At 50.2% G+C, this 57,671-nt stretch carries 36 protein-coding genes and 1 riboswitch (1 of these 37 running past the window's edge); of the genes, 19 read left to right on the top strand and 17 right to left on the bottom strand.

Features of this window, described 5'->3' with window-relative positions:
• The 5 genes in view from ACZ42L_RS00180 to msrA are tightly spaced (at most 29 nt apart) and all read left to right on the top strand, a layout consistent with a single transcriptional unit that may run on beyond the window.
• A protein-coding gene (locus tag ACZ42L_RS00180; RefSeq protein WP_464716283.1) for a TonB-dependent receptor crosses the window boundary here: on the top strand, window positions 1-739 show its 3' portion. Its footprint begins 2,096 nt before the window's first position; the window shows 739 of its 2,835 coding nt (coding positions 2,097-2,835); its start codon lies off the left edge, out of view; its stop codon occupies window positions 737-739.
• A 19-nt stretch (window positions 740-758) separates the two neighbouring features.
• Window positions 759-1,934 carry a DUF4876 domain-containing protein gene (locus ACZ42L_RS00175; protein ID WP_464716282.1) on the top strand — a complete coding sequence of 392 codons (1,176 nt, stop codon included), beginning with the start codon at window positions 759-761 and terminating at the stop codon, window positions 1,932-1,934.
• A gap of 19 nt (window positions 1,935-1,953) precedes the next feature.
• Complete coding sequence (locus ACZ42L_RS00170; protein ID WP_464716281.1) at window positions 1,954-3,573, top strand: DUF6850 family outer membrane beta-barrel protein; 1,620 nt, start codon at window positions 1,954-1,956, stop codon at window positions 3,571-3,573.
• A 29-nt stretch (window positions 3,574-3,602) separates the two neighbouring features.
• A complete protein-coding gene (locus ACZ42L_RS00165) occupies window positions 3,603-5,783 on the top strand; it encodes a HEAT repeat domain-containing protein (RefSeq protein WP_464716280.1) in 2,181 nt (726 codons plus the stop codon).
• A gap of 16 nt (window positions 5,784-5,799) precedes the next feature.
• On the top strand, window positions 5,800-6,318 hold the full coding sequence (msrA, locus tag ACZ42L_RS00160; protein ID WP_464699641.1) for a peptide-methionine (S)-S-oxide reductase MsrA: 519 nt from the start codon (window positions 5,800-5,802) through the stop codon (window positions 6,316-6,318).
• Window positions 6,319-6,378: 60 nt separating this feature from the next.
• Here the strand turns inward: msrA and ACZ42L_RS00155 are convergent, their stop codons facing one another.
• Both ACZ42L_RS00155 and ACZ42L_RS00150 read right to left on the bottom strand, forming a co-directional pair.
• Complete coding sequence (locus ACZ42L_RS00155; RefSeq protein WP_464716279.1) at window positions 6,379-7,074, bottom strand: phosphatase PAP2 family protein; 696 nt, start codon at window positions 7,072-7,074, stop codon at window positions 6,379-6,381.
• Window positions 7,075-7,076: 2 nt separating this feature from the next.
• Window positions 7,077-8,942 (bottom strand): LTA synthase family protein, encoded by a 1,866-nt coding sequence (locus ACZ42L_RS00150; RefSeq protein ID WP_464716278.1) that lies wholly within the window; start codon window positions 8,940-8,942, stop codon window positions 7,077-7,079.
• A gap of 499 nt (window positions 8,943-9,441) precedes the next feature.
• Here ACZ42L_RS00150 and ACZ42L_RS00145 point away from each other — a divergent pair, with 499 nt between their 5' ends.
• From ACZ42L_RS00145 to clpB, 3 genes are all read left to right on the top strand, one after another.
• Window positions 9,442-9,825 (top strand): L-rhamnose mutarotase, encoded by a 384-nt coding sequence (locus tag ACZ42L_RS00145; protein WP_464703024.1) that lies wholly within the window; start codon window positions 9,442-9,444, stop codon window positions 9,823-9,825.
• A gap of 31 nt (window positions 9,826-9,856) precedes the next feature.
• Complete coding sequence (pncB, locus tag ACZ42L_RS00140; RefSeq protein WP_464716277.1) at window positions 9,857-11,062, top strand: nicotinate phosphoribosyltransferase; 1,206 nt, start codon at window positions 9,857-9,859, stop codon at window positions 11,060-11,062.
• A 158-nt stretch (window positions 11,063-11,220) separates the two neighbouring features.
• Window positions 11,221-13,809, top strand: a complete 2,589-nt coding sequence (clpB, locus tag ACZ42L_RS00135; RefSeq protein WP_464716276.1) for an ATP-dependent chaperone ClpB — start codon at window positions 11,221-11,223, stop codon at window positions 13,807-13,809.
• Between the two features lie 31 nt (window positions 13,810-13,840).
• On the opposite strand, the gene ACZ42L_RS00130 is transcribed toward clpB, so the two are convergent.
• The gene (locus tag ACZ42L_RS00130; protein ID WP_464716275.1) at window positions 13,841-15,946 is read right to left on the bottom strand and encodes a M6 family metalloprotease domain-containing protein; all 2,106 of its coding nucleotides are present in this window, start codon (window positions 15,944-15,946) and stop codon (window positions 13,841-13,843) included.
• 331 nt (window positions 15,947-16,277) lie between these two features.
• Between ACZ42L_RS00130 and ACZ42L_RS00125 the strand changes: the two genes are divergently transcribed.
• On the top strand, window positions 16,278-18,272 hold the full coding sequence (locus ACZ42L_RS00125) for an OPT family oligopeptide transporter (RefSeq protein ID WP_464716274.1): 1,995 nt from the start codon (window positions 16,278-16,280) through the stop codon (window positions 18,270-18,272).
• A 41-nt stretch (window positions 18,273-18,313) separates the two neighbouring features.
• Here ACZ42L_RS00125 and ACZ42L_RS00120 read toward each other — a convergent pair whose 3' ends face one another.
• Window positions 18,314-21,091, bottom strand: a complete 2,778-nt coding sequence (locus ACZ42L_RS00120; RefSeq protein ID WP_464716273.1) for a 3'-5' exonuclease — start codon at window positions 21,089-21,091, stop codon at window positions 18,314-18,316.
• Window positions 21,092-21,226: 135 nt separating this feature from the next.
• Here ACZ42L_RS00120 and ACZ42L_RS00115 point away from each other — a divergent pair, with 135 nt between their 5' ends.
• Window positions 21,227-21,556 (top strand): hypothetical protein, encoded by a 330-nt coding sequence (locus ACZ42L_RS00115; RefSeq protein WP_464716272.1) that lies wholly within the window; start codon window positions 21,227-21,229, stop codon window positions 21,554-21,556.
• A complete protein-coding gene (locus tag ACZ42L_RS00110) occupies window positions 21,553-22,881 on the top strand; it encodes a retropepsin-like aspartic protease (RefSeq protein WP_464716271.1) in 1,329 nt (442 codons plus the stop codon). Before ACZ42L_RS00115 ends, ACZ42L_RS00110 begins: the two co-directional genes overlap by 4 nt.
• A gap of 180 nt (window positions 22,882-23,061) precedes the next feature.
• Here the strand turns inward: ACZ42L_RS00110 and ACZ42L_RS00105 are convergent, their stop codons facing one another.
• The 4 genes from ACZ42L_RS00105 to nagB all read right to left on the bottom strand — a co-directional run bounded on the left by ACZ42L_RS00105 (window position 23,062) and on the right by nagB (window position 29,336).
• Window positions 23,062-25,521, bottom strand: coding sequence for a S9 family peptidase (locus ACZ42L_RS00105; protein ID WP_464716270.1), 2,460 nt, complete (start codon window positions 25,519-25,521; stop codon window positions 23,062-23,064).
• Window positions 25,522-25,727: 206 nt separating this feature from the next.
• Complete coding sequence (locus ACZ42L_RS00100; protein WP_464703016.1) at window positions 25,728-26,318, bottom strand: porin family protein; 591 nt, start codon at window positions 26,316-26,318, stop codon at window positions 25,728-25,730.
• A gap of 212 nt (window positions 26,319-26,530) precedes the next feature.
• The gene (locus ACZ42L_RS00095; protein ID WP_464706277.1) at window positions 26,531-28,522 is read right to left on the bottom strand and encodes a glucosamine-6-phosphate deaminase; all 1,992 of its coding nucleotides are present in this window, start codon (window positions 28,520-28,522) and stop codon (window positions 26,531-26,533) included.
• A gap of 28 nt (window positions 28,523-28,550) precedes the next feature.
• A complete protein-coding gene (gene nagB, locus ACZ42L_RS00090; protein ID WP_464699615.1) occupies window positions 28,551-29,336 on the bottom strand; it encodes a glucosamine-6-phosphate deaminase in 786 nt (261 codons plus the stop codon).
• 488 nt (window positions 29,337-29,824) lie between these two features.
• Between nagB and hflX the strand changes: the two genes are divergently transcribed.
• The 5 genes from hflX (at window position 29,825) to ACZ42L_RS00065 (ending at window position 38,875) form a co-directional block, all read left to right on the top strand.
• Window positions 29,825-31,075: a GTPase HflX gene (gene hflX, locus ACZ42L_RS00085; protein WP_464699613.1), complete on the top strand. Its 1,251-nt coding sequence runs from the start codon at window positions 29,825-29,827 to the stop codon at window positions 31,073-31,075.
• Window positions 31,076-31,088: 13 nt separating this feature from the next.
• The gene (locus tag ACZ42L_RS00080; RefSeq protein ID WP_464716269.1) at window positions 31,089-32,951 is read left to right on the top strand and encodes a DUF4954 family protein; all 1,863 of its coding nucleotides are present in this window, start codon (window positions 31,089-31,091) and stop codon (window positions 32,949-32,951) included.
• Between the two features lie 10 nt (window positions 32,952-32,961).
• Window positions 32,962-35,874 carry a M16 family metallopeptidase gene (locus tag ACZ42L_RS00075; protein ID WP_464716958.1) on the top strand — a complete coding sequence of 971 codons (2,913 nt, stop codon included), beginning with the start codon at window positions 32,962-32,964 and terminating at the stop codon, window positions 35,872-35,874.
• Window positions 35,875-35,900: 26 nt separating this feature from the next.
• Window positions 35,901-37,556, top strand: coding sequence for a fumarate hydratase (locus ACZ42L_RS00070; RefSeq protein ID WP_464703011.1), 1,656 nt, complete (start codon window positions 35,901-35,903; stop codon window positions 37,554-37,556).
• Between the two features lie 149 nt (window positions 37,557-37,705).
• On the top strand, window positions 37,706-38,875 hold the full coding sequence (locus tag ACZ42L_RS00065) for an acyltransferase family protein (RefSeq protein WP_464716268.1): 1,170 nt from the start codon (window positions 37,706-37,708) through the stop codon (window positions 38,873-38,875).
• A 126-nt stretch (window positions 38,876-39,001) separates the two neighbouring features.
• On the opposite strand, the gene ACZ42L_RS00060 is transcribed toward ACZ42L_RS00065, so the two are convergent.
• The 8 genes from ACZ42L_RS00060 to ACZ42L_RS00025 all read right to left on the bottom strand — a co-directional run bounded on the left by ACZ42L_RS00060 (window position 39,002) and on the right by ACZ42L_RS00025 (window position 51,326).
• A complete protein-coding gene (locus tag ACZ42L_RS00060) occupies window positions 39,002-39,970 on the bottom strand; it encodes a FecR family protein (protein ID WP_464716267.1) in 969 nt (322 codons plus the stop codon).
• A gap of 67 nt (window positions 39,971-40,037) precedes the next feature.
• A complete protein-coding gene (locus ACZ42L_RS00055) occupies window positions 40,038-40,622 on the bottom strand; it encodes a sigma-70 family RNA polymerase sigma factor (RefSeq protein WP_464716266.1) in 585 nt (194 codons plus the stop codon).
• 140 nt (window positions 40,623-40,762) lie between these two features.
• Window positions 40,763-42,904 (bottom strand): alpha-N-acetylglucosaminidase, encoded by a 2,142-nt coding sequence (locus ACZ42L_RS00050; RefSeq protein ID WP_464716265.1) that lies wholly within the window; start codon window positions 42,902-42,904, stop codon window positions 40,763-40,765.
• A 31-nt stretch (window positions 42,905-42,935) separates the two neighbouring features.
• Window positions 42,936-44,174: an endo-1,4-beta-xylanase gene (locus tag ACZ42L_RS00045; RefSeq protein WP_464716264.1), complete on the bottom strand. Its 1,239-nt coding sequence runs from the start codon at window positions 44,172-44,174 to the stop codon at window positions 42,936-42,938.
• Window positions 44,175-44,282: 108 nt separating this feature from the next.
• On the bottom strand, window positions 44,283-45,218 hold the full coding sequence (locus ACZ42L_RS00040) for a Tat pathway signal protein (RefSeq protein WP_464716263.1): 936 nt from the start codon (window positions 45,216-45,218) through the stop codon (window positions 44,283-44,285).
• The gene (locus ACZ42L_RS00035) at window positions 45,215-46,249 is read right to left on the bottom strand and encodes a hypothetical protein (RefSeq protein ID WP_464716262.1); all 1,035 of its coding nucleotides are present in this window, start codon (window positions 46,247-46,249) and stop codon (window positions 45,215-45,217) included. The genes ACZ42L_RS00040 and ACZ42L_RS00035 overlap by 4 nt, the downstream gene beginning before the upstream one ends.
• Window positions 46,250-46,290: 41 nt before the next feature.
• A complete protein-coding gene (locus ACZ42L_RS00030) occupies window positions 46,291-47,862 on the bottom strand; it encodes a RagB/SusD family nutrient uptake outer membrane protein (protein ID WP_464716261.1) in 1,572 nt (523 codons plus the stop codon).
• 20 nt (window positions 47,863-47,882) lie between these two features.
• Complete coding sequence (locus ACZ42L_RS00025) at window positions 47,883-51,326, bottom strand: SusC/RagA family TonB-linked outer membrane protein (RefSeq protein ID WP_464716260.1); 3,444 nt, start codon at window positions 51,324-51,326, stop codon at window positions 47,883-47,885.
• A gap of 891 nt (window positions 51,327-52,217) precedes the next feature.
• Window positions 52,218-52,314: riboswitch (TPP riboswitch) on the top strand.
• Window positions 52,315-52,347: 33 nt separating this feature from the next.
• Here ACZ42L_RS00025 and ACZ42L_RS00020 point away from each other — a divergent pair.
• Genes ACZ42L_RS00020 through ACZ42L_RS00010 form a run of 3 tightly spaced genes read left to right on the top strand, consistent with a single transcriptional unit; the run spans window position 52,348 to window position 55,917 of the window.
• A complete protein-coding gene (locus tag ACZ42L_RS00020; RefSeq protein ID WP_464716259.1) occupies window positions 52,348-54,669 on the top strand; it encodes a TonB-dependent receptor in 2,322 nt (773 codons plus the stop codon).
• A gap of 11 nt (window positions 54,670-54,680) precedes the next feature.
• Entirely contained in the window at window positions 54,681-55,301 is a 621-nt protein-coding gene (pnuC, locus tag ACZ42L_RS00015) for a nicotinamide riboside transporter PnuC (RefSeq protein WP_464716258.1), read from the top strand.
• Window positions 55,276-55,917: a thiamine diphosphokinase gene (locus ACZ42L_RS00010; RefSeq protein ID WP_464716257.1), complete on the top strand. Its 642-nt coding sequence runs from the start codon at window positions 55,276-55,278 to the stop codon at window positions 55,915-55,917. The genes pnuC and ACZ42L_RS00010 overlap by 26 nt, the downstream gene beginning before the upstream one ends.
• Window positions 55,918-56,264: 347 nt before the next feature.
• Here the strand turns inward: ACZ42L_RS00010 and dnaA are convergent, their stop codons facing one another.
• A complete protein-coding gene (gene dnaA, locus ACZ42L_RS00005; RefSeq protein WP_464716256.1) occupies window positions 56,265-57,671 on the bottom strand; it encodes a chromosomal replication initiator protein DnaA in 1,407 nt (468 codons plus the stop codon).

Genomic DNA, 57,671 nt, shown 5'->3' with positions numbered 1-57,671 from the left:
GCTCAACGGCAGCAAGCAGACAGCCACTTCGACCATTGCCACACAGAACGCACTATGGTCGATGCCCGACAACACATCGCGCAGCAACAAGCAGGGTATCGAGTATTCGTTGGACCTTGGCGTGTTCAAACCGTTGCGCACATCGCTCAACATCGACGGTGCGTGGTTTCACATCAAGCGCATCAACGAGAAAGACTACCTGAACTACATCAGTTCTACATACGACTATGTGCCGATGATGCCGGCAGGCTACGGCACTATCAGAGACCGTGTGAACACCAATTTCCGCTTCATCACCCACATACCAGCCGTGAAGATGATTTTCACAACCACGGTACAGGTGGTCTGGTATGAAAATACACGTGCCACATACGAATACGCCGACGGAAGCAACGTGTACGCGTTGTCGGGCGACGGCAAGCTGTACGAGGTGCAACCACGCGGATTCTACAGCAACGACGGCAGCTACACAGAGTGGAAAGCCGACTACGCCACCAACAGCAAATACAGTCTGATGGTTGACCAGTACAGACTCTACGACTTCAACAGCGACCATGTCAGTCCTTGGGTGATGCTCAACTTCCGCTTCACCAAGGAACTTGGAAAGATATGCGAGCTGTCGTTCACGGCCAACAACTTCCTGAATACCTCTAAATGGCATGTGAACAAGAACACATTGGCCAAGTCGCAAATCTATCCCGACAACTATTTCGGTGCAGAAGTGAAATTCAAATTCTAAACGAAACGAACAAAACAAGATGAAAAAAATTATCAATCTGCTACTCTTGACAGCCGCGGTGTTCATGGCATCGTGTGGCGACGAGGCGAGCATACCGCAATATCACAATCTGAAGATTACCCTGAATCCCGAAGAAGCGCTGTCGGGCAACAAGCTCGCGAAGATGAAGCTGGTGGCTACAAGCGACTATGGCATCACACAGGAATTCTCATTGTCGGGCGACACGACCATCAATCTGCTGCAAGGGCAATACACACTGGTTCTGTCGGGCAAGGTGGCCGACGAGGCAGCCGCCTATGTTTCGGGCAATGCGGAGACCTTGCTCTTCGCCGATGCCACGTCGACTATCAACCTGTCTAAGATTATCAAGTCGCCCCTTATCTTCAAGTCTATTTACACCACTGGCGGACAACAGGGCTATATCCTGGACCAATACTTCGAGATAGTGAACAACTCTGATGAAGTACAATATCTCGATGGGCTGATGTTGTCGGCACCACAAGGCGGACAGACAAAAGAGAATGCCTGGCAGGCACATGGCTATGCCGACCTCTACGCCTGCGGACAGGGCATGGTGATAGCCTTCCCAGGCTCCGGAAAGGAATATCCTTTGCAGCCCGGACAGAGCATTGTACTGGCTAACGAGCCTGTAGACCATGCTGCGGCAGCCAAGAAAGGCAATCATTGTCCTGACCTTTCGAAGGCCGACTGGGAAGTATATATCAAGAATGTGAAAGGAGAAGTAGACCACCCTACACCCGATGTCAAGGTCATCTTCCAAAACAGCACCACGATCAGAGCCTTTGGTATAGGTGTCAATGGGCGTGCCTATCTCATGGCGAAGTGCCCCGAAGACATGACACCCGAAGAGTTTGCTGCCGACCCGAAGAACATCATGACCACACCGGGAACGACTGCCAAGACCCAGTTTCTCATGATTCCGAGCAAATACGTGCTGGATGCGGTGGATATATGGAACAATAAGAGGAGCAATAATTATGGTGCATTCCTACCAAAAGACGATGCCCAAGGCGTATTGGCAAGCACGGCCAATGCCGGAAAATGCGTCCGCCGAAAGGTAACCAAGATTATCAACGGACGTGCTTACTACCAAGATACCAATAATTCGGCCAACGACTTCCTGAATAATCAGGAACTTACGCCGGGCCAGACGCCCACTTCAGTAGATCAATAATAAATAAAAGAACGTAAAGATGTTAAGAATGACACACCATAATATAATAGGTAAGCGAGTGGCGCTCATGATGCTGGCGACCATCGGTATCGGTACGGTCCTTGCACAGGGCATGCCGAGCAAGGCCAACGAGCATTTCTTCTACAAAGACTATAATTACATAGATAACATATATCAAGGCTTATCCACCCCTGTTGGGTTGGCCTACAACGGCGTAGGGACTGTGACCGACGCTTCGGTGTTTGGACATTTCGAGCGTGGAGCATTCCATCAGGCAGATGCGGGCAGCAAAATCAGCAGTCTGAACGCATCTCTCTACGGCCTACAGCGATTCAAGAAGCTCAGCATAGAAGGACAAATCGGCTACGTGAACAGCAAAGAGTACGACCGCAGATGGAATTCTACGCTCTTCCTGACACGCACCAATCCCTTCGTAATCGGCGACTCCATAGCCAGCGATGTGAGCACAGAGCTGTTCAACATGTCTGTAGGAGCGGCCTATGAGTTCAGCCCTTTCTTCGTCGGCGCTATCAAGTTGGCCTACAAAGCAGGCAGCAGTGCCGACCAGACCGACCCTCGTCCGAAGGTCAACTCGTCGCGGTTTGCCATCAATCCGGGCGTAGAATTCAGACTGGGGAGTGCACATAGGCTCGGCCTTTCGGCTACATGGGCGCTCTATAGTTCAGAGCTGACCCACACCATCATCAACGGTTACACCAATTATGCGTACTTCCTGATGAAAGGTTCGGGCGATTATATCATCCGCACAAACGGCGATTTGGCCGGATATCCACGCGACTACAGCGGCAATACGCTGAAAGGCGCTGCCCAATGGGTCTTTGCACCGGCTTCATCTGCCCTCTCCAACATCCTCGAAGTAGAACTCTCATCCATCAATGAGGATGCGGAAGACGGTGGAGCGGCCTATACCTTCAAGGCAGGAGACTACGATAAACGAGGTGTCAGCATTGCCGACAGGTTGCGATTGGTCTCTAACAACCGATTTATCCACAACATCACAGCCAGTTTCGGCTACTATAAAGGTAAGGGATATTGGTACGACCAGCGCAAAAAGACCGACACTGAGCATGGCAACATCGCTTATTACGAAACACTGAATAAGTCGAAGGTGCACGACGCATCGTACTATCGGGGAGACGTGGGCTATCAGTTCGACCAGTTGAAAAACGGACTTCCCGACCTCACCCTGAAACTCTCGGCCGGTATCAATGGCATGAACATCAAACAATATCAAGCCAAGATGGCCGAACAGAAGTTCACTACAGCCACCATCGACATGGAAATCGGCAAGTATTGGATGCTGGGCAGCTGTCGCATGCAGGGTCTCTTGGATGGTTATACCAGCTTTGCCATCGGTGACAAACAGGCCGATTTCATTCAGGAATCGACTCGTGAGGCCTATGCTGCACCCACTTTTGAATACTTATCGGCCAAGAGTTCCGGCTTCAAGGCACACGTGTCGGCCGACTTCCCCGTCCAACTATATGGGACAAACACATGGTTTGGCCTCTTTGCCAACGTTGCATGCCAGTTTTATAACGACGATGCGACTTATTCAAAGATGTTCGACTCCAAGTCCAGAACCACCATCAACGCCGGTGTAAGTCTCAAATTCTAACAAAGAAACAACCATATTATACAAGCATTATGAAGAAGATTTTGGTAATGATAGGCCTCTGCCTGCTGTCAACCATGCAGGCATTGGCAGGTCGCGGCTTCGCCATCGTCGTAGACAGGAAGAGCTATGACGAGGCCAAGAGCGAGATTCAGGCTTATGCCAAGGCCATCCAGGACATGCAGCATCTGCATGTCTACACCGTCATAGACCGTTGGGGCGTACCCGATTCCATTCGTGCCGAGCTGCAACGACTACATGCTTTGCGCCAGAATCCTATCGAAGGAGCTGTCTTTATAGGCGACATACCAGTCGCAATGATACGCGATGCACAGCACTTTGCAAGTGCTTTCAAGATGAATCAACAGGCTAACCGCAAGCGTTCTTCGATACCTTCAGACCGCTACTACGACGATTTCAACTTGAAATTCAAACCACTCGGCCACGACAATGATGCGCCATACTTCTATTATTCGCTCACAGCAGAGTCGCCACAGGTACTCAATCCGACGCTATACAGCGGTCGTATTCGCCCGACCGACGCCGGAGGGACATCCAGATACGCCAAGCTACGCAACTATCTGACCAAGCTGGTGCGCGAGAAACGTGCTGCCGGTAGCCTCAATAAGATGTTCTATTTCGAAGGCCACGGCTATATCTCGCAGTCATTCGCGGCCCGCGTCGACGAGAAAGCAGGACTCTACGAACACTTCCCCTGGCTGAGACGTCAGCAAAACGGTATCAGCTACCTCAGTCATCTGCAGAACCGCAACGTCAAATTCAAACTGATGGACGAGCTGATGCGCCAAGACCTCGACTTCGCAATACTCCATCACCACGGTGCATGGGACACAGAGTATCTCAATGGAATCCCTTCGCCCAACAATGTAAGCGAGGCCAAAACCTTCATGCAGCAATTCTTCCGCAGCAAGATACGCGATGCCAAGGACAGAGGGCAGAATGCCGACAGCGTCATGGCAGCTTTCGAGAAACGTCTGGATATTCCCCACACGTGGTTGGAAAACACATTCGACCCCAAGATAATTGCCAAAGACTCACTCGACAACGACTTGCTCGACCTGCATACCACCGACTTTGCCAAGTACAACTACGCCCCGAATTGCCGCGTCATCATCATCGACGCCTGCTTCAATGGGTCGTTCCATCGCGACAACAGCATTGCCAACGAGTATATTTTCAGCCCCGGACGCACCGTTGCTGTCATTGCCAACAGCGTCAATGTATTGCAAAACAAGTGGAGCGACCGCTATATGGGTCTCTTGGGATTAGGGGCCAGCGTCGGTGAATTGGCCCGTTTCTCCTATTATATGGAGTCGCACGTCATAGGCGACCCCACTTTTACGTTCGTGCCATCACAAAAGTCGGCCGAGATCCCGGCTCTCTTGGCCACTAACAACGATGCTGCATGGCACAAGTTGCTCAAAACCGACACCCATGCCGACGTGAAATGTATCGCCATAGACCGCTTGAACAGAGATGGGAAAATGACTTCTGCCGAGCTATTCGACATCTTCCGCCATTCAGACGAGGCACTCGTGCGCCTTCAGGCACTCTACTCACTGACAGAACACGACGATACCAACTTCATCGAAGCATTGAAACTGGCTGCCGACGACAGCTACGAATTGGTACAACGTACGGCACTCCACCTGATTGGAGAGAGTGGCGACGACCGCCTGATACCCACTATCATTGCCGCCAACCTGACCAACAGCCTCTCCGAGCGTTGCCGTTTCAATGCGCTCAATGCCCTCACTCTCTTCCCCAAGGACAAATTATTAGCAGAGTTCCAGCGCCAGTTCGACAATCCGCAACTGCGCCTTATCGACAAAGAAAAGCAGCGCAAGCGCTACGAAAGACTCATTACCGCTGCCACACAGAAATGGAGTGAATATGTAGACATGGCCGTATCACCCACCACGACTGCCAAAAAACGGCTCACAGCCATACGCGGACTGCGCAATTACTGTCCCCATCACCGCATTCCGGAGCTACTCAACTATCTCCGCACACAAGCTCAGCCCGAAGCTCAGGTAGCTTTGCTGGAGATGCTGGGATGGCACAACCTGTCGTATCAGGCAGCCGAAATAGCCAAATGTGCAGCCGAAATGAGTCGCGACAACAGTCTTAAACCAGAAGTGAGAGCAGAGGCGCTGAAGACCGTCAATCGTCTGAAACACATCAACAAATAATAATAACAAACCAGCTATGACACAAGATTTATATATAGCAGGCGGTTGTTTCTGGGGCGCCGAGCATTTTTTCAAGCAGATAGAGGGTGTCATCGACACCGAAGTTGGATTCGTCAATGGCGACCAGACCATCGTCAACCCATCATACAAAGAGGTTTATACCGACACGACCGGCTATGCCGAAGCCGTGCACGTGGTCTATAATCCCGACGTAGTGAGTCTGGAGTTCCTTGTGCTGATGTTCTTTGCTGCCATCGACCCTGTCAGTCTCAACCAACAGGGACACGACGTCGGCACACGTTACCGCACCGGAATATACTACACTAAGGCCGAAGAAATACCCGTCATACAGAAGGTGTACGACGAGATACAGGCCAAATACGACGAACCTCTGGCCGTGGAAATAGCCCCCCTGCAAATGTTCTACAAAGCAGAGGAATATCACCAAGACTATTTGGACAAGAATCCTCAAGGCTATTGCCACCTGCCACTCGAATTGTTCGAGTTTGCCCGACAAGCCAAGATGAAACGATAATCACAGGAAAAAGTAAGAAGGCATGTTATGACTGCAACTCATAACATGCCTTTTTCGTGTCTACAACACTGCCAACAAGCAGTCCAGATAAGGCATCACAAACGCCGATACCACCAATGCCAGCAGAATCAACAGCCCCGTATATTCCACCAACTGCAAATAGGGACAACACTTGCAGCCGTCTTCGCGCATCATCCAACGGTAGATACCGTAGCATACGAGGGCTACGGAAATGCCCAACACACCGCCCAGCAGAATATCTCCGGGATAATGTACGCCCAGATAGATGCGACTATAAGACTGGAGCGTAGCCCAAACAAACATAAACAGCGTAAGTTTACGGCGTCTGAAGAACAACATCGTGAGCATGGCCAGCATATAAGTATTGGTGGCATGGCTCGACGGAGTACCATAATGGCCTCCCCGATAGTCGTTGACGATATGCACCAGCTGCCAGATGACGCTGTCGTCCTGGGCCGGACGGGGACGCGCTATCCACGGCCTAATCAACTGTACACAGAGATAATCGCTCAGTGCGAAAGCTATCAGAAAGACACTTATCACCCCTATGAGCTTGCGCCAGTCGCTTCTGAAGTGCAGCACATTGGCCACTACGATGGCTATATACATCGGTACCCATACCCAGCGGTTGGATACTTGCCACATCAGCGTGTCGAAGAAGCTGTTGTGGAAACCATTGAAGAAGAGGAAGACACTCTGGTCCACGCTATTCAGATATTGCAGTATTGACGTCATAGTCATCGTTTTGATAAGTCATCATAAAGTTTCTGAAGATAGGCCTTGCCCTGCTTCAGCGTATGGTCGGTATGCAGACCGCGCCTGTGCACGGCTTTCTGCGTGTCAAGGTCGTACATTACAGAGTCGGTAGGCGTAATCATGCCAAAGGCATTGGGTACGGTGAAGTAGCCGAAGTGTGGTGCATCGGCATCCATCATATCTTTGCTGAAAGCAAACCGATGGTGCGACAGGCCCAGCTGTGCCAGCAGTGTGGCCGCAATGTCTATCTGCGAGCCGATGGTATCAATGCGGCGCGCCGCTTTCACCGCGCCACCTGTCAGGATGAGCGGAATGTGATAACGCTCGAAATCGTAGTTGCTGATGCTTTCGGGATAGCATCCCAAGTGGTCGGGAACAAGCACGATAAGCGTGTTATCCCACCGACCTGAACGGCGTAAGCGCTCTACAAACTTACCCAGACAGTCATCGGCGTAGGCAAAGGCATTGAGTATCTTGTTGTCGAGTCGATGGTAAGGCACGTCGTAAGGTTCATGGCTACTGCTCGTCTGAATCACCTTCAGGAACGGCCCACCACGATATTGCTCAATGTCGCTGGCCGCGCGGTCGAACACATAACCGTCGGGGACGCCCCATTTGCTCAACCGCAGATTCACGGGGAAATCTACATCGGCCACTATCTTCTCAAATCCGGCAGTGGTCAAGAACGACCGCATGTTGGTAAAGTCGGCATCGCCACCATAATAATATTGTAGATTATAACCCAGACTCTTCAGCTCACGTGGCAGCGAAGGCAGGGTTTCCACCTTCTCCGTGTACTTCATGATGCTCATCGTGGGCTGTGCCGGATAGCCCGCAAGGATGGAGACCAGCCCGCGGTCGGTGCGGAAACTGTTGGCATAGAAGCAGGTAAACAGTACTCCCTCGCGTGCCAGACGGTCCATATTGACCGCCACATGGGGCTGTCCACCCAGCTCTTGCATGATTTGGGCCGAGAAACTCTCCAGCACTATCAACACGATATCGGGGCGATGGCTGCGCAGCAACTGAGTCTCCGCGCCCTTATGCGTGCGATTAGTGGTTTTCACGAGTCGGGCAAACTCACGATTGGCCTCACCGGCATCCATCATCCGATATTGCTCCGACAGCTTGGCACTACCGTCAACCCACGAACGTAGCAGACTGAAACAGGGATTCACGGCTGCATGGTTCAACCGCTGATTCTGGCTATAGTACACATTTCCCAGATTCATGGTCGACGTCGTGACGCCACCACGTATCGGGATAATAAGAAAACACGTCAATACCAAACCCGTCAGAAGGCCCTGCATCTTCTCGCGCCAACTGCCCCCGACGGAAGGAAGTGGCATCAGACAATGCCTTGCCAAACTGTAAATGCCCCATGACAACAGCAGCCAGACCACTACACCCAGTGCTATGAAGCCTGCACCGACGCTCGCCACGGCATCTGTGGGCGAAGAGAAGAAGTAGAACAAGGGCGTCATGTCGAGTCGAAAGCCCCAATAACCGTAGAGCACGGCATCTACCACGAATATCATGGCAAGCAGCAATGCCACCGCGGCATAGTAGACTTTGGCCAGCTTGCGAAGCACACCGGCAGCCCCGAAAGGCACGGCAAGCGCGAGCAGGGCGGGTACAACCGTCAGATATCCACCGACGGCAAAGTCCATCGGAAGCCCATGCCACATCACAGCCACATAGTCTTTCAGCGTGGTTTCGGCATATACAAGATGATTATAAAGCATGAAGAGAGGCTTCATCAGCATTGCCAATACGGCAAAACCAATAAAATTTCGGAGTATGAATGCTGCCATACCCACGACACACCTCAATCTATGTTCCTTCATTTCGTGCTTTTAATGTTTTATGTCTTTGCGTTAATTACCTTATGTTCTGTTTGGCTGCAAAAGTATAAAATAAGTAGCATAATACGCCTGATAAGAGTTTTAAAAATAACTAACAATTTTATTTTCAGGCATATAAGTCGACCATACCCTCATCAGCAAGCGTGTGCATCGGCCCACAAGATAGCCATATCTTTCACCTATAACACTCATGAACTTATAAACTTACAAACTCAAAAAACTGCAAGGCCTTGGCAGCACCACTGTCTGGCCTTTGCAGCAATGCTGTTTGGGTTTTGCAGCAACGCTGCCGAGGCCTTGCAGAAAATCAAGCCGGCAGGATATGAAATAGCAGGCAGGCCAGACAAATATTCGAAAGTAATCGCCTTGCCCATCGACCCGGATGTATAAATACAGCAAAAAAGATGGTGTCGTCTCGCTTTTATGTTTATCTTTGCAGAAAATAGGCTGCATTCGGCTTTAAAACATAAAAGAAAACAATATGAAGACAGAAGGCTACAAGGTGAAACAATACGATGGTCCGGTAAAACGATACTGCCAGACGATGGACCTGCGCGACAACCCCGAACTCATCAGACGCTATCGTGAAGCTCACGACCGTGAACACTTCCGCCAACAAATAGCAGACGGTATCAGGCAAGTAGGAATTCTGGAGATGGAGCTATACATCGTAGGTACACGCGTCTTCATGATAGTCGAGACGCCCGAAGACTTCGATTGGGACGATGCCATGAGCCGACTCGCCACCTTGCCTGGACAACAAGAGTGGGAAGACTACGTGTCGCAGTTCCAGCAATGTGCCACCGGCAGCACCTCGGACGAGAAATGGAAGATGATGGAGCGCATGTTCTATCTTTACGAATAAATACCTGTAAAACTCTTACCCTACTACAATCATGAGACAAATCATACAACACTTCACCGACGACGACCTCTATAAGTTCACCATGTGTTGCGCCGTAATAGACAATTTTCCGCGTGCACAGGTAAAATATCAGTTTGTCGACCGCAACAATACCGTCTATCCGGAAGGCTTTGCCGACCTCGTGGCCGAGCAAATCAAGATGCTCGAAAACCTCGTTATAACCGACGAAGAGATACGCTTCATGCAGCGCGAGTGTTACTATATACCCCACTGGTTCTACCGTTATCTGCGTGGTTTCCGCTTCAAACACCAATGGACACGCGTATGGCAAGACGAGGAAAGACATCTGCATATAGAATTTGAGGGCAGTTGGTCGGACACCATCCTGCTCGAAGTGAAAGTGCTGGCCATCGTGTCCGAACTATATTATATGGTGACGGGACAAGATGCGCAATTAGACTACGACGAGTATTACACGAAATCGTATGCCAAGGCCGAGAAACTCTTGGCTGCCGGATGCGTCTACAGCGACTTCGGTACACGCCGACGTGCATCGTTCGAGGCCGAAGACACGGTGATAAAGGCCATGAAAGACTGCTCGGAATCGCGCCAGTGGCCAGGCAAGTTTGTCGGCACGAGCAACGTCTATCTGGCCATGAAGCATGGTCTGACCCCTGTAGGTACGATGGCTCATGAGTTTGTCTGCGCCATCGGCGGCATGTATGGTCCGCAGATGGCCAACCACATTGCCATGAACTCGTGGCGCAACACCTTCCGTGGCGCTTTGGGGACTTATCTCTACGACAGTTTCGGGTGGCGCATTTTCTGTCTCAACTTTTCCGAAGACTTCGCCAACCTGTTCAAAGGGCTGCGTATAGACAGTGGAGACAATCGCGAAGAGCTGGAGAAAATCGTGGCCAAATACCAGTCTTTCGGCATCGATCCACGCACCAAGCAAGTGGTATTCAGCAATGCCCTTGACACCGACCGCGCCATCGAAGTGCAGCAATATGCCAAAGACTGTTGCCAGCCTTCGTTCGGCATAGGTACTCATTTCACCAATGATTTCGAGGATATCGAACCGATGAACATCGTCATCAAACTCGTTGCAGCGAAGATTACGGAGTCGTGGGACTTCTACAACGATACCTGCAAGTTGAGCGAAGACAACGGCAAGCACACCGGAAAGCCGGAGATTATCAAGCGATTTATGGAAGCGCTGCACATGGAAGACTGATAGTCATCAAATCAGTACAGCAATAAGCCCGCTCCGTTTTATGCCTTTTTGACACCGTTTTATGCCAAAAAGACATGAAACGGGGCAAGGCATAGGTTTTGAGTTCTCCTTTACGAAAAGGATAAAAAGACTATTTAATCGAGGAAAGGAGACTCTATATGGATTTCAACAAATTTACTATCAAAGCCCAAGAGGCCGTGCAAGAGGCTGCAAACATTGCCCAACGCAACGGCCAACAGGCCATAGAGCCGGTTCATCTGCTTCAGGGTATCATGCTGAAAGGCAAAGATGTGACTCATTTCATATTCCAGAAGTTGGCCATCAATACCCAACTGATTGAATCGGCAGTGCAACAGGAGATTCAACACTTGCCCAAAGTGCAGGGCGGACAGCCTTACGTGAGCAACGAAACGAATGCCGTGTTGCAGCAGACACAGGACTACAGCGCGAAATTAGGAGACGAATTCGTGTCTATCGAACCCATGTTGCTGGCGCTGCTGAGTGTCAATTCTACCGTCAGCAGGATTCTGAAGGATGCAGGATGCACCGAGAAGGGCATGCTGCAAGCCATCAACGAACTGCGCCAAGGCAAGAAAGTGGATAACCAGAGTGGCGACGAGAACTATCAGGCATTGCAGAAATATGCCAAGAATCTGGTCGAAGATGCACGCCAGGGTAAGCTCGATCCCGTCATAGGACGCGACGATGAGATACGCCGCGTGCTACAGATACTGTCTCGGCGAACCAAGAACAACCCCATATTAATAGGTGAACCGGGTACAGGCAAGACCGCCATCGTGGAGGGACTGGCCGAACGTATCGTGCGAGGCGACGTACCCGAAAACCTCAAAAACAAGAAACTGTACTCTCTCGACATGGGTGCTTTGGTGGCAGGAGCTAAATACAAGGGCGAATTCGAGGAACGACTGAAAGGTGTTATCAAGGAAGTGACCAACGCCGAGGGCGATATAATCCTCTTCATCGACGAGATACACACGCTCGTAGGGGCTGGTGGCGGCGAGGGAGCAATGGATGCTGCCAACATCCTGAAGCCTGCGCTGGCCCGTGGAGAGCTTCGTGCCATCGGTGCAACAACGCTCAACGAATACCAGAAATACTTCGAAAAGGATAAGGCATTGGAGCGCCGTTTCCAGACAGTCATGGTGGACGAACCGGACGAACTGGATGCCATCAGCATCTTGCGTGGACTGAAGGAGCGGTACGAAAACCATCATAAAGTGCGCATACAGGATGATGCCTGCATCGCAGCAGTGAAGCTTTCGGAGCGCTACATATCCGACCGTTTCTTGCCCGACAAGGCCATCGACCTCATGGACGAGGCTGCTGCCAAGCTGCGCATGGAACGGGATTCCGTGCCGGAAGAACTTGACGAGATTACCCGTAGGCTCAAACAGCTCGAAATAGAGCGTGAAGCCATCAAGCGCGAGAACGATACCGACAAGATAGCGCAGCTCGATAAAGAGATTGCCGAACTGCGGGAAGAGGAGCATCAGTACCGTGCTAAGTGGGAATCGGAGAAGGGATTGGTAAACAAGATACAGCAAGACAAGCAGGAAATGGAAAGCCTCAAGTTCGAAGCCGAGCGTGCCGAACGCGAAGGAAACTACGAACGGGTGGCCGAAATACGCTATGGCAAGCTCAAAGCATTGCAGGATGACATCGACAATATACAGCTGCAACTCAAGGCTACTCAAGGTGGCGAGGGCATGGTAAGGGAAGAAGTGACGGCCGACGACATTGCCGAAGTGGTGAGCCGATGGACAGGAATCCCTGTCACACGAATGCTCCAGAGCGAGCGAGAGAAACTGTTACATCTGGAAGAGGAACTGCACAAGCGTGTCATCGGGCAGGAAGAGGCCATCCAGGCGGTGAGCGATGCGGTGCGCAGAAGCCGTGCCGGACTGCAAGATCCCAAACGCCCGATAGCCTCTTTCATCTTCATGGGTACTACAGGTGTGGGCAAGACGGAGCTGGCCAAGGCTCTGGCTGAGTATCTATTCAACGATGAGAACATGATGACGCGTATAGATATGAGCGAATATCAGGAGAAATTCAGTGTCTCCCGACTTATCGGCGCACCTCCGGGATATGTGGGTTACGACGAAGGGGGGCAACTGACGGAGGCTGTAAGACGCAAACCTTACAGCGTGGTACTCTTCGATGAAATAGAGAAAGCACATCCCGACGTCTTCAATATCTTGCTACAAGTGCTGGACGACGGGCGTCTGACCGACAACAAGGGACGCACGGTGAACTTCAAGAACACCATCATCATCATGACATCCAACCTCGGCAGCCAGTACATCCAGCAGCAGATGCAGGATATAAACGTCTACAACAGGGATGAAAAAATCGACGAAATGCGCCGGCAGGTGTTGGAAATGCTGAAACAGACCATCCGACCGGAGTTCCTGAACCGTATCGACGAGACCATCATGTTCCTGCCTTTGACAAAGGAAGAGATAGGCAAGGTGGTGACACTACAGATGAAACACGTGCGCAGCATGCTCGAACAGCAGGGCTTCAACGTAGAGTGGACGCCCGACGCAGTCGACTTCCTGGCCAAAGCGGGCTACGACCCGGAGTTCGGGGCACGTCCGGTGAAGCGGGCTATCCAGCGTTTCGTGCTCAACGATTTAAGCAAACAGCTCCTGTCGGAGAACGTATTACGCGACAAGCCCATCATCATTGATGCCGACAACAATGGGCTTGTGTTCAAAAACTGACAAATATCAGACTTTCATGGGGAAAGGTTCATCACAGCTTGATGAACTTTTTCCCATTTCTTATATACATACCCGGCGGCAACAGGCTTTCGTCTGTCCCCATATACTGCCCCATAACGGAGTATATACGACCATCTTCCATCCCGCTCTCGCTTATCGTCAAGCGGCGGATAGCGGTCGCCGTATTCTTTCGAACCACCTTCACGTCGTCCAATACCATGCGCGAGGACATCACAAAACGCAGCGTCTTCGCTCCCTTATCCTTGATGACAAACTGATAAGATGACCATTGCTGAGGCTTCAACGTGATAACATCGAGCAACGTATTGCCCACATAGACATCGACCGTCGAAGTTGTTTTTCCCACTCCCGCAGCCTGGAATGTGAGCGTATCGTCCTCCATGAACATGATGGAAGGAGACGTCAAAGTGGCTCCGGCATGCTGACTCGACCCGAACTTAGCACACTGATGCCCGCCATACATGGTCTGTGTGCAGCTCCATCCCGTCTTGTCGGCAGCAAAAGTACCTTTGAAACCACTCACGGTGTCCCACTGATTATCATTTCCACCAGTTCCTGCACACTTGCCGAACGACTCATAGAAAACCACACCCGTGGTATTGTCGGGCAGTCGGCCTGCCTTAAACTTGAACGAGACTGTACCGTCTGGATTCCGCTTAATGCTACTCAGACCACCCAGCAGATACTTCGTTCCGTCGGCATTGTCATTGAAGAGTGTGGCAGCAGGTAGGGAATAGCGGTTCAGACTGTCGTTACCGGCATACGGGAAGAGGTCGTTTGCCATCGAGCGATAGTCCCATCCCAACTTACCATCGGCCGGCACGATGGCACAACGCAGATGGTTCTTATCCTGATTTACCTTATTGCCAATCCACAACTTCGCATCATAATCCACATGGGTCACCAGCAATCCCTGTCCGGGAATGGCGGCATCCCACCCTTTCTTCTGCCTGTTCTCCAGCAGATAGTATTCATCCCGATTTCCTTCGTTATATAGAATGTAGGCCGGTCCATGCTCATGATTTGCTGTCATCTTCTCTACCGTCGTATCGTTTTTCAGCTCTATGGGAGTCAGCCATCCGCAAGCCATCTTCTCATACGCCGTATAGCAAGGCGGCATATAGCTTCCCTGATTGTATGCACCCGCCGCCATCAGGTCGTAATTTCCCATGGCATAGTTCACACTGGGCTTCGATGTATCATAGAAATCGGGCAATCCCAGACAATGGGTAAACTCATGACAGATAACCCCGATGCCATTGATAGCCCCCGTTCCCTTGAGTTCGTTACTGCATGCGTAGGTATTGATGACCATGCCATCAATCATCAATGGATAGCCCAGAGCGCTTTCCAAGTCCCACTTATGAGGCCAGATACACGACTTCGCCCCCCCATCGGCCTCGCTCTGACCGGCAAAAAGCACGAACACCTGTTCCACTTCGCCGTCGGCATTCCAGTCGTATTCCGAGAAATCTACCATATCTTCGACAGCCTCACAGGCTTCTTCTACCATCTCTCCCGGACACATATCGGAGCCGCGAGAATTGTTTCCACCATAAAGGGCCTGTGAACTGGACAACGTAACCGGGCCGACCACGTCGAAGGTCAAATCGAAAGCCCCGTTGCTCTGTGCCTTGAAATAATCGTGCACACTGCCACAAAAGTCGCCATACTTGAAGTTTTCTTCGTTGGCAATGCGGTTGTAGAGTGCCTGGTCGTGGCCAGCTGCAAACACTGTATCGGCAAAATTGACCAAGATAATCAGCCCCTTCTTCTTGCCCGAATACAGCGTATTCGGCTGAGTCGGAGCATTGTGGCGATGCAAGCCACGCGTGCCGGCATTCGCCTTCAGGCTCATCATCGAGCGCGTAGGTGCGGTCTTGGCATCGCGCAAAACATAATAGCCACGGTCCGGATTGTATACATACTGCACACCTTCGGCCGTTCGGTAAAAATGGAAGTTCTCGTCGCCCACCAGTTCGGCTTTGAGCGCCGTCCCGTCTGCCAGATAAATGGTTCGCCACTGCCCCGGTCTGGCCGGAACAGCCATTCCGTCCATGACACATAGCATACAACATAGGCATGCCATAACTACCTTTAAATAAATACGTTGCATAAAATTCATTGTTTATTTTGAGTTTAACAGAATATCAGATGTAAGGTTTCGTCTTGTCAAGGCATTGCCCCCATTTTACTGCAAAGGCTCGGCAGTGTTGCTGCCCAGGCTTTGCAGCATTGCTGTTTGGCCTTTGCAGCATTGCTGCCACGGCCTTGCAGTTTTTCAAGTGTATGTCCACGGTATTTCCGTCCAGCCTGTCGAAGTTCCTTATAGTATCACCTGCGATGAGCAAGTGTTGCAAAATTACGTTTTTTTTCACACATTCCAATGGTCTTCTTATATAAAAATGTTACTTTTGTGGCATATTAACCCCATTTCGTTAACATTCATGCAAGAAGAACAATACAAAGAGGTAGACCCAATGGAACTACCTGAGAACGCATTCAGAGAATTAAAAGACGGCGAGGAGTACAAGCCTATCATGAATCCGGCACGCAACTATCCTGAAGTCAACGGATGGTCGGTGACATGGGGCATTGTCATGGCGATGCTGTTTTCTGCCGCCGCTGCCTATCTGGGATTGAAAGTCGGACAAGTGTTTGAGGCCGCCATTCCCATCGCCATCATTGCCGTGGGCGCGTCCACGGCAGCCAAGCGCAAGAACGCATTGGGCGAAAACGTCATCATACAGAGTATCGGGGCTTGCTCCGGAGCTGTGGTAGCCGGGGCTATCTTCACCCTGCCGGCCATCTATATCCTACAGGCCAAGTATGGCGATGCAATGACCGCATCATTCTTCAAAATCTTTATGAGCTCGGCATTGGGCGGCATCATCGGCATTCTGTTCCTTATCCCGTTCCGCAAATACTTTGTGAGCGACATGCACGGCAAATATCCTTTCCCCGAAGCTACGGCCACCACGCAGGTGCTGGTGAGCGGTGCGAAGGGTGGCGGACAGGCCAAACCGTTGCTCTTATCGGGACTCGTGGGCGGACTCTACGACTTCATCGTGGCCACATTTGGCTGGTGGAACGAGAATTTCACGTCGCGTGTCATGGGAGTTGGCGAACAGTTGGCCGACAAAGCCAAGTTGGTATTCAAAGTCAACACGGGTGCAGCCGTACTCGGACTGGGCTATATCGTGGGCCTGAAATATGCCCTGATTATCTGTCTGGGGTCGCTCTCAGTATGGTGGCTCATTGTTCCGGGCATGTCAATCCTCTTCCACGACCAGGTATTGAATATGTGGGACCCCTCTATCCAGGCTACGGTGGGCAGCATGTCGCCCGAAGAAATATTCTCGGCCTATGGCAAGAGCATCGGCATCGGTGGCATCGCTATGGCCGGAATCATCGGTATCATCAAGAGCTGGGGCATCATCAAGGGTGCTACTTCGCTGGCTGCCAAGGAGCTGAAAGACGGTAGTGGAGACGCAGCTGCACAGAAACGCACGCAGCGCGACATCTCTTTTAAGATTATAGCTGTGGGGAGTATCGTTACGATTCTCGTTACTTTCGTCTTTTTCTGGGCCGGTGTAATGAGTGGAAACCTGCTCCATGCCGTTGTCGGAATTCTGTTGATAACGCTCATTGCATTCCTCTTCACCACCGTGGCAGCCAATGCTATCGCCATCGTGGGCAGCAACCCTGTTTCGGGAATGACGCTCATGACGCTGATATTGGCATCGGTAGTGATGGTAGCTGTGGGACTGAACGGTCCTGGCGGCATGTTGGCTGCCCTCATCATGGGTGGAGTTGTATGTACAGCCCTGTCGATGGCAGGCTCGTTTATCACCGACCTGAAGATTGGATACTGGCTCGGTACGACACCGAAGAAGCAAGAGAGCTGGAAATTCCTAGGCACACTGGTGAGTGCAGCAACCGTCGGCGGCGTCATGATGCTGCTCAACGAGACCTACGGATTCACCTCAGGACAGTTGGCAGCACCGCAAGCCAACGCTATGGCGGCAGTCATCGACCCACTCATGAACGGCGTCGGTGCGCCTTGGGTGCTTTATGGTATCGGTGCGGCTATCGCCATCATCCTCGACCGTTGCAAAGTTCCGGCCCTGGCATTTGCCCTCGGTATGTTCATTCCTTTGCAACTGAACACACCTCTGTTGGTCGGTGGTGCTATTAATTGGTTTGTTACTTCGCGCAGCAAAGACGCTCAGGTCAACAAAGAGCGTGGCGAGAAAGGCACGCTCATTGCCAGCGGTTTCATTGCCGGAGGAGCATTGATGGGTGTGGTGAGCGCACTCCTGCGCTTCGGCGGCATCAATCTGGTAAATGACGCATGGCTTGCCAATCCGCTCTCCGAGCTTTGTTCGCTTGTTGCCTACGTGCTTCTGATACTCTATTTCGTCAAGGCTACGAAGAAATAGAAATCCCCTCAAAGGTCTCCCTGTGCCTTTTCTTCCGCTCTCTATGGAAGAAGGGGCATGGGCGAGGCATTCAAATCAAAATACTTCAACAGTGGTGTCATGAACCGAGTGAGCCTACGTGGCTGTGGCACACCGTGATAATCGAGCCGTGAAACACTCTGCATGACGATGACACGCTTCTTGGCGCGCGTCATGGCAACATAGAACTTACGGGCATCCTCGGCCATTTGTTGAGGATTGTTACGACTGAAATAGCTGGGATAACGGTCTTCCACAGCATCAAAAATAATCACGTTATCAAACTCCAATCCCTTTGCTTTGTGTACGGTTGTCACAAAGATACGGTCTTCTATGGATTCACTGCTGCATAAGTCGGCCTCTTTCAGTGTATTCATCGTGGTGAGATGGCGGGCCAACTGCTCCACCAGCGCTGCCCCACTCTCGCGGTCTATCAGGTCGTGGGAAAGATAACGGATTATGTAATCGAGCGAGCGGACAGGTTCAACTATCTTATCTCGCTTCAAGACGCCATATATATAAAGCAACTCATCGACCAATGCAGGATGTTCACCCTGCACTTCCTGCGTGTACAGTCGGGCTTGCGTATGGGCATAGATTGGTCCGTAGACACGGCGCAACACCTCCACTCGCGACACTACACGCTTCTGCTGCATCAGTTTCCGCTGCCCCTCGACCACCTCCAAAGCCTGCTTATAGCAGTAATTCACTACGTTGACGGTGGCTTCGACATCTGCATCGGCCAAGTGAGAATTCTCACCTTCCAAATGGAGAATGGCCAAGAGATACTTTAATTTATACTCCTTCAGACCGGGAACAAGCAGTCGGGCCAATTTCAGTGAATCGAAATAAAGCGGATGCAGACGGCTCAAATCGACCGCAGGGAGGTATCGTTGCAGATTATAAGTCAGGATATGATAGTCGTATTCGGCGTTATGGGCGAGCAAAACGGCATCGCCCACATAGTCAAGAAACAGCTGCAAAGCCTCCTGGGGAGACAGTAGCTCATGATGACGGAGTTCTTCCAAGATAGGATTCTCGATGTCTCCGAGCATCTTGGGAATCGGTCTGGCAGTCTGAATGAACAAAGACAACCGGCTTCCCTCGACCACTTGCCCTCCTCGCATCTTCACAGCTGCTATCTGCACGATGTCGTCTTCGAATACATCCAACCCCGTTGTCTCTGTATCAAACACCACTATCTCGCGGTTATCGTATGCCTCTACAAACTTCTGTACATACGAAGAGTCGGGAAACAGCAGGAAGTCGGAGGGCAACATGGCATGGTTGAGCAGTGTCCGGACAAAGTTACGGGCAGCTGTATTGGTTTCGAATACGTGCAAACCTTTCAATACCCGTGCCCACGAAATGAAGTTATGTTCACACGAAACCAGGTTGAGATGAGCGAAAAGCAACTTGACCACGGGCGACGAAAAGAGATCTTCACCCGACACTTTGAAATGGCTGACCATGCGAGACTTCAATGCCTGGCTGATAGCATCGGCATCCCGATTCGAGCTAACGACGACTGCCGTGGTCTCATCGGGATAATCCTGCATCATTTGGCCGGCTATCTGGGCCGCATCCAAACACTCTGCTTCGATATTCTCGGACTGTACCAGCTGTAATTCATTGCCCAGACGGACCGGCTCATAATCCGTCGTGGGCAGCAAAGCAGGGTCTATCTGCAATACTTCCTGGGCATAACAGTTGAACACATCGAGCAGATAGCGGGGCGAACGGTGGTTCATTTGCAAGCGATGCAGATGGCCCTTACACCGCTCTTTCAGCACTTCAAGGGTCGACATCTTAGCCCCCATGAACGAGAAGATGGCTTGCTGCTCGTCTCCAAGATACACTACCGTGGGATTCCCAGACGCTGTCAGCGCATCAATAATAGCCAGTTGAAGCGCGTTCAAGTCCTGCACTTCGTCCACTTGAACCCACTGAAACACCCTCTTATCAGCCTCTTGGGCATGTCGCAGATGCTCGTAAGTGAGCAACAGCAAGTCTTCAAAATCCACCAGCTTATTCTCCGTACGGTACACATCGAACTGTTTTGCCGTGCGCATCTTGACCAACAAGTGGTTCACTATCTGCTGCTCGCCTATATCGTAGGCTTCGCTTCGTGCCTCATCCAAATAGAAATCGGCATTCGAATAGAGGTCCTCTACTGTCTGGGCAGTCAGTTCCAGATGCTGATGACGGCATATCGCCCGCATAGCCTCGACATCGTCGGGAGTCAGGCATTCCGGATGAAGCCGCAGAGAGCGCGGATGTCCATGCACCAGCTGATACATGAAATGCGACAGTTGCATCACCTCCATGTAAGCACGGTGGCGACGTGGCGCGGCAGCCACCTCATATTCATCCTCATTCAGGATGTTGGCCAAGATGCTGATAGTGTCTTCCTCGTCGATAATCGAGGCCTCGGCCGGTATCAGCCCATGCTCGAAGAGATATTTGGAACAAAACCGATGCACGTTTCCCACGAACACTTCGTCTACTCCCTCATCGGCTATTTGCCCACGAATACGCTCCATCATGCCGCGGGCAGCACGATTGGTAAACGTCAGACACAGCATATCGGCATAGTCTACACCCAAAGAATGTGCCCTCCGAATACGCTCAGTGAGTATCTGAGTCTTCCCACATCCGGGCGGAGCAAGCACCAGATGGAAACCCGATTGGGCATCCACAACCTCCTGCTGACTTGGGTCGAGTACAAAACGCCGCTCTTCTGCACTCTCCGAAAGAGCAGTGCCGTCCAGCCTTTCATTCTTTCCTATCTTGGCATCCATGATATTTCGTTTGTACAAATATAGAAAAAATATCTCTTTCCGGCAAATAAGAATGTTTCACTATCAACATTTCGAAGTATCGAAAATAATACCTACATTTGCCGTCGAAGATTGGATAGTTATTTAAAAATCATCATGCGAATCATCCACAACAGGTTTATACCCTTCAAGCAATACGATGCCATCAATCTCTTCGGACTGCTTTTCTGCCGCAAGGGAGCCGGCATCACGCTCGAACTCATTCAGCACGAGCGCATACACACGGCTCAGATGCTGGAGATGGGATTCATCGGGTTCTATCTGTGGTACGTAGTCGAATGGTTTATCCGCCTATTCATGCACGGCAGGGCATATACCCACATCTCTATGGAACGCGAAGCCTACGCCCACATGCACGACCCCAACTACCTGTTGCGCAGGAAACATTACGCCTGGTGGAAATATTTAAGACAGAAACATCAATGATCAGACCATTCCTCATCATCCTGTCGGCCATTTGTATGCTGTCGTGCAATGCAGCCACAGAACCTTCCGACGACCGTGTGAACAGCCTTATCGAGCAGGAAGACTGGTTCGCGCTGGATGCCGAATACACTTCGTTACGCCCTCGTATCAAGGATAAGACCGTGAGACTCACTGCCGATGCCATGCTCAACTACTTGCAAAACAAGCCGCACAAGGCTGTCGCATACCTCGACACCTTGCTCAACAGGCAGTTTTATCACCGCCATCGTGAGGCTTACTACAGCCTGTCGATGCTCCGATGCCGCATGCTGAACAACGTAGGACGCTATCGTGAGGCCACAATGGCATTGGGCAAGATGACGCAGGAACGCAAGGCAGAGGGGGCAAGCGAACAAGACTGGAGACCGCTGGAGGACTTTCAGGCACAGAATAAATGGCTGGACCAGCTTCCCGCTCCGTCTCTCCAGCGCACCAAAAACGATGTCTCAGTGCCGTTTACACTGCAACAGATGCAGGCAAAAAATCAGGAAACGTGGGTGGAGAAGGCCAGGAAAGACTTCAAAGGATATCTGCTCACCGTCGAGGCATACGTCAACGGACAGCCACTGCAAATGGCTTTCGACACAGGAGCTTCGAAAACATTCCTGTCTGAGGCCACGGCCAAGCGGATGGGACTCCGATTCCTGCCCGACACCATCACACTGAACGGCTATCAGCAAGCCCGCCGGGCCTTCGTCGACAGTCTGCGCGTGGGCCAAATCACGTATCACAATCTCATCGTCTACGTAGGTATTTCGTCGCTCAACGCGCTCATCGGCACAACCATCGACGCCGTATTGGGACTCGACTTCATTTCGGCGGTGAGCGAAACCCAGATATGTTTCGACCAACGCAGGCTGATATTCCCGGCCCAACAGACACCCCTCCCTGCTTCGGGGCGCAATCTCTACATTCAGAACGTGCCATACATCAAGGCAAACAGGGGCAACGAACAGCTTACCTTCGTATTTGATACAGGCGATACCACAGGGTCGCTCTATTACAAATACTTCGACAGACACCGCTCGGAAGTGCTGCAAACGGCCGAACGCGACTCCATTGCACAGGTGGAATACGGCCGTATCTATATTCGCGAGGTCTACATGTTGCCTCGACTGACGTTCACGCTAGGTCGCACATCGGTCGACATCGAGCAGGTGTATGTAGACCCGAAGTCCCATGGATGGGTCTCTACCGCAGACGGAAGAATGGGAATGGACCTCGTACATCGCTTCCGTAAAACCACCATCAACATGAGTTCGATGTTCGTAAGCGTCGAACAGTAGACTCTACTTGTCTACTTGTATCTCGTCATTTTACTCCTATCTTATTACTTCTTAACTCTTACTTATTACCTCTTAACTCTTACCTTATTTTACTGCAAGGCCTCGGCAGCGTTGCTGCAAAGGTCCAACAGTAAAACTGCAAAGGCTCGGCAGTGATGCTGCCGAGCCTTTGCAGTAAATTCATTCATCTGTAGCCACTTTCGGATACAGGTTGTCCCACCAGGCAGAATCGTCCTGCAAGTACTTCGCAAACCATGCGAAAATGGTATTCTGCCACTTCACCCGCTTGTTATAATCCACGATATGATGGTCTTGTCCTGCCACAACAACCAAAGCCGTGGGACGTCCCAACAACTTCAGCGCATTGAACATCTGGATGCTTTCGCCCAGCGGTACGTTCTTGTCGACACTGCCATGCAGGAAGAGCAGCGGCGTATGAATCTTGTCGGCATTGAATAGCGGCGACTGATTGACGTAGAGCTGACGGTCGGACCAGGGATAGCGGTCGCCCATAGACACCTCGCTATAGCTGTATCCCCAGTAGCCTTCACCCCAGTAACTGGTGTGGTCGCTGATACCCGCATGCGAAATGGCAGCGGCAAAGAGGTCGGTACGCGTCTGGAGATACTGCGTCATAAAGCCACCATACGACGCCCCGATACAGCCTATCTTCTTCGCATTGACGTAAGGGTGGGTGTCACAAAACTTGCGTGTACCCTCGATGATGTCGTCGGCTACGCCCTGTCCGGCCGTAGCTACATGGCGCGAGGCAAATTCCTGCCCGAATCCTGCTGCACCGCTCGGATTGATGACGTAGACCACATAGCCCATAGCAGCATACACATGATGCGGATAACGGGTCTCAAAATCGCGGCTCGTGGGCGAACAACCGCCATAGTAGTTGACGATGAGCGGATATTTCTTAGCCGAATCGAAGTCGGCCGGCAGATAGAAACGGCCGCTGATGGTGTCGCCGCGGCTGTTGACGAAGTCCCAAGCCTCGCACCGACCGAGCTTCACATCCTTGAGAATGTCGTGGCTCAAGTCTTCAACCATCTTCGACTGTCCACTCTTGGTATCGAGCAGATAGCGTCGGTCAGAGTTCGAAGCACTTGCCCCGTACCATGCCATTTGGGTGCTTCGGTCGGCCAAAGAGAACTCCGACACCATGTCTTCGGGTACATCCATACGCACAATTCTGCCATCGGTGGGCGACAGGCGGAACAGGCGGCAATAGTCTTTGTCCAATGCCGTGAAATAGATTTGGCCGTCGGCCTTGCTCCATTCCACCTGCTCAATGGATGGATTAAAGGTGCGTGTAAGCGGTGTCACATGATGTGTGGCTATGTCGAAGGTATAGAGTTGATAGTCGTACATGCTGGGAATACGCCCGTCGGGAACGTTCTTCCCCACCCCTCCGAAACTCTCCGGAGAGCCTTTGACGACGAGACTGTGCCCGTCGGGCGAGAATCTGGCCCCAGCCAGAAAACCATCATCGGCCACAAGTGTCTCTGCCTTCATCTCCTGGAGGTCTATGCGAATCAGCGAATAGAGGGTCGTCGGCCGTTTCGTCAGGCGGCTACGGTTCGTCATGACGAGCAGATAACGCCCATCGGCAGAGATATCTTCCATCGAGACATTGTGATATCCAAAGGTCAAAGGTTGCAACATGCCGGTTTCCACCTTATATATAGAGAGGTGATTGCGGTTGCGCCAACTTGGCTGGCGGTCGTCGGGTTCCACAATTTGATAGATGTCTCTGGCTTCGGCAGGGCCTTCCTGCATCCTAGAGACAACGATATACTTCAGGTCGGGAGAGATGAGAAACGACCCGTCGCGAGGTAATCGGCTGGCCAACACGCGCTGGTTGCCCGTCCGGATATCGGTCATGACCAACCGAACGCCGTCTTTCAGACTTTCTTCCACGTAATAGGCCGCATGCCCAGGCACCCAGTAAAGGGGCGAGGAAGACTCGGTCAGCAGGCGACCTGTGGCTGTCTCGACGACACGCCACACCGAATACTGCTTGCCACCCGGCTCAGTTATGCGATAACCCGTTATCTGATATTGCCCGTCAGACGACAACTCTACGTCCGATATACGCTTGCCATCCAGTACATCGGACAAGGAATAGCTACGCTTGGTGTCGGTATCTACCGACAGGAGCGACTCATGATCGGCCTTGACGCTGACCTTGAACGACTCTCGCTGTCCACCACGCGAGAGATATTTGACGGTTACAAGATACGTTCCGGGCTGGAACGTCTGCTCGCCTTGGACAGGCAGGCCGTCAACAAGCACTTCGTACGACCGCAAGCCTGTCACTATGATTCGCCCCTTGGCATAACCTCGCGACCGGAGATTGAACCGTAGCAGATGCAAGGCATAGTCATCGGCACTCACAGGCGCATGTTTGCCTGAGAATATCTTGCTTTCAGAGACGGGCTGAAGCGACAGACTTGTATTCAATAACGACTCATCCGAAAACGTCTTGGTATTGATATCAATGCTGTCGAGCATCAACGGACAATGCACAGCATACGGTCCTTGATAGCGAAAGGTGGTGACGTCAATGGCCTGAACGGCTGTATTCAAGCCGAATAGCACTCCCGTAAGAAGATATAAATGTGACTTTTTCATCGTAATTTCGTTTAGATTGAAATATATTAGTGCAAATGTATGCTTTTTACGGCAAACTGCCATGAAAGTAAACATTACATTTGCATGTTTTGAAAACGATGCCGACGAAAAAGAAGCAAAAGGGAATAAGAACAAACAAAAGAATATCATCTGTCGCTGAAGTGTGCAGATAAGGATGATATTCTTTTGTTATCGGCCGATAAAAATCAAAATTCCAACTCCAGACCAATCATCAATTCTTCCGGAGCAAAGCGGATGCCCCAGCCCGAATTGCCGATTTCGGCCTCTTCGCCACCCGTATAATGATTGCGATAACCGACAAAACCCATACGCAGACACAGGCAAAGGCCCTCAGTAAGGTCGACACATGCGCCCGGACGCACACCTATTTCATAGCCGTTCCGCTTCTCGGTCGATTCCGAAGTCTTGCGGTAACTGTAGCCCACACCGCCATCCATAAACAGATTGAAAGGCCCTTTATGCACATAGTAGTAGCGGGCAAAAGGCGATACTTTGTAGCTTGTGGTCTTCGTACCATCACTTTCTTTCTCCTTTCCGAAGCCCAACATCACACCAACTCCCCACGTTTCATTGAACAGACGGCCTACTTCGGGGTAAAAGTTGAACGTGTGACTATGGTCTTCCTGATTATTCCAATAGGTAAGAGCACCTCCAACAAAGATGCGGGCATCATGTTCCATCTCCAAATGCTGCGATGGAAAGGTGTCATAATCGCTGGCCCAAAGAGATGAGAATATGCCAGATAGCAAGCATACTAATAGAGATAAATGTTTCATATGGTAGATTTTTAAATAATTAATGGTTAACAAAGATATGGAAAATAGACGAGGTGATAGGAAGAAACAGGACGACCGATGGCCAATTTACCTACAAGTAGGTAGGCAGGAAGGGCTTCTACAGCCACTATCCCCTTTCTTTCAAGGCACGAAAAAGGGCGAAGATACTTGCATATCTCCGCCCTCATATCAATCTATATTGCTTCTACAGACTATAGTGGCTTATACTCTACGAATGCTTCCATAGCCTCGTAGCAAGCCAAACCTAAATCATCATACAACTTAGCTGTACCACGGTTGCGGTCTTCAGAACGCTGCCAGAACAGGCGTTCGTCGTTTCCGAGGAATGGAGCGCTTTCCATCTGGCTTGAATGCTTCAAGATACTGTTACGCTTAGCACGCAATTCTTCAGGACTCATCGGCACACACATCTCGATATTTTCGATTTCCCATTCAGCCCATGCACCACGATACATCCAGATACGGCAATCTTTCAGCCACTCAGCACCGGCTTCCTTCTCTACATCGATAGCTGCCATGACAGCGTCAGTACACTTGCGATGAGTTCCATGAGGGTCGGCCAAGTCACCAGCAACATATATCTGATGGGGTTTCACCTTGCGCAAAAGCTCCAATACCACTTCCACATCAGCTTCGCCCATAGGCAACTTCTCAATCTTACCCGACTCATAGAATGGCAAATCGAGGAAGTGAACACGCTCCAATGGCACATCGTTGTAAGTACAAGCAGTGCGAGCTTCGCCACGACGAATCAATCCCTTAATGGTCAGGATGTCGCGTGTATCCATGTCGCCTTCTTTCTTTTCGGCCAGAAACTTCTTGATTTCCTGATACTTGCTCTTGATAACTTCATCCTTCTCGTCGCCGAAAATCTGGTTGAAACCATTGATGAAGTGCATGAAACGAGTCACCTCTTCGTCGCCCACGGCAATGTTTCCACTGGTCTCATAGGCTACGTGCATCTCGTGGCCCTGCTGAACAAGTCGGCGCAGAGTACCACCCATAGAGATAACATCGTCGTCGGGGTGCGGAGAGAATACGATAACACGCTTGGGGAATGGCTTTGCACGTTCCGGACGATTGGTATCGTCGGCATCGGGTTTGCCTCCGGGCCAACCTGTAATAGTATGCTGCAAGTCGTTGAAAATCTTGATATTGGCATTGTAAGCAGAGCCATACAGGGCCAGAAGTTCAGACAGTCCGTTCTCGTTATAGTCCTTATTGGTGAGCTTCAGGATGGGCTTTCCGGTCTTCAGGCAAAGCCATACCAGTGCAGAACGCACCAACTTATCAGTCCACTTGCAAGAAGTTACCAACCAAGGATGGACGATACGTGTCAGTTTGCCGGCTGCTGCGAGATCGATAACCACGTGGGCATCGTTGTGAGTCTGCAAGAACGAAGCGGGCAAAGCGTCAGTAATCTGACCCTCGACCATCTTCTGGATAACCTCAGCTTTCTCATCTCCCCATGCCGTGATGAACACCTTGCGAGCCGCCAGGATGGTTGCGATACCCATCGTGATGGAACATGGAGGAACAGGCTCTTGCGAACTGAAGCTCATAGTCATCTCTTCGCGCGAAGTAGCATCAAGCAACATCAGGCGAGAAGTGCTGCTAAGACCTGAACCGGGTTCGTTGGTAGCGATGTTACCGCTGCGTCCGATACCCAACAGAACGATGTCCAAGCCACCGCATTCAGCGATTTTCTGCTCGTAGGCACGGCATTGCTCTTGTACGTCATCCTGCTTTACAGTACCGTCAGGCCCATATACATTCTGCGGATTGATGTCGGTCTTGTCCAGGAACATAGCGTGTAATTGAGCCATAGCACTATGCTCATTGCCACCGTTCAAGGGGAAATATTCGTATGCGTTGAATACTATGACATTGCTGAAACTCAACTCTTTCTTCTCGAAACGTGCTATCAATTCCTCATAAACGGGTACGAGCGACTTACCCGTGCCAAGACCCAGCACGCAGTTGCGGCCTTCATTGCTACGCTGGTTGACGAGTTTGCAGATTTCGTCTGCTATATTGGCAGCTCCTTCCTCGACCTTAGCGAAGATTTCTGTAGGTACTTTCTCGCAGCGAGTGATTTCCGAACGCTCTACAGCCGTACGTGGACGGTAGAACTCTTCCGGTACTTTGTTCAGTACAATTTGTGAACTTAGGTGTAGTCTCATGATTTACCTCCTATATGATAAAGTTCGTTTATTTGTTTTCTATATCTTTGAAATAACGGTATGTACCCACTTTCAGCTCGTCAGTAGCAGCCTCATCGCATACAATGATGCCATGCTTGTGCAACTGAAGGGCACTGATGGTGAACATCTGGGTTACCGGACCTTCTACCACTGCCTGCAAAGCGCGAGCCTTAGAGTGGCCGTTGATGAGCACCATCACCTCGCGAGCATCCATCACCGTGCCCACACCTACGGTCAAAGCGTAAGCAGGAACTTTGTTCACGTCGTTGTCGAAGAAACGTGAATTGACGATACGTGTATCGGTGGTCAATGTCTTCTGGCGGGTACGTGAAGTCAATGATGAACCGGGTTCGTTGAAAGCCACGTGGCCATCAACACCCACACCGCCGATAAACAGGTCGATACCGCCGGCCTCGGCAATCATTTCCTCGTAGTGAGCGCATTCAGCTTCCAAGTCTTCTGCATTGCCGTTGAGGATATGGATATTCTCTTTCGGGCAGTCAATGTGGTCGAAGAGGTTACGTGCCATGAACGAATGGTAGCTTTCGGGGTGAGATTCGGGCAAGCCCACATACTCATCCATGTTGAAAGTCAACACGTTCTTAAACGACACTCTTCCAGCCTTGCAAGCTTCTGCCAGTGCCTTATACATGCCGATAGGCGAAGAACCTGTAGGCAAACCAAGTACAAACTTATGGTCTGGTGTTGGATTAAACTGATTGATACGGTTGATAACATGCTCTGCTGCCCACTGAGACAGCTTCTCATAATCTTTTTCAATGATTACTCTCATGGTTGCTAATTAAGTTAGTTTACTTATTTCTTTGAATTAGCAAAGATAACATAAAAACATCAGAAAACAGAACAATATAGCAATTTTTCTCAAAGTTAATATTTTATAACGCGCCGTTGCCAAGCCAGCGTGGCAATCAGCCCTCCTAGACCAGGTTTGCTGCATGTCCCCACTCCGTTTTGCTGTCATCGTTTTTTCCTATATCTGCGTAGTCATTCATAACTCATATACCATGCACTCACGCCTTCTACCAGCTTTATGGAGCACTTTGTTACCTAGCCAGCTTTTCGACACAAGCCAACACCCTCCTCCAATGGATTACTGCAAAGGCTCGGCACAACCGCTGCAAAGGCTTAGCAGAAATGCTGCAAAGCCCAGTCAGCAACGCTGCCGAGCCTTTGCAGTAATCCAAGTGTACAAAACTTAGTTGGAAATGCCATAATTATGAGTTTATTTCTTAACTTTGCAAGGATTATAACACTATATACATGAAGGAATTTGTCATCTCAGAAGTAAAGGCCGAAACAGCCGTACTCGTGGGACTTATCACGCAAAACCAAGACGAGGCCAAGACCAAGGAATATCTGGACGAGCTGGAGTTTCTGGCCGACACGGCCGGAGCTGTCACCGTAAGGCGATTCACACAGAAGGTGGCCGGCCCAAGCCAGGTGACCTATGTGGGCAAAGGTAAGCTGGAAGAGATAAAACAATATATCAAGGACGAAGAGGAAAACGAGCGCCCTGTGGGCATGGTCATCTTCGACGACGAACTGTCGGCCAAGCAGATACGCAACATCGAGAACGAACTGGGAGTGAAGATTCTGGACCGCACATCCCTGATTCTCGACATCTTTGCCATGCGCGCACAGACAGCCAATGCCAAGACTCAAGTGGAACTGGCGCAATATCGCTACATGTTGCCCCGACTCCAACGGCTCTGGACTCACTTGGAACGCCAGGGAGGCGGTTCCGGTTCGGGTGGCGGAAAGGGTTCAGTGGGACTTCGCGGACCTGGCGAGACGCAGCTGGAGATGGACCGCCGTATCATCCTTCAGCGCATCACACTGCTGAAACAGCGACTGCTGGAAATAGACAAGCAGAAAACCACGCAGCGCAAAAACCGCGGTCGCATGATTCGTGTGGCACTGGTGGGCTACACCAACGTGGGTAAATCGACGCTGATGAACCTCATGGCCAAGAGCGACGTGTTTGCCGAGAACAAGCTTTTTGCCACGCTCGACACCACCGTGCGCAAGGTAGTGGTCGACAACTTGCCTTTCCTGCTGGCCGACACCGTAGGATTCATCCGCAAACTGCCTACCGATTTGGTCGACTCTTTCAAGTCTACGCTCGACGAGGTGCGCGAGGCCGACCTGCTGTTGCACGTGGTCGACATCTCACACCCCGACTTCGAAGAACAGATACAGGTGGTAGAAAAGACACTCAGCGAACTGGGCTGTGCCGAGAAGCCGTGCATGATTATCTTTAACAAGATAGACAACTACTCGTGGATAGAGAAGGAGGAAGACGACCTGACACCTATCCGCAAGGAGAACATCACGCTCGATGAACTGAAACGTACCTGGATGGCCCGGCTCAACGAGAACTGCCTGTTCATCTCGGCCAAGCAACGAGAGAACATCGACGAGTTCCGCAACGTGCTATATAAAAAGGTGCGCGAGCTGCATGTGCAGAAATACCCGTACAACGACTTCCTCTATCCGGAGACAGAGGAGTAAAAACAAGACAACTATGAGACAGCTGACAGACGAAGAAATCATCACGCTCGAAGAGCATCAGTGTTGGGCCGAAGACTGGACGGCGATAACCGTGGCCGAGGATTTCATGCCCAACTACCTGCATCGGGTGATGTTCTACGGCGACATTGAACTGGGCGAATTCACCAGAAACGTAGAAGTGAGCCGCGGATTCATGAAGCACAGCGGCATCAGCAACGCTACGCTGCGCAACGTCAGCATCGGCGACAACTGTCTCATCGAGAATATCGGCACTTACATCAACAACTATACCATCGGCGACGATTGCTACATCGGCAACGTGGCCATGATGGAAACGGCCGAGGGGGCAACCTACGGAGAGGGCAACCTCATCTCCGTACCCAACGAGTCGGGCGAAGGCAACCTGATACTTTTCCACCGTCTTAACAGTCAGTTGGCCGCCCTGATGGTGCAGCATGCCGACGACAAGCCATTGCGCGAAGCCTTCCGACGCCTTATCCACGAGGACATAGAGCGCCACATGCCCGACCGTGGCAGCATCGGCAACAAGGTAAAGATTGTCAATACCAAGGAGATTGTCAACACCATCGTCTACGACGACTGCGAGATAAGCGGTGCCGAGCGGCTCAGCGACTGCACGATTATGAGTTCGCTCAATGCCAGTGTGTTTATCGGCACGGCCGTCATCTGCGAAAATTCCATCATCGGCGACGGTTCGTCCATCACCAATGGTGTGAAGATGCAAGACTGCTTCGTGGGCGAAGCATGCCAGCTGAGCAATGGATTTACGGCTACAAGCAGTGTCTTTTTTGCCAATTCCTACATGAGCAAGGGCGAAGCCTGCGCGGCTTTCTGCGGTCCTTTCACTACCAATCATCATCAGAACGGCCTGCTGCTGAGCGGCATTTTCTCGTTCTATAACGCGGGCAATGCCACTAGTTTCAGCAACGACTGCGGCAGAATGGGGGCTATCCGCCACGGCATATTAGAGCGCGGATGCACCACAGAGAGTGGCACTCTACTCGCCATGCCGGCCCATATAGGTGCGTTCTCGATATGTTCGGGCGTGCTACGGCATCATCCGGACACACTCGCCATGCCTTTCTCGCTCATCAAGGCGGTGGGCGACACCATATATCTGAAACCGGGCCACACGCTCACCACGGCAGGCTTGTATCGCGACGTGCGCAAGTGGGCCAAGCGCGATGTGCGTATTCCAGGCCATCAGCGAAGCATTGTCGACTTCGACTGGCTGAGTCCGTTCACCGTAGGCGAAATCATCGAGGGTAAAGAGATACTCGAACGTCTGCGCGAAGCATCGGACGGGCATGCTCCCACCTATTACTATCATGAGCATGCCATCACGGCCGCCGACCTAAACCTAGGCATCGACAACTACGACATGGCCCTGCGCATCTACATGGGAACGGTGCTGAAGCTGCGCGTGGAGCTGAACGAAGCCGAACAACCGTACACACGAACGGGATGCGGACAATGGACTGACCTCGGCGGTATGCTGCTGCCGAGCAGTGAAGAACGCGCCCTCATCGACGATATACGGAACGGAGACATCGAGACCGTACAGGACATCATTGACCGACTGGCCGACATCCACACGTCATATCACAACTACGAATGGGCCTGGGCATATCAGCTGATACTCGACTATTACCACCTGTCTGAGCTGACCGACGACATGGTCGAACGCATCATGCAAGATTACGCCACTGCACAGCGCACATGGGCAGACCGCATACGGCAGGATGCCGAGCGAGAATCGGCATCGGGCGACGTGGAAGAGAGCGTGCTGGGCGATTTCATCGACACGCTGAACCGCGAAAGCGAACCAGACAAAGCAAACAGTATAATATTATAAAAATATGAAAATGTTCAAAACAAAGAAAATCATTGCCTTTGCTGTGGTTTTAGCTTGCTCCATCATGGGCATGCTAGCTAAGGATTACCGCTATGTAACCGTCAAGGGCGACCCCATGCAGACCCGTATCTATACGCTGGACAATGGGTTGAAGATTTACCTGAGCGTCAATAAAGATGCACCACGTATCCAGACTTACATCGCCGTACGCACAGGTTCGCGCAACGACCCTGCCGAGACCACAGGTCTGGCTCACTATCTGGAACACCTGATGTTCAAGGGTACGACCCATTTCGGGACTAGCAATCTGGCCGCAGAACAGCCCCTGCTCGACTCTATACAAAATCGCTACGAGGTGTATCGCACCATCAAGGACCCTGCAAAGCGCAAGGCTTGGTATCACAGCATAGACAGCCTGTCGCAGTTGGCAGCCAAGTATAACATCCCGAACGAATACGACAAGATGATGGCAAGCATCGGAGCAGAAGGCACTAACGCCTATACGAGCAACGACGTGACCTGTTATCAGGAGAATATTCCGGCCAACGAGATAGAGAACTGGGCCAAAGTACAGGGCGACCGCTTCCAAAACATGGTGATTCGCGGTTTCCATACCGAGCTTGAAGCCGTGTACGAGGAATACAACATCGGTCTGGCCAAAGACAATCAGAAAGTCTGGGCCGCACTGAACGCGAAAATATTTCCCACCCATCCCTACGGCACACAGACCACTATCGGCGTGGGCGACCACCTAAAGAATCCCTCTATCGTCAACATCAAGAATTACTTCAACAAATACTACGTGCCTAACAACGTGGCTATCTGCATGGCCGGAGACCTGAATCCCGACCAGACCGTGGCCATGATTGACAAGTATTTCGGTACATGGAAGAAGAGCGGGAATCTCTCGCGTCCTGAGTTCCCCGTTCAGCCCGACCTCACCGCAGCCATAGACACGACAGTCGTTGGTCTGGAAGCAGAAAACCTGATGATGGGATGGAAATTCGGCAAGGCCTCCTCTTTGCAGAACGATACGCTCGAAGTCATCAGTTCGCTGCTGGCAAACGGCCGTGCCGGCCTCTTCGACCTGAATCTGAATCAGGCCATGAAGGTACAGGGCGTAGCCACAGGTGTCAATGCTTTGGCCGACTACAGCACATTCCTGGTGGTGGGAAGTCCCAGAGAGGGACAGACACTGGAAGAGGTACGTGCCCTCATCCTGGGCGAAATACAGAAGCTGAAGAACGGAGAATTCTCCGATGAGTTGCTTCCTTCGATAGTCAACAACATGAAGCGCGATTACTACGCATCGTTGCTGAACAACAATTCCCGCGCCAGCCAGTATGTCGACGCATTCATCAACGGTACGGAATGGGAGCAGGTAGTGGGTCGCATGGACCGTATATCGAAGATGACGAAAACACAGATAGTAGACTTTGCCCGCAGATATTTCGGCCAGAACTTCGTTTGCGTATACAAGAAGACAGGCGAAGACAAGAGCATCAAGAAAATAGAAAAGCCGGCCATTACGCCGATACCTACCAACAGAGACAAGAGTAGCGACTTCTTACGCGAAGTGGCTGCCAGCAAGCCTGAGCCTATCCAGCCCCACTTCGTAGACTTCGAACGCGACCTGACCTTCGCCAAGACTGGCAAGAAACTGCCCGTGGTATATCGTCAGGAAGCCAACGACAAGCTCTTCAGCCTGATGTATCGCTATGAATTTGGCAGCCAGAGCGACGTAAGATATGACTATGCAGCCAGCTATGCCGACCTGCTGGGAACTGACAAGCTGTCTGCCGACCAGGTGAAACAGAAATTCTACAAGCTAGCCTGCGACTTCGGAATCAGCGTTGCCGGCAATGCTATCACCATAAGCCTGTCAGGCCTGAACGAGAATATGGCTGACGCCGTGGTATTGGCCGAAGACATATTAAAGAACATGAAGGTAGATACAGAGGCCTATAAGAAATACGTAGACCTGATTCTAAAGAGCCGCGCCAACAACAAGAAATCGCAACAGTCTAACTTCAGCGCCCTGACCCGATATGGTATCTACGGAGAATACAATCCACAGCTGAACATGTTGTCGGCAGCACAGCTCAAACAGACCAATCCGCAGACACTTGTCGACCTCATCAAGAATCTGAGCAACTATCAGCACACCTTATATTATTGTGGTCCATCGAGCCTTGCCACCATCACCAAGCTCGTAGACAAGCAGCACCGTATGGGCAAGAAACTGCTCAGCGTACCGGCCATGAAGGAGTATAAGGAGCAAACCACGACACAGAACGAGGTGTTGTTAGCTCCCTACGAAGCTAAGAATATCTATATGATGATGTATCATAACGAGAACCAGCAGTGGACGCCGGAGCGTGCAGCCGTTCAAGCTGTCTTCAACGAATACTTCGGTAGCAGTATGAACAGCGTGGTATTCCAAGAATTACGCGAAGCTCGCGGACTGGCATACAGTGCATCTGCCCGCTACATGTCGCCCGGATTGAAGGGACGTCCCGAATGGGCACAGACCTATATCATATCCCAGAACGACAAGATGGCCGATTGTATTCGCGTCTTCAATGAGATTCTTGATACCATACCACAAAGCGAAGCAGCTTTCCAACTGGCCAAGCAGAGCCTAACAAAGTTTTATGCCAGCATCCGCACCATGCGCGGTGGGCTCTTCAATGCGTATCTCAAAGCCAAGAACCTCGGTCTGGACTACGACCTGAACAAGAAGGTTTACGAGACACTGCCAAGCATCCAACTCAAGGATATCGTCGACTTCGAGCAGCAGCACATGGCTCGCAAGCCCTATCGCTACATTATCCTGGGCGACGAGAAAAACCTGAACATGAAAGAACTGGAAAAGATTGGCCCTGTAAAACGCGTGTCTACAGAGACCATTTTCGGATATTAAACAACCTATTATAGATAAAAAACATTATGGCAAAAGCACCAGATTTCAAGTATGCTCCCATGTTTCAGTTGGGAAAAGACGATACCGAGTATCGTCTACTGACCAAAGAGGGAGTCAGCACAGCCGAATTTGAAGGCAAACAGATTGTAAAAGTGAGCAAGGAAGCCCTGACATTGCTCAGTCAGCAGGCCTTTCACGATGTAGAATTCATGCTCCGTCGCGAGCACAACGAGCAGGTGGCAGCCATCCTTACCGACCCCGAATCATCGGAGAACGACAAGTATGTAGCCCTGCAATTCCTGCGCAATGCCGAGACTGCGGTCAAAGGTGTACTCCCATTCTGCCAAGATACGGGTACAGCCATCATCCACGGAGAGAAAGGACAGCAGATCTGGACTGGCTTCGAAGATGAAGAAGCACTCTCGCGCGGTGTATACAACACCTTCACACAAGACAATCTGCGCTACTCGCAGAATGCTCCGCTCAACATGTATGACGAGGTGAACACACGTTGCAACCTACCCGCACAGATAGACATCGAAGCTACCGAAGGGGCAGAATATCGCTTCGTGATGGTGGCCAAGGGTGGCGGGTCGGCCAACAAGACTTACTTCTACCCCATGACAAAGGCTACTATCCAGAACGAAGGCACACTGCTGCCCTTCCTCGTAGAGAAGATGAAGAGTCTTGGAACAGCAGCTTGCCCACCCTACCACATCGCATTTGTCATCGGTGGTACGTCGGCCGAGAAGAACCTGCTGACCGTGAAGCTCGCTTCCATCAAATACTACGACAACCTACCTACTACAGGCGATGAGACCGGACGTGCATTCCGTGATATCGACCTGGAGAACAAGCTGCTCGACGAAGCCCACAAGATTGGACTCGGTGCACAGTTTGGTGGTAAGGCACTGGCCCACGACATCCGCGTTATCCGTTTGCCACGCCACGGTGCAAGTTGCCCTATCGGTATGGGTGTGAGCTGTTCGGCCGACCGTAACATCAAGGCCAAAATCAATGCCGACGGTGTATGGTTGGAAAAGATGGACGAGAATCCTTCAGAATTGATTCCAGAAGAGTATCGTCGACCCGGAGAAGGCGCACAAGGCATTACCATAGACCTCGACAAGGGTATAGATGCCGTACGTGCAGAGCTTACCAAATATCCTGTATCTACACGTGTCAACCTCAAGGGTACTATCATCGTGGCGCGCGACATAGCCCACGCCAAGCTCAAGGCTCGTCTGGATGCCGGCGAGGGAATGCCCGACTACTTCAAGAACCATCCTATACTCTATGCCGGACCGGCCAAGACTCCGGAGGGATATGCCTGTGGTTCGATGGGACCGACCACTGCAAACCGCATGGATCCATACGTAGACGAGTTCCAGGATCATGGTGCAAGCCTCGTGATGATAGCCAAAGGCAACCGTACGCAGGCCGTTACCGACGCTTGTCAGAAGCACGGTGGCTTCTATCTGGGCACTATCGGTGGTGTGGCAGCAGTCCTCTCACAGAGTTCTATCAAGAGCATTGAGTGCGTGGAATATCCCGAACTAGGCATGGAAGCCATCTGGAAGATTGACGTAGAAGACTTCCCCGCCTTCATTCTGGTAGACGACAAAGGCAATGATTTCTTCAAGCAACTGAAGCCTTGGAGTCCTACTTGCCCCATGAAGTAATACCAACAAACAGCAGTATAAGAATCCCTGCACCGTAAAGGTGGCAGGGATTTTTTATGCAATATCCCCTCGCTGCATTTCTGGAATATACAAGAAAAATCGCTACCTTTGCCGACATTACTACTAATACATTTTTCTGAAAACCTCAAATGGACAAGAACAACATCTATCTAGCTTCCAAACCGCGCTATGAAATACTTGACGGACTGCGTGGCGTGGCGGCACTAATCGTCGTGGCCTTCCACCTGTTCGAGACCTATTCACTCGGCCCTAGATTCCAAATCCTCAACCACGGCTACCTGGCCGTAGACTTCTTCTTCCTCTTATCGGGCTTCGTAATCGGCTACGCATACGATGACCGATGGAATCGCATGTCTACCTGGAACTTCATCAAACGCCGTCTGATACGCTTGCACCCCATGGTTATCTTCGGTTCTTTCTTCGGCATGTGCATGTTTTATTTCGGTGCAAGTCCTGCTTTCCCAATGATTTCGGCCACTCCTTGGTGGATGGTTGTAGCAGTGTTCCTCTTTACCTGTACCATGATACCGTTGCCCAAAACGATGGATATACGCGGATGGGCAGAGACCAATCCGCTCAACGGAGCTGCCTGGTCGCTGCAATGGGAATACCTGGCCAACTTGCTTTATGCCCTCGTCATCCGCCATTTCTCCAAGAAGGCACTCATGGTGTGCGTGGCTATCTTCGCCTTGCTCACTGCCAACCTCTGCCTGAACATCGACCTTGGAAACTTCCTGAAGCCCCGCGAGTATGCCATCTACACTGTAATTGGCGGCTGGAGTCTCACTCCTGACCAGCTGTTGATAGGTAGCACACGCTTGCTCTATCCTTTCTTCATGGGTCTGCTCATCTCGCGCATGGGCAAACTGATAACCGTTCGTGGCGGATTCTGGTGGTGTTCACTGCTCGTAGCCATTCTACTGGTGATGCCTTTTGCCGGCACTGACAGCTCTCCCTGGCTCAATGGCGTCTACGAACTTGTAGCCATCCTGTTTTTCTTCCCTCTCATTGTGGCTATGGGAGCAGGCAGTAAGGTTACCGACAGGCGTTCGGCAGCCGTATGTAAGTTCTTCGGCGAAATTTCCTATCCGCTCTATATCACCCATTATCCACTGATTTATGCACAGATGGCATGGAGAGTGGCTCATCGCGACGCACCGCTCGCAGCCCATATCATGTTATCGGTCGGCCTCTTCATCCTTGCGATTCTGATAGCCTACGCCTCTTTCAAACTCTACGACTTGCCTGTAAGAGAATGGCTTAGGACTAAACTATTTGCCAAGAAAGCCACAGCATAAAGGCAGAATTTTATCAATAGTTTACACCATATAAGACAAAAAGGGCTACCCTCACCGGCTGAAAGCAATGCTTCCAACCGTCCAGAGGATAGCCCTTCTTCATTAGATTCCTATTATAATGCTATTTTATCGGGTCAATACCACAGCTTTATCCGTGCGGCTCACCTTGCAATGATAGAGATTGGAGATGACAACCATACACTTGTTGAAATCCGATGAAGGCAACGTACCCGTAAAACGATCGTTTGTATTGACATTCTTCAATTCTATCTCTACACCATAGATGGCACTCAATTTCCGGACGACTTGCTGTAGCGGAACACTACGGAACACCAGCTCATGGCGTCGCCAAGCCGTATAATAAGCCGTATCTTGGTCTAATGGAGTCACCGAGAACCGACCGGTACGCTTGTTAAGCGTGCACCGTTCATGAGGGTTCACAGTAACTTGTTCTTGCGTTTTCATAGAACGGAGTACCACAGAGCCTTCAAATAGGCATAGCGTTACGGTAGTAGACTGGGGATAATTAGTAAGATTGAATTTTGTACCCGTCACTTTCACACTCATATCAGGCGTATGAATGACAAACGGATGACGGCTATCGTGGTACACTTCAAAATAACCTTCGCCACGAAAATCAATCTCGCGATGCTCATGGGAAAAGGCTTTAGGGTGATAAGTCATGATGGAATGCTCGTTCACTTGCACGCGTGTACTGTCTGGGAAAATAATGTTTGTTTGCTCTCCCTGACGTGTAGAAATTGTCAGCAAGTCATTGATAGCCTGTTGACGCTCATATCCCAGATAGCCCAAACCCAATAAACAGATAGGCAACAATACCACAGCGACTTTCTCCAAAACACGCCACAAACGACGATGCAATGTTTGCGAACCGTTGAATTGCCCGTCGAGACGCTCCTGAATAGCATCTATCGTAGTATCGTCCACACGGGATGTATCAATTCCCTCTTGCCAATGGACCTCCATGACAGTGCCCAGCTCGACATCCGACGAACCGTTCACTTGTTCACGGAGTTGTAAAAGCTCGGCTTTATTAAGTCTTCCTCTCCTGTACTTTTCCTCTATATTGCTCATATTTTATTCTCCTCGTTATAGGGATAGACATGTAATCTATTGAAATATACTCCTTTTTTACGCATTGTTAAGAATTCAACAACAGAAGAGTGAATACTCCATAACCAGCTTGAGTGACGTAAGTCATCAGCTGGTTGAGTCCCAGTGACAACTGATTTCTCACCGTCTGCTCCGTCAGTTCCATAAGAACGGCAATCTCTTTCACGCTCTTATGCTCAAAGCGTGACAACTCTATGACCCGCCGCTGTGTGGGTGGCAACTGGTCAAGTCCCTTCCTGATAACACGCATAAAGTAATCGTAGTCTATCTGCGAGCCATGATTCTCTGTACTAAGACGGTCAGCATAGTCCACATAGTCTTCAAAACGAGGACTATTGAGCGTGGCCCTGTAAGCATTGATAAGCAGATGGCGCGCCTTGATAAAGACCAGGTTGAACAGCGTTTTCTCCTGCCTTATCTCATGACGATGAGTCCATATCCAGATAAAGGTGTCCTCCACGATTTCCTCTGCGGTCTCACAATGATGGCAATACTCCATGGCAAAGGCCAATAGCCTGTGCGCATACATCCGATAGAGATTGTCAAAAGCCCATTGAGAGTCGTGTTTGAGCAGCCAAATCAGAATATCTTCTTTAGTTGATGTCGCATTCATGTGATGCCACTTTTTATTTAGGTTCTTTCAAAAGGTAATGTCGTTGGGAGACAAACTGTTTTTCAAAGCCCAAAAATAAGCAAAACCAAATGGAACACCAAACTTTATATCTGGAAAAATAACAGTGCATCATCTTTCCATCAATGCAGTATATCGGCCACAAGGGCGTCCATCTGCATCTCATTGAGCTTCACAGGAGTATAGTTCACAGGCTGTTTGCTCCATGATATCTGATAACCGTAATAGTCAGGTTCTATCATTTCGATGCCCCTAATACGCTGGTGCCATACATCAACAAACATTTTCCACTCTTCATAATAGAGCGTTTTGAGCATACCAGCCCATTCCTTGGCAGCATAGTCGTGTACGGTAGTGTTAGGATTCCAGTCAGGCCCCCAGAAAGTCAATTGCATTTTGGCATTCTTCAAAGCCAATGCACGGTCGGCTTCAGTCTTTCCAAAGCGTGCCGCCTGGCCTAACCAACGAGCTAAAGTGAAGTGCCTGCTCTGAGCAAGAAGGGTATCTTGGCGCAGCAGAAGATGGAGAAATCGCTTGGAAGTATGCTCAAAGCGTGCCACATCTTTAGAATCAATGGCAGCAATCATATCATCGTAAGCCTTGTTCCCCTTATCTGATTGCACCTGACGCAGCAAATCAAACATGTCGTAGGTATAAGTTTCCGACTCGGCAAAAGCTGTACGGGCTTTCATAAATCGTCTCACTCCTTCCTTGAAAAAGTCCATATCGTAGTAGCGAGCACGTACACCCCACGATGAGGTATTGACCACTTTAGTACCCGGACGAGCACAAAAAACACTCTCAGGGAGACCATACTTTTCAGGAACACTGGCATAAATAGTTTGCAGGAAAATAAGCCAAGCTGCATAAATATCCTCATTGAAAGCACCATAACGATAAGTGATATACGACCGCAACCATTCTTCCACATTGATTCGCTCGTCGGTCATGGGCGCATGAAGAACCAAATCGTAGACTACAGGATTGTTGTTGATACCCTCAGGCATGATACCCACTCCCTTCAGTCGAGCCTTATAAGGACTATGGCGCACCTTATCTATCTGCAGAGCTATGCGTTGCAATTTACCGTACATACCACACTGTTCACCGAAATTGGACACCACGCACCATACAAATGGAGTGTCACCATAGGCTCGTGTCTGCTCCCAAACCTCTGCATTCTCACCAAACAAATCCACTACCAACACCTTTTCTCGGTTGAGCTTGGCCAGCAGTTCCGGTTTGGGATTACCACTCCATCCTTGCAATACCCATGTACTACCAGGAAAATGACGCTCCATAGCCTTCTGTACGGCCAAACCACAGTCGGCCACATTGAGTGTTCCTGTAAGTCCGCCTTCATGGAAAAGATCACCACCAAAATAGTTCAAATTACCACCATAAAGTTTCTTTATTTCATGATAATACACATCGGCCATATCGTCGAAGAGTTTACCGGTGGGCTTGAGAATGTCAGGACGCTCGAAGAAGCCCCACATTCCCTGTGGAATCACTGCATCGGCATGCCGATCGCGAATGCTTCGCGATACCATTCCGTAAAATCCCTGCATCACCGGACGAATACCCAGCTCTTCCATACGCTCTAACAAACGACGGACCATCTGTGCCTGACCGTCGATAAAGTTCTGTGATACAGGGCCACCCCAACCTTCAAGGTTTCCCATCAGCCACCACGCGGTGTAGCCAGGACCTGGAATGAAATTGCGGATTTGCAGATCTGTGACGCCAAACTTGCGTAGCGTGTTCTGCCAAACCTTTTCCATACCGACGGGCATGAGCATCAGATTGACGCCATGCAAAGCCATCCAATCAAGTTCATGCTCCCAATCTTCCCACTGATAGAACGACATGCTATAGTTGAAAGTACAATAATTGAGGGCATAACGTACTGGCAGGTCGATGCGGCGAGTTACAGGCGAACTGATTTCAGGCAGCCTCGCAACAGGTCCAAGATTATCGCCCATGTGCGACATGGAACGGTGACAATAGTCTTCCAGATAATGATTCAGGGCCATGCAGGCGACACTCTCGCCCGTAGCCTTGATTAAGAGCTTGCCACCCTGCGTACTCAGGATGAAAATTTCCGTCTCATCTGTCTGTGGCATCAACTCCAGTGACACCTTATCTTTCAGCCACGGTACACGACGGTCTATCAATGCCTGTACGCCGGCAAAGCGGTTGTCGGCTACAGCCATCATGGCTGTCAGCCACAGGGATAACAACAACAATATATGCTTCTTCATTCTAATATTCTTTTAAGGGTTGATACCTTCACTATTTCACTTCTATTTCTTTCTGATGCACCATGCCACAACGGTCTTTCCACGTCAATAGATACTTGCCACGGAAACCACGAAAGCGTAATATGCGCTCTTTCCCCAGACGAGTTTTAAACTTTGTCTTCCACTCTACATTGATAAGATTATTCAATACATGGTAGGCAGGCTTCTCCTTCATGTTCTTATCATAAATTCCCGAATAGGAAGGCTCACCCGGCGCACCACCACCGTCGACTAAATTCCACCAGGTAATGGCCTCCACCGTGGGATAGCTGAACCACAGGCGGTAAAGATTACGGGCAATAACCGCCTGTATCAGTTTGCCATGCGCCGTGGTATCAGGGGCACAGACTGTCACTTCACTGACATGGATGGGCAAATCTGACGCTCGCAGACAATCCAGCTTTTCCTCCAAAAGCGCCGGAGCAATGTACGGGTCTTTGCCTTTTGCAATATCAGCCGATTCCAGCGGGTCGAAGATGTGCATTTCGATGCCGATATGGTCGATATGCGCCCCACGGCTCATCAGGTTACGCGTGAGTTCGGCATAACGCCGATGAAGTGTCGCCGGACTGTGCATATCCACATCGTTGATATTGAGTTGCACGTTCGCAGGAAACTCTTGCCTGGCCCATTGGAAACATTTGAAAGTGTAATCGTCGGGCATCATACCACGATTTGCCTGATCAATAGGCTCATTTACCACATCCCACAAACGCACACGATTGCCGTAGCGTTGGGCCAACTGCCGTATGTGGGTACGGAAAAGACTATCCATCACAGGCCGACTCTCAGGCATCCACGTGGGATGCCCATGCAATCGGAGACCGTAGATGATGGCATGCCCTTTCGTTATGATGCCTTTGGCATTGCAGAAGTCTACAATGGGGTCTGTGGGCGGACGACGGAAGATATAGGAACTGCCCGCCGTAAACCGTAGATGGCCCTGCTCCGGCTCCAGTGTCTTCCAATAAAAGGGTATCGTGGCAGCATTGAAAAGCATTCCGAAAGTCTCTTCATACTTGCGGTTCATAGCCAGTGTAGGCAGCTGGCCGTAGACAAAGATGTTTCCCCCAAAGACAAACGAGTGACTCAGCTGCTCCACCTTGACCGCGGTTCCAGGCCTTACGTCAGCCAATTCAACACTGGCCGATACCTTGCGACATTGCTCTATACGCTGGTCAATGGCGCTTTGTAGAGAGTCATTCCACATCTGCCAATAGCCTTCCGACATGATATGATCCGTATCAGCGACCGCATTATGAGGTATCTGAGCCTGCACAGGGCTACAGAAAAAAGAGAAAAGGAGTAAAAAGAAAGTAGATTTCATAAGATTATCTTATTACATGTGCCGTTCTTCATGGGCCTTGCGTGCCTCTCCTATCAGCCGAATACCTGTAAGGATGCGCTCCCGATGTTCCTCAATGGTAGGCTTCCACCATGTCTGCAAGAAACCTTTGAGATGTTGCCGACTGACATATTTCTCGGCAAAGGCCACAGTATTACCTATACTCTTGGGGGTTTCAGCATGATAACTTCCGGTCAAAATCTGGTCGTAACCATGCTTCTCTAAATCTATATACTGCCTCACCATATCCCATTCCGGATTTAACTCTTCGCCGTAATACCAGTTACTTTGCATTACCGACTTAGGCATTCGGGCGAAAAACTGGTCGGGCTGGTGCCATAGCATATAGTCCGACCACATCCAGGCCTTAGCCTTGTGACGCTCACACTCCCTCACAAGAAACATGAAGTCATGCCACCAGGCATCGTTCTTGCGCACCACCACATGCTTATACGTCTGCTGCATGGTGTAACCTTCTTCATCCATGCCAATGTGGAAAAACCTCGGATGGTCGAAAATAGCACACACCTCAGCTATCATGTCAGTACAGAAACGATAGTATTCTTCAGTAGAAACAATCTTAGAATAGTCTTTCATCCACGTGTCATGTCCTGCAGAGAAATTCAGCTTGGGAATAGGTTCCAGGCCCAATGTCCGCATACGGTTCAATTCTTGTTTGAGACGGGCTACCGACCATGCGTTGTTCACTGCTATTTCCGGATGCTTCTGATATTTCACGGCATCGCCAAGATCTATCACGACCATGTTGACACCACTCTGGCCCATCAGTTCGATAGCATTATTCCAGAGAGATTCACTCAACTCTATATCCGGACGATAGCCTCTGAAAGGACGTCCAGACCAGATATATTCCTCCCACATATTGAAGCTGAGATGAATCAGACATCCCCATATCAATTTATCTTTCATACCGTTTTCTTCTTTTTATTTTCATAATCTGTACGAGCTGTTCCCAGCAAGTCAATACCTTGCAAGATAGGCTGGCGATAAGTTTCTGTCACAGGCCTCCAAAAGGTCTGCATGAACCCCAGCAAATGCCCCTTATCAATATGTTCGGCACAAAACCGCATGGTGTTGCCAATACTCTTAGGATTATTCTGGTCAAAACTGCCCGTAGCAATAATGTCGTAGCCCTCACGTGCCAAATCAAGATAAGAGCGAATAGCCACATCGTTGATAGAGAACTTCTCGGTGTACCACCAGTTACACTGCACCACCGAGTGGGGCATCATTTTGAAGAAATCATCGGGATGATGCCACACGTAATCAGACCAGACACAAGGACGTACACCACGTTTCATGGCCTCGGCAATATAGAAATAAAGATCAGCCCACCATGTTTCCTGCTGTCGAATGACGATATAGTCAGAGAGTTGATAGTCGATGCGTTCTTCGTCCATACCGAAATGGATGAAACGTGGCGTGTCAAACAGTTGGATAGCCTCGGCTATCAGGTCGGCACACACCTTATAATACTTATCCGACGACACCATCTTGGCATACTTGCCCAGCCACGCATCGTGAGTGGTAGAGAAGTTGAACATCGGCATCGGTTCGATACCGACCTTGCGAAGCCGGGCCAACTGCTGCCTCAACTGTGTGTGCGACCATGAATGGGCCAATGATATTTCAGGGTGACTATGCCAACCCACCGAGTCGTCCAGATTGATAAACACCATGTTCACCCGGTTACTCACCATGCGTTCGATGGCTGCATCCCACACCGCCATTTGGAGTTCAAACTCCGTTCTCAACCCGCCAAAAAGCTTTATCTGGCCCGCGAAATTAAAAGAAAGATTCAGCAGACAAGCCCACAGTTTATCCGTCATGGGTGCAGCTTCTACAGTCTGCTCAATAGAGGGCGTGCCCCACAGCCCTCTAGGCAAGGTCGCTACCATGCCCAGGGCTGTTGCACGCTTCAGGAAATTACGTCTGTCCATTCTATAAAATTTTATTTTTGTTCAAGCTCCAAGCCGATGTATCAATCGTAGCCTTCGTTCTGAATAACCACACCCTTACCGTCGGTAATGACGCTCTTGGGCAGCGGATAGACTTCCTTGGCCTTCGTGGCATAGGCAGAACCATTGATGGTCTTTGCACTTTCCACAAATTTATCCATACGGATAAGGTCGGCACGGTATTGTCCGTTCTCACACCAAAACTCGTGCATGCGCTCTTTGAGAATCACGTCTACGAACTTCGCATCGCTATCAATCTCTGTATAAGCCAAGGCCGGGATGCCGGCACGCTCACGAATGACGTTGATATACGTGAGAGCCGACTGCTTATCGGCAGTCGAAGCTCCCGGCTTACGGTAGAGCGCCTCTGCCAACGACAGATAAACGTCGGCATAACGATACACGATGGGGTCGATACTGCTGCGCCCGCTGTTCTTGAACAATTCGGTATCGAAACCATACTTCATAGGTATAGGGCCTATATCGAGATTAGGATAGTCGCCACGATGGACCACCATACCGGTCTTGCTGCTCTTATATTCGGCCAACAGATAGGTACGACGGGTGTCGGTAGGCTCAAAACTGTCGTAGAAATGCCAGGTGCTCGTCAGGCTGTGATAACCACCTTTCATACCATTACTGGCGAAGTCGGCCGGCAACACAAACATGTGCCAGTCGTTCCAGCTCACCATTTCTGTGTTTACAGGCAGAGCAAAGATGATTTCCTTGTTAGCTTTCCCTTGTCCGCCAAGCTCGAACATCTTGATATAACTGGGTTGGAGCTGATAACCATTGGAGGCCTGCATCAGCTCTTTGGCCAGCGTCTCTACCTTTGTATAATAGCTCTTGTCTATGCGCGTCTCGTGCAGATAAAGGCGAATCAAGAGCATTTTAGCCAAACCGGTGCTGAAGCGTCCATACTCCACATCGTTGGGAGAAGGCAGATTCTCAGCCGCAAAGAGCAAATCGTCTTCTATATATTTTACCATTTCTTCGCGCTTCATACGCGGAAGCGGTTTGTCGTTGCGAGGATTGTCGAGCAAATCGGCAGGAGCTATAATCAGCGGACCGAACATATCGTAGAGCGTATAGGCCACAAAGGCACGCGCACAACGCACTTCGGCTGCCATTTTCTTCTTGGCTGCGTCGGTGAGCGTCGTAGATTTTTCGATGTAGGCAAGGTTAGCCGTGCAACGACTTATATCGTTGGCAAAACCGTCGCGATAGCCACCGCCCGACGGGTCTTTCTCTGTGTAGTAGAATCCTACCAGATAGTCGTCCGTGGAATTCCAATCCAAGTCGTGCTGTTTCTTGAAGATATAGCTACGCGCGGTAAGGATTTCAGTGGTGGCATCGTTGATAGCGACACAGCCACGGTCGTCGGTGGCAAACAGACCATCAAACCAGCTGGAACGGATAGAGCGATAACACTCGTTGACCAGCGTCACATAATCGCTCTCCACTTTGGGAAAGAGTTCGCTATTCATTTCAGAATAGTCCACCGGATTCAGGTCGGCACATCCCGTAAACAGAGTGGCGCTAAAGGCCAGAGCCACCGTACAGGCTACATATTTGAATTGATTGAATACTTTCATAATATACTGCTGTTGGAATATTAAAAGGTTATGTTCACACCAAAGCTATAGGTCTTAGCGTTAGGATAGGCTGCCGCGTAGGCATCGGTTTCGGGATCGAGGCCATTGTACGGCGTGATAACAAACAGATTGTTGGCCGAGAGGTGCAGGCGTACACTGCTGACAAAGTTGATTTTACCCAGCCATGCACGGGGTACATTGTAGCTCAGAGACACATTCTGCAGACGAACAAACCAGGCATCCTCATAGTAATAGTCGCCCATTGTGTAGAAAGCACCGCGCCCGATGGCAGCATAGGCACTGGGCATCGTCGTCGACGGCCGGGTAGGTGTCCAACGGTCGAGGTTAGTACGCAGACCGTTGAGGCCTGCCCCCGCTATACCGAAGCTGTTGATACCGTAGGATGCCATCGTAGGATTCTCTATCTTGCGGTCGAACATGCCATTGAACATAAAGGAGAGTTCGAAATCTTTGTATCGCAATACATTGTTGATACCGGCCAACCATCCCGGATCTCTCGAACCGATGAGTTTGGTATCGGCATCGTCTATCTTACCATCGGGAGCACCGGTCAGCACAAAGCGACCATTGGCATCGGTCACGGGATTGCCTGAAGCATCGCGCTTGTAGCCGTCGAGGTCTTTGATGACCATCTGACCAGGCAACAAATCGGGCTGAGCTGCCGGTGCTGCCTCTCCAGTCTGGAGCACATGGTCGGCCACACGTGAATAGATAGCACGTATAGGATCGTTCACTCCCTCATACACAGCAGGCTTCCAGTCGGGTGTGCGCTCCTTCCATTTGTCGCGATACATGGTAAAGGTGAGATTGGTAGACCAGCTGAAGTTCTTGGTTTCGATATTGCGTGTGTTGAGCATCACTTCGATTCCGCGTCCTTGGGTCTTGCCTATGTTCGACATAACTTTGGGAAGTTCCTGGTAAGAGTTGAGCAAGCGATAGTTGAGCAGGTCGGATATGGTGCGTTGGTAAACATCTATCGAACCGCTGATGCGACCTTTCAGGAAGCCGAAGTCGAGACCGAGATTCCACTCCGTAGTAGTCTCCCACTTCAGGTCGGGATTGTCGAACTTACCTTTCTTTACACCAATGACGGTTTTATGGTCGCCACCTACGTAGGCATTCTCCGTCACGAAACTGGCAAAGGCATTAGTACCGATGTCGGCATTACCAGTCTGTCCCCAGCTGAGACGCAGTTTCAGGTTGGAAAGCCATTTCACAGATTTCAGGAAACTCTCTTCGTTGACAATCCATCCCAGGGCCACAGAGGGGAAATAGCCCCACTTCCTGTTCTTGGCAAAGACACTGGCACCATCGGCACGCATCGTTCCGGTGAACAGATAGCGGTCCAGCAAAACGTAGGAAACACGCATGAAGTAAGACTCCATCTTGTTTTTCGTGGCAGTAGACCTGATGATTTTGTTGCCCGTTCCGGAATTGATACTATTGTAGAGAAACACATCAGTGAGGAAGTTGTTGTTGCCCAGCTCCGAACTGTCATAGTTGAATTCCTCGTAAGAACCTCCCACCATTAAGTTGACATTGTGAATGTCCCCCAGCGTCTTGTGATAAGTGGCAGTGGCCTCAGCCAGATACTGGTCGTTATTCATATTATATATGTAGGCCACACCGCCGAGTGTGTTGCCGTTGACCGTCGTGCGGGGCTGATAAGTCTTGCGGTCCATCTGTGCATGGTCTACACCGAGAGAGCCGCGAAGCACGAGTCCCTCTATCGGACGAGCCTCTACATAGACATTTCCGATGAAGCGATTGGTACGTCCCTGGTCGGTGTTGGTGAGCAGAGAGTAAGGGTTGGGCTGCTTAGGCAAGAGCGGATTGACGGGATACGTGCCTGTAGCAGCATCGTAGGCCTGCACCTCCGGACTCATCTGAATGGCCGACCGAATGATGCCCGAATTCTCATACTGCGCACCGCCAAGCTGTGTATTGTCGTTGTTGATACGTGTCATGGTGAGGTTGAGTCCGGCCTTGAAGATTTTAAGGAATCCCTGGTCGATATTGGTCTTCAGCGTGTAGCGGCTCAATCCCGAATTCTTGATGATACCCTTCTGGTTGAAATAGTTGAACGACAGCATATACTGGGTATTCTCGCTGCCCCCTTGCAAATTTATGTTGTGTTCGTTGATATGCCCATTACGTGTGATGAGACCGAGCCAGTCTGTACCCTCGCCTGCACCATCTATCTGTGCCTGGGTATAAGGATAGCTCAGTGCCACGCCGTTGTAGGGATTGGCCGACGCCTCGGCCAGCGTCTTCTTGCCATAGGGCGCCACTTGGTTGTTCCACATGTAGTTCTCCAGTGCCATGTCGTTGCGTATCTGCATCCACTCTTTGAGCGACAGCAAATCGTACATATCAGAATATTTCTGATATGAGAAGTCGTAAGAATAAGACACCTTGGCACTTCCGGTCTTGCCTCGCTTGGTGGTGATGAGCACCACGCCATTGGCAGCACGAGCACCATAAATAGACGTAGCCGAAGCATCTTTAAGTACTTCGATAGACTCGATGTCGTTGGGATTGAGAAAGTTGAGAATGCTCTGTGTGCCCGGATCCATCTTGGCATCGCCGCCACTGGGCTGGTCGAGCTTGGCTATGGGGAAACCATCTACAATATAGAGAGGGTCGTTGCCGGCATTCACACTGCCTGCGCCACGCACCAGAATGTCAATGCCACCGCCGGGCTGCGCACTGTTCTGGCGCACATAGAGACCGGCTGCCTTACCGCCGAGGGCCTGACCGACAGACGACAGACCGTCGAGTTTCATGTCGTCGCCCTTCAGCATGGCGATAGAACCCGTGAGGTCGCGCTTGCGTTGAGTGCCGTAGCCCACAACAACCACTTCGTCGAGCGACTCCATATTCTCCTGCATGACCACACTCATGTTGTCCTTCGGACGCATACGCACCGTCTGGAAACCTACGTAACTGATTTCCAGTTGTTCACCCTCTTCCGTATCAAGCACGAACTTACCATTCAGGTCGGTCGTCGTTCGGCGATTCTTACCCACCACCTGCACAATAGCACCGATGACAGGGTCGCCCTGCGCGTCGGTTACCATACCGCTGGCCTTGTCCAATTTCTTGCTACCGGGCTTCGCACCAGGCTTGACCGAGATAATAATTGTCGAGGGTTGCACCCACTTGTATTCCAGTCCGCGCTCGCCAAGAATCTCTGCCAGCACAGCAGCCACAGGCACATCTTTCTTCTGAAACGTCACGGGGGCACAGCCGTCGAGCGTCACATCGCGATAGCTGAACTTGTACTGAGTTCGTTTTTCGATTTCGCTTAATGCCTTCTTCAGGCTCACTTGATGGAGCTTGAGCGACACTTTCTGCTGCTGCGCCACCATCTGGAGTGGATTCCCCATTAACAGTGTAGCCAAAACATAGGCAAACAGTCTCGATTTAAATAATCTACACATAAGCTTTAGGTTAAATGATTACATAGGTTAATATCTCGATTATGGTATCAATGATAGTCCGGTTCTACGCCCGCCAGCTTATAGGCAGCTCGCGTCTTCTTGATTCTTGATGAGCAACATCGTGCAGACAATGCGGTCTCACCACCTGAATGGTTAGACAACCCCATAATCGTTTTATAACTAGAAATATGGAATTATTTTTCTTTTTCAATAAAAATCACTCCGATTCAGGTCCTAAACATATTATCAAGACATGGTATAACGGATACTACCCCCTACTCCGCAGGCTGTTCGAAATATAAAATTGAGAAAATAATAGGGAAACAGATGCAAGAAAACACCGACAGGTACATTTACATAAAAACGGGAAGGGCAGAATACTCCCCCTTCCCGACGCCCTGATAATCAAGGATAACATATATAAAGATATGCCTGTAAGATTCCCAGGCAGATAGTTTTAGTTACTAAGAAAATAAGTTAATTTCAAGTCTGAGCCTCTGTGACTTTGTTGCAGAGGCTTTTCAGTTTTGCTGCCAAGCCGTGGCAGCATTACTGTTCGGTCCTTGCAGCATTGCTGCGAAGCCTTTGCACTCAAAGACTTAAAATTACATGATTTTCTTGATGAATACATTTTAATTCTATATGGCTGTAAAGCAGGATACAAGGAAGTGCATATCTCACCAATTCAGACGATTTAACTGCTCTTGCCAGAATGATTATGCAACTATCAAAAATAGAATGGTTCAAAAAGTGCGTCAGGGATATCAGAGGATTCAAAGTAGAGAGCTAATCTGGTTTTACAGAATCGGTAAGAAACTCATCGTTTTATCTTTTTCGACTCAACAGCACAAGAATTGCCAAAAAAGCAATACCTTTGCAGCGGTCTACAGACTGTAGACTAAGGGGTGTCACGACATTTCGTGGCTGAGAATAGACCCTCTGACCTGATTCGGGTAATGCCGGCGTAGGGATAAGGACATGAAAAGTGCCCCTTTTTGTGTATTATATTTTTAAGGTATTCATGAAAAAAAATGTATTGTTTGTGTCTGCACTCGCTTGTGCAGCAACTGTTCATGCGGCTAATCCCAAACAAGAAAAGATTGATACGTTGCGTACCTACGAGCTACAAAACGTGCAAGTGGTATCTACACGCGCCAACAAAAAGACGCCGGTGGCCTATCACGACCTGAACCAAAAGCAAATCAAGGCCGTGAACTTCGGCCAGGATGTGCCGTTCCTCCTATCACTCACTCCATCGGTCACCATGACATCGGATGCCGGCAACGGTGTCGGATACACGTCGTTGCGCGTGCGTGGCACTGACCCTTCACGTATCAACATCACCTCTAACGGCATACCGATGAACGACGCAGAGAGTTCTCAGGTGTTCTGGGTGAACATGGGCGACTTCGCTTCGAGCGTACAGAGCATGCAGATACAGCGTGGCGTAGGTACGTCGACCAACGGGTCGGGAGCTTTCGGAGCAACCCTGAACATGCAGACCGAGAACATAGGCATCAAGCCTTACATAGGACTGGACCTTTCGGGCGGCTCGTACTACTCGCACAAGGAGACACTGCGCTTCGGCACAGGACTGCTCGGCGACCACTGGGGCATACAAGGCCGACTGTCGAACATAGGCAGCAAGGGCTATCTGGACCGTGCTTTCACCAAATTGAACTCTTACTTCATACAGGCAGGCTACTTCGGTGACAATACGATGGTGAAGTTTATCACCTTCAACGGCAACGAGCAGACCTATCATGCGTGGAACTACACATCGAAATACGAGCAGAGCCTGTATGGACGTACATACAATTCGTGTGGAGAGTACACCGACAGAAATGGGCAAACCCGCTACTACAAGGACCAGACCGACAACTATCACCAGCAGCACTATCAGCTGATTTGGGACCAATCCATCAATCGCAACTGGAATCTGAACGCTGCCCTGCACTACACCAAGGGGCAAGGCTACTATGAAGAGTATAAGAGCGGACGTAAATGGGCACAGTTCTGCCTGACGAACGATTGGAAGATGCGGGGCGACCTGGTACGCCAGAAGAAGATGGACAACGACTTCTACGGAGCTATCGCGAGCTTGAACTACAACAGCCTGAACGGACTGACGGCCACACTGGGAGGCGGTTGGAACAAATACGAGGGCGACCATTTCGGCCGGGTGAAGTGGGCTGGGAGTCCATATTACATCGTAACCGACGCTGAGGGCAACGAGACGAACAAATATATCGTATCGCCCGAACTCTTCCCCGACACAGAATACTATCGCAACTCGTCGACAAAGACAGACGGCAACGTATATGGAAAGGTGAATTGGGAATTCTATCAGGGCTTGAGTGCATTCATCGACCTGCAATATCGCCACGTAAACTACAAGATGAATGGCCCTACAGACCAGTGGGAGGATACGAAACAGGTGGTTTACAGCATGAAGGACAGCTACGATTTCTTCAACCCCAAGTTTGGATTGAACTATGACATCACACCCAACCACAAAGTATATACATCGTATGCCATTGCTCACAAAGAACCGACACGCAACGACTACGAGGACAACATAGGCATGCAGCTGAAGGCGGAACAGCTGAACGACCTGGAAATGGGCTACAAATATCAGAGCGCGAAGTTCTCGGCTGGTGCTAACTTCTACTATATGTATTATCGCAACCAGTTTGTGCTGACGGGAGAGCTGAACGAAATAGGCGAGATGAAGGCCAGCAACGACAATTCGGGACGTAGCTATCGCATGGGATTGGAGCTGGAAGCATCGTGGAAACCGGCAGATTGGTTCCGCTGGGATGCCAATGCCACATGGAGCAAGAACCGTGCGAAAGACTGGACGGTGACCGATAAAGAGACCAATAAGCCATTGAATCTGGGCGACACGCCACTGAGCTTCTCGCCCGACTTCATCTTCAACAACATTCTTTCGCTCGACTACAAGGGCTTCACGGTAAGTGTGCAGAGCCAGTATATCAGCGACCAATATCTGACGAACACCGGTTTCAAGGAGTATATCTCGTATGGTAAGAATGGAGAAGAGACCAAGGTGGGTATGCTGATAGACGGACATTTCAACACCAATCTGAATCTGGCTTATCACTTCGGACTGAAGAAAGTGGGCTTGAAAGATGCAACTGTCGGGATGACGCTATACAATCTCTTCAGTGCAAAATATGATAACAACGGATGGGCAGCACCAGGATTCAAGGCCGATAAAAACGGAAAGGTCATCGCATATACCAATAACGACCTCTACCAAGCTGGATTTGCACCTTCTGCCCCATTCAACTGGATGGCTCATCTATCCATCAACTTCTAAACAGACGAACGATGCAAGAGTTTCTGAACAGTCCCGATTTCCTGCTGGCACTGGATGTGACGGCCACGGTTCTCGGACTTATCTACATCTGGCAGGAGTATCATGCCAGCATCTATCTTTGGCTGACGGGTATCATCATGCCACTGGTAGACATCTTTCTCTACTACGAAGCAGGACTCTATGCCGACTTTGGCATGGCAATCTACTACACCCTGGCGGCCATCTACGGATATATGGTTTGGAAATTCGGCAAAAAAAAGAATCAGCATGAGGGTGAGGCCATGCCCATTACACACATGAAAAAAACACTATGGCTACCTGTAACCATAGCTTTTCTTATGGCATGGGCCGCGATTTACTGGATTCTGATTACCTTCACCAACAGCAATGTGCCGGTAACAGATAGCTTTGCCAATGCGCTAAGCTTTGTAGGACTGTGGGCATTGGCTCGCAAATACGTGGAGCAATGGCTCGTGTGGATTGTCGTAGACATCGTACTGGCAGCATTGTATCTATATAAAGGTATTCCGTTTAAATCCGGCTTGTACGCCCTCTACGTGGTGATAGCCATCATGGGATACTACAAATGGAAAAAAATGATGAACGATGGACTATCCACTCATAACGCCTGAAACAGAGTTCGATGCCGTCATATTGGCAGCAGGCGACTTCCCTACTCATCCTTTGCCATTGACCTTGCTGGCCCATGCAAAGTACATATGTTGCTGCGACGGGGCTGCTGCCGAGTACGTTGGCAAGGGCTACATGCCCAATGCCATCGTCGGAGACGGCGATTCGCTCCCTAACAAGCTGAAACAGCAGTATGCCAACATCCTGCATGAGGTAGCCGAACAGGACAGCAACGACCTGACGAAAGCCACCCGACACTGTATTGGGATGGGATTCCGCCATATTGCCTACCTGGGAGCAACGGGGAAGCGGGAAGACCATAGCTTGGCCAATATCTCGCTGATGATGCACTACTATCGAAACATGGGCATAGCCCCCACGATGATAACCGACCACGGCGTGTTTATACCGACACATGGAGACCGTACGTTTGGAAGCAAGCCGGGACAACAAATCAGTATCTTCAACTTCGGATGCAACCATATTGAGAGCAAAGGGCTGAAGTGGCAGAGCTTCGCTTACGAACACAGCTGGCAAGGGACGCTCAATGAATCGCTGGGCGAACAAATACAATTCTGTGCAGACCACTATTATATGGTCTTCAGGTGTTTTCCGTAGATTCTCAATACAAACAACAAAAAAACGATATATATTTCTTTTTTCTTGCCAAAAAAGACAGGGTATCCGTATGATACATTCATTTTTTTAGTTATCTTTGCAACTATAATGTGGTTTTCAGTTAGAGACTGCAACCATGTATGACTTTTAAAAATTTTCGCATATATATAAATCTCACCTTTGTGAGAGGTTGTTTCCTAGCTCGTGAGAGTACGGAAAGACTTGAGTTAATTTATTTTAGTAAATACCTAGCGCTGCGATCGTGAGATTATGGCGCTATTTTTTGTCCCTGCATCAGAAACAAACGGAAACAAAAAAGCCTCGAATTTCTTCGAGGCTGTATCATCTTATTTCTTTAGTTTGAAAGCATTCTCTATAGACACCAACTCGTCGCTAAAGGAATGGTCGGTCTTTCGCCGCATCTCTACTTGCGAACAACTATGTATTACGGTCGAATGGTCGCGATTACCAACCAGCTTCCCGATGCGCGAAGCAGGCATCTTGGTATATTTCTGAGCCAGATACATGGACACTTGACGGGCTTCTACCAGGTCGCGCTTACGACTTCTACTGTTCACTGCGGTCGGCGTTACATTGAAATGGTTGCACACCGTCTCCACTATCTCATCTATCGTCAAAGGCTTATCGTCTATCTTTACGGCCCGTTTGATGACCCGTTCGGCCAGTCGCATGTCAATATCGCAATTATAGACCACACTATATGCCAGCAATGAATTGATGACTCCTTGCAAATCGCGGACACTTCCATTGGCCGTCGAAGCAACAAACATTACCACATCATCAGGAATATGCAGGCCATCACGATGAATCTTATTCTTTAAGATGTCCACGCAAAGCTCTACATTGGGCTTTTCCAACTCTGCTACCAAGCCACCACGGAAGCGTGTAAGCAGTCGCTCGTTCATACCTTTCAAATCTACCGGCGGTCTGTCACTGGCCAGAATGATACGCTTTCCATTGCGGTGAAGATGGTTGAAGATGTGGAAGAAAGTGTCTTGTGTCTTAGTTGCAGTAGCCCACTCCTGTATATCATCGACTATCAACATGTCTATCGTCTGATAGAAGTTGATGAAATCATTGGTCGTATTCTGCAAAACGGCATTCGTATATTGCACCTGAAAGAGTCTGGCACTAATATATAGCACTCGTTTTTCTGGATACAACTGATGCGTTCTTATCCCTATAGCATTGACAAGGTGAGTCTTACCACATCCTGAAGGACCATAGATGAACATCGGATTGAACTGATTGTTGCCCGGATGCTCAGCAATTGAAAGTCCCACACTGCGTGGAACCTTATTGCTATTGCCCTCTACATAGTTCTTAAAAGTAAGGTGCGGATTGAGCTGAGAGTCTATTTGCTGTGGTTGGGCGGCATCAAGCATCGTCGGAGATTGATTCGCATGCTGCCTTGGAGTACGTTCCACGGCATCCGCCGGGTCGGCCATTAATTCCTGTGAAAGATTGTGTTCCTTGTCCGTCACGACACGATAACGCAATTGCACACCCTCTCCGAACGTACTACAAAGCACTTTACTCAGCAGGTCTATATAGTTTCCCTCCAAGTATTCATATACGAATACGCTGGGAACCTGCAAAAGAAGTGTCTTTGTCTCCGCATCGAATGATTCGTAAGCAATTGGCTTAAACCATGTTGCGAACTGCTGTTGGCTCACATTTTTGGCAATGAGCGCAAGGGCTTCGCCCCAACAAGCATCAGGACTCATCTTCAT

This window comes from Prevotella mikamonis (assembly GCF_055381405.1).
This window is presented reverse-complemented; position numbering and strand designations above follow the sequence as displayed.

What these genes read in the sequence shown, in the direction of transcription:
- ACZ42L_RS00105 (WP_464716270.1), bottom strand. Translation starts at nt 25,521, where the DNA reads ATGAAAAAGTCACATTTATATCTTCTTACGGGAGTGCTATTCGGCTTG.
- ACZ42L_RS00150 (WP_464716278.1), bottom strand. Translation starts at nt 8,942, where the DNA reads ATGAAGGAACATAGATTGAGGTGTGTCGTGGGTATGGCAGCATTCATA.
- ACZ42L_RS00170 (WP_464716281.1), top strand. Translation starts at nt 1,954, where the DNA reads ATGTTAAGAATGACACACCATAATATAATAGGTAAGCGAGTGGCGCTC.
- dnaA (WP_464716256.1), bottom strand. Translation starts at nt 57,671, where the DNA reads ATGAAGATGAGTCCTGATGCTTGTTGGGGCGAAGCCCTTGCGCTCATT.
- clpB (WP_464716276.1), top strand. Translation starts at nt 11,221, where the DNA reads ATGGATTTCAACAAATTTACTATCAAAGCCCAAGAGGCCGTGCAAGAG.
- ACZ42L_RS00020 (WP_464716259.1), top strand. Translation starts at nt 52,348, where the DNA reads ATGAAAAAAAATGTATTGTTTGTGTCTGCACTCGCTTGTGCAGCAACT.
- ACZ42L_RS00115 (WP_464716272.1), top strand. Translation starts at nt 21,227, where the DNA reads ATGCGAATCATCCACAACAGGTTTATACCCTTCAAGCAATACGATGCC.
- ACZ42L_RS00100 (WP_464703016.1), bottom strand. Translation starts at nt 26,318, where the DNA reads ATGAAACATTTATCTCTATTAGTATGCTTGCTATCTGGCATATTCTCA.
- ACZ42L_RS00130 (WP_464716275.1), bottom strand. Translation starts at nt 15,946, where the DNA reads ATGCAACGTATTTATTTAAAGGTAGTTATGGCATGCCTATGTTGTATG.
- ACZ42L_RS00155 (WP_464716279.1), bottom strand. Translation starts at nt 7,074, where the DNA reads ATGACGTCAATACTGCAATATCTGAATAGCGTGGACCAGAGTGTCTTC.
- ACZ42L_RS00055 (WP_464716266.1), bottom strand. Translation starts at nt 40,622, where the DNA reads ATGAATGCGACATCAACTAAAGAAGATATTCTGATTTGGCTGCTCAAA.
- ACZ42L_RS00010 (WP_464716257.1), top strand. Translation starts at nt 55,276, where the DNA reads ATGGACTATCCACTCATAACGCCTGAAACAGAGTTCGATGCCGTCATA.
- ACZ42L_RS00145 (WP_464703024.1), top strand. Translation starts at nt 9,442, where the DNA reads ATGAAGACAGAAGGCTACAAGGTGAAACAATACGATGGTCCGGTAAAA.
- ACZ42L_RS00070 (WP_464703011.1), top strand. Translation starts at nt 35,901, where the DNA reads ATGGCAAAAGCACCAGATTTCAAGTATGCTCCCATGTTTCAGTTGGGA.
- pncB (WP_464716277.1), top strand. Translation starts at nt 9,857, where the DNA reads ATGAGACAAATCATACAACACTTCACCGACGACGACCTCTATAAGTTC.
- ACZ42L_RS00175 (WP_464716282.1), top strand. Translation starts at nt 759, where the DNA reads ATGAAAAAAATTATCAATCTGCTACTCTTGACAGCCGCGGTGTTCATG.
- ACZ42L_RS00035 (WP_464716262.1), bottom strand. Translation starts at nt 46,249, where the DNA reads ATGGACAGACGTAATTTCCTGAAGCGTGCAACAGCCCTGGGCATGGTA.
- ACZ42L_RS00075 (WP_464716958.1), top strand. Translation starts at nt 32,962, where the DNA reads ATGTTCAAAACAAAGAAAATCATTGCCTTTGCTGTGGTTTTAGCTTGC.
- pnuC (WP_464716258.1), top strand. Translation starts at nt 54,681, where the DNA reads ATGCAAGAGTTTCTGAACAGTCCCGATTTCCTGCTGGCACTGGATGTG.
- ACZ42L_RS00050 (WP_464716265.1), bottom strand. Translation starts at nt 42,904, where the DNA reads ATGAAGAAGCATATATTGTTGTTGTTATCCCTGTGGCTGACAGCCATG.
- ACZ42L_RS00165 (WP_464716280.1), top strand. Translation starts at nt 3,603, where the DNA reads ATGAAGAAGATTTTGGTAATGATAGGCCTCTGCCTGCTGTCAACCATG.
- ACZ42L_RS00095 (WP_464706277.1), bottom strand. Translation starts at nt 28,522, where the DNA reads ATGAGACTACACCTAAGTTCACAAATTGTACTGAACAAAGTACCGGAA.
- nagB (WP_464699615.1), bottom strand. Translation starts at nt 29,336, where the DNA reads ATGAGAGTAATCATTGAAAAAGATTATGAGAAGCTGTCTCAGTGGGCA.
- ACZ42L_RS00110 (WP_464716271.1), top strand. Translation starts at nt 21,553, where the DNA reads ATGATCAGACCATTCCTCATCATCCTGTCGGCCATTTGTATGCTGTCG.
- ACZ42L_RS00120 (WP_464716273.1), bottom strand. Translation starts at nt 21,091, where the DNA reads ATGGATGCCAAGATAGGAAAGAATGAAAGGCTGGACGGCACTGCTCTT.
- hflX (WP_464699613.1), top strand. Translation starts at nt 29,825, where the DNA reads ATGAAGGAATTTGTCATCTCAGAAGTAAAGGCCGAAACAGCCGTACTC.
- ACZ42L_RS00025 (WP_464716260.1), bottom strand. Translation starts at nt 51,326, where the DNA reads ATGTGTAGATTATTTAAATCGAGACTGTTTGCCTATGTTTTGGCTACA.
- ACZ42L_RS00045 (WP_464716264.1), bottom strand. Translation starts at nt 44,174, where the DNA reads ATGTCGGAAGGCTATTGGCAGATGTGGAATGACTCTCTACAAAGCGCC.
- ACZ42L_RS00065 (WP_464716268.1), top strand. Translation starts at nt 37,706, where the DNA reads ATGGACAAGAACAACATCTATCTAGCTTCCAAACCGCGCTATGAAATA.
- ACZ42L_RS00040 (WP_464716263.1), bottom strand. Translation starts at nt 45,218, where the DNA reads ATGAAAGATAAATTGATATGGGGATGTCTGATTCATCTCAGCTTCAAT.
- ACZ42L_RS00125 (WP_464716274.1), top strand. Translation starts at nt 16,278, where the DNA reads ATGCAAGAAGAACAATACAAAGAGGTAGACCCAATGGAACTACCTGAG.
- ACZ42L_RS00030 (WP_464716261.1), bottom strand. Translation starts at nt 47,862, where the DNA reads ATGAAAGTATTCAATCAATTCAAATATGTAGCCTGTACGGTGGCTCTG.
- ACZ42L_RS00080 (WP_464716269.1), top strand. Translation starts at nt 31,089, where the DNA reads ATGAGACAGCTGACAGACGAAGAAATCATCACGCTCGAAGAGCATCAG.
- msrA (WP_464699641.1), top strand. Translation starts at nt 5,800, where the DNA reads ATGACACAAGATTTATATATAGCAGGCGGTTGTTTCTGGGGCGCCGAG.
- ACZ42L_RS00060 (WP_464716267.1), bottom strand. Translation starts at nt 39,970, where the DNA reads ATGAGCAATATAGAGGAAAAGTACAGGAGAGGAAGACTTAATAAAGCC.